This is a genomic window from Paenibacillus solani (assembly GCF_001277345.1).
Taxonomy (GTDB): Bacteria; Bacillota; Bacilli; order Paenibacillales; family Paenibacillaceae; genus Paenibacillus_AQ; species Paenibacillus_AQ solani.
The window spans coordinates 708,773-766,443 of sequence record NZ_LIUT01000001.1 but is presented as its reverse complement, the minus strand read 5'-3'; the positions used below and the strand labels follow the sequence as shown (position 1 = coordinate 766,443).

The following is a 57,671-nucleotide window of genomic DNA, read 5'->3' as shown; positions in this document are numbered from 1 at the left end:
GCTTAATCCATTCTCAAGAATGGCTGCGGCAGTGACCAGCTTGAAGATGGAGCCTGGCGTTACTGCTTTAAGTCCCCGGCTTTCCCACTGCCCTTCACTCGGAACGATATGTTCCGGGTTATAGAATGGTCTGGAGACCATTGCCACAATGTCTGCATTGCGGGTATCCAGTACTACAACAGCTCCTTCTTTCATCCCTGCTCTCTCCGTCAATTCCTCAATCCCGGTTTGGATATCAATATCAATGGTGGTAGTTACACGCAGCGGATAGTAGGGGTTGTCAGGAGCCTGCACCACGGGCTTGATATCTTGAATCACTTCGTTGGTGCTGTCAACCGGAAAATAGACAACCGTGGGTCCCTCTCCCCGTATTAGCGCATCCATCGTTTTCTCCAAGCCGCTGGTCCCGGTGACCTCCGCACGATGATGAAAAAACAGGCTTTCCTTGCGCTGACCTGATACAAAACCAAGCCACTGCATTCCAGATAGGCGGTCCCCATACCGCTGTTCATAAGGGAGAACCTTCAACTTGGGAAGGTCAAGCTGTTTAATCTTCTCGATTTGATCTTTACTCAAGGATCGAGGGATGCGTGAATTCTCACCATGCCACAGCATCGGCTCCTTTATTCTCCCCCAGCGCTGCATTAAATCATCCACATTCGTCCCCAAAATACGCGCAAGCTCGGCTAACTGGCGATGGGAGTTGTTCAGCTCTTTCTCACTTACCGGAAACAATACCGCTGCCCAGATCAAATTGCCTGTGAGCGGCTTTCCATTCCGATCCGTAAAATGCCCACGACCCGAGTCCAGTATGATGCCCCGCTCGCGCTGGATCAGCGAGGCTTCTACCATCGTATGTCTGCTTCCGGGCAGCCGCTGATGTTTCATCACAAGCTGAACCCAAGCTAAACGAAGCGTTAGAATGGCAATCAATACCGTTAAGATCAACCATCCGTATGTAATTCGCCTGTTGCGGATCAGCCTCATGTTTGGGTCCTCCTATTTCTTCTTTGATTCATTATTATTTCCATTTGCAGGATGAATCAATCCATTCATACTCTCCGAGCGGCATATAAAAAAGCTGCCCCATCCGTCTTGGTTAACGGATGGAGCAGCTTTGGATTCTACAATGTAAAGCGGGATAAAGTCTCTTTAAGCTCGTTTGATACATTCTCCAGCTGTGTCGACAGATTCACCAGCTGGCTGCTAACGCTTTGCTGCTCAGTCGAGAGCGATGCCACTTCTTCAGAAGTTGCCGAGGATTCTTCGGCCACTGCACTCACATTACTCATCGCTTCCGAAAGCACCGTTTGAGATTCATTCAATTCGCCAATGGAATTCGTTACCGAATCCAACCGTTCGATATATTCCACCATCTGCTGTTGAACAGAGACAAAGATATCATTCGTTTCCTTCACGGCATCCATCTGACCTTTAAACAGAGGATTGGCATCCAATAATACCTGAACGGTCTCGTTCATTTCGGTCATAATTCGGTCTGTAATCTGGCTCACCATATCGATGGATTGTCTGGTTTGATCCGCCAATTGACGGATTTCATCTGCAACGACCATGAACCCTTTACCTGCTGCTCCTGCACGAGCTGCTTCAATCGTTGCATTCAATGACAAGATATTGGTTTGCTTCGTAATGTTCTGCATCACATCCAATACTTTGACAACCGATGAGGTTGTTTCCTTCAAGCCATCCACCTTGTGCATCATGGATCGAGTCATATCCTCGGTCTGATGCGTCTTGTCCAACAAGTCACTCAAATGTTTAGTACCAAGCTCACTAGAGCTTTCAACGTGACGGGCAGCTTTGCCCATTTCTTCGTTAGCTGTAACAACCATTTGCATCTGTTTCGAAATATTGTTGGTCAGATCGCTGCCTCGCTCGGCTTCAACTGCCAGGCTGCTGGCTCCGTTCGCAATTTCCTCGGTAGCGATCGCGATTTCCTTCGCAGAAATCGCCGTCTTCTTCGAGGCGTCACTTAATTCTGCAGCCGTTTTGAGCACCTCTTGTGCCGTATTACTCGTCTGCTGAACGAGGCCTGTAATCTGTTCCATCATATCGTTAAAGCTTGCGGACAGCTGACCGATTTCGTCTTGACTCTTATGGTTTGTGCGAACATTCAAGTTGCCCTTTGCGCCTTCCTTCATCAGCAGGTTCAGTTTACCTAACGGACGGGCAATCATTCTAACCATCCAAATACCAATCAGAATAGCAATAATCACATCGACGATAGCCACGATGAGCGTAATGGTCAGAATACTCGTCGCATCCTTTGTAAGCTCACTAGTCGGAACGGAGCCTACAAGTTTCCAGTCGTTTGTGCTTTGCGTATTATAAACGGCCAGAACATATCTTCCCTGCTCATCCTTCGTTCTTACGTCATCCGTTTTGGTCTCTGCCGGGAAATCCTTAACGAAGGTCCATCCGGATTCTGAACCCACAATGGAGGAATCGCTTGAAGAAACTACGGTTCCTTCCGGACTGATCAATTGCAATTGGCCATTCTCACCCAGGTTGATTCCTTGCAAATGCGAATCTAATACGGAAGCGTTAAGTTCGAATACAACCGTATACTTTGAAGTCATATCATTGAGAGATCCTAAAGTCCGGGCAATCGAGAAGAATGGAGCACCGTTGTTCTGAACGGTTGGCAGCCACATCACTTTCTTGTCGCCATCCTTCAATTCTGCGTACCAGCTTTGCTCAAGGAAAGTCCTCGAGGATTCCGATGCTTGTCCAGCAGATAAAATCTTCTCTCCCTTAGAAGGGATCAAGTAGATGGCTCTAATGGACGAATCGGATGTAATTTGATTGGAGAGTTTGTCCCGAATACTGCGTTCAATCGTAAACGAATCATAATCGCTTAAGCCTTTACTCGTGTACTGATTCAATAACTTTTGCAGCTCGATATCATAGAAAACCTGCCTGCTGGCACTTTCATACTTTTCCAGGATAATATCGATTTTCTCAGAGGTCTGGATAATCGTCTGCTGGTTGCCATTGGCAGCATTTTTCTCAATGGTGCTCTTCGCTTTATCATAAGAAAGATAACCCAATACGATCACAAAAAATACGATAGTGGATAAAAAGATCAAAAACAGACGGATTCCGACAGACTTTGCAGGATTTACGGGCATTCGGCTAATAGCCGTACCCATGTTAGAAACAAACGATTTAGCATTATGTATCCCTGTTGATGCCGAAGGAATCTTTTTCTCCTTGTTTCCTCCGTGCTTTCTGTCCTTTTTCGGCTTCTTATCATGCTGCTCGACTTCTGACATTAGCTGTTCACCTACCACAATCATAATATTATACGCCGGACTAATTTCCCAAAACGTATTCGCTACTCTTTATTTCGACAAAACAAGGGCTTTTCCTTTGGCTTTTCGCAAAAAAAATAATTCGTTAACCCTAAATTCCTCAAAATAAAAAGAATCCAGGTCATACTGCGGACCTGAATTCTCAATTGTGTAGTTCTTTAGAGCTATGAAATTATGACCCTTTATGTTTCCGCATCATATCAAAGTTACGAAGCGGCTGATCCACCTTCATGCGAATAAGCTGCAAAGGATGCCGCGCTGCATCCAGCTCTTGGCCATTCTCATCCTGAATGGAACCAACTTTCTGTTTAAAGAAAGTCCCTTCAGGCCCGAAAAACTCAATTTCATCCCCGGGCTTGAAATGATTCCGCTGCTGAATGACAGCTATTCCCGAGTTCTCATCGTATTCCATTACCAATCCAGCAAAATCATAGGGAACTGCTTTTTCTTCCGGTTCATAGATGTGATCCTCATGATCCGGTGTGTCATAGAAAAAGCCGGTATTCAGAGGCCGGTTGGCAGCTTTGTTAATTTCCTCGATCCATTCGGGTTTTAGCACATAATGTTCAGGATCTGCCATATAGGAATCAATTGCCTGTCTGTACACATTAACTACTGTAGCTACATAATGGATCGATTTCATCCGGCCTTCAATCTTGAAACTGTCGATGCCAACCTCGATCAGATCGGGAATATGCTCCAGCATACAGAGATCCTTAGACCCCATCGTAAATTGATTATCTTCCTGCTGGAATAACGGAATTTGTGTAACTCCCGGTTTAAAGGGAGATGGAGCCGCCAGGGACTGTTCCATCAACTGCTGCTCTTCAGAGATCCAATTGCCTTGCTCTTCTCTTCCATCCTCAAACAAGTCATACTTCCAGCGGCAGGATTGGCAGCATCCGCCCCGATTGGAGTCACGATCCGTAAAATGATTGGACAATACACAGCGACCAGAGAATGAGGAACACATCGCACCATGGATAAAGGCTTCGATCTCAATATCAACATGCTCTTTAATCGTTGCGATCTCTTCCAAACTCGTTTCCCGCCCCAGTACAACCCGAGGCAGCCCTTCGTCCTTCCAGAATTTGACGGCCTGCCAATTCAGTGTGGATTGCTGCGTGCTCAGATGCACTTCAAGCTTGGGAGCAGCACGCTTGGCCACCTCGATAATAGCGGGATCTGCAGCGATAATCGCCGCAATACCCGCTTCTTCCAAACTCCGCAGATAGGATTCGATCCCCTCAACATCTTCATTATGCGCGTAAATGTTAGTTGCAACAAAGACTTTGGCTCCGTACTTCTTGGCGAATTCGACGCCTTCTTTCATTTCTTCGAAGCTAAAATTGTCCGCATTTGAACGAAGGCCATATTTCTGGCCCCCGATATATACTGCATCGGCCCCATAGTGTACCGCGAATTTTAATTTTTCCAAATTGCCAGCCGGGGCGAGCAATTCCGGCTTGTCCAGGCGATAGCGTTTGCCTTTGTACTTTGGCTGTGCCATTGCTTCCATGCTGTCCACTCCTTAATAAACTTGTTCCTTGTAGAAAAATCCAAACGACAATTCACGTTCGGGATCCTGAATTGCCCGAATTCCGTCCATCCATTCTTCCTGAAATGCATATGCGGAGGCATCAGCATGATATAAATCAATCGCTTGGCGGTAAGTCCGAATCACAAGCTCATTGTAATGACGCGGCTTCAAAAGCGTCTCGATTTTAAAGCTGTCAATGCCTGCTGCCATCAGCAAATGCAAGTCCTCTAATATGCAAATATCCTCCGAGCTCATAATATGAGTCCCGTTAATATCCTCATAGATCGGATACTTCTCTTCTTGACGTTCATTCTCAATGAGAAACAGGCCGCGTTCCTTGCCAAGGTTGCCTTCAGTCAAGGGTCTGCCTTGCTGCTGCATATAACTGTTCACCAAGCGGCGTTTGGAATGATAAATATTAGTCATCCCATGAACCTGCACTTGTGCTTCCAATTGAAGCTTCGGTTTCATTTCCGTTACTTCATCCATATTCAACTCACGCGCAAGGATAACCCGGGAAGCACCTTTGCTTCCCCAGTAATTCGCTGTTGAATAGTTGGTGGCAGTCATTTCTGCATTCCAATGAAGTTTGATTTGCGGAGCCAGCTCTTTTACGGTAGTAAGCACGGAAGGGTCGTTAAACTCGACCGCGTCCACTCCGACATCTCCTAATGCTTTCACATAAGCAGGCAGTTCGGGCAATACATCATTGGTCATCAAGTTATTTAGGCTAACGTACACTTTGCTATCCCGCACATGGGCAAGATTCACAATTTGGGCAATGTCATCCACTGTCAGATTACCTGGCAATCTCATGCCGAACCGGTCCTCTCCCACAAGCAGTGCGTCGGCTCCTGCTTCGAGAAAAGCCGCAGCATCGGACACTGAGCCGGCTGCCGCTAATAATTCTGGTTTGATACTCATATCTAAAATCCTCCCTACCTAGGGGTAGTTCAACAAAACTCTTCCGAATTGAAGCTGTCGAGTCTTGCTCAACTCGTATTATTATTGTTGTGCCATCTTCTTGCTGATCTCGATGTTCTTCAAATGCTCTTTATACGTCTTGGCAAACAAATGCTCTTGCGTACCGTCTTTCTTCGTTACATAAAATAAATAATCGGATTTCTCCGGATTCAGAGCAGCCTGAATAGACGCCAGACTTGGACTTGAGATGGGACCTGGTGGCAGCCCCTTCTGACGATAGGTGTTATACGGACTCTCCACTTCCAGGTCGGAATAAAGCAATCGTTCTTTCGGCTTATCCAGCAAATATTGAACAGTCGCATCGATCTCCAGCCGCATATTTTCCTCTAAACGGTTATAAATAACGCCGGCTACAAGGGCACGTTCTTGATCTGCAACCACTTCCCTCTCAACCAATGAAGCGATCGTCATCAATTCATGCAAACTCATCCCGCGAGCCTTCAATTGGCTCTGCCAATCCGGTATTTCAGCTAAACGTTTCTCCGTCTCCTTCAGCATTGTTTCTACAATGCGCTCTGCCGTGAGGTCCTTCTTCGGCAAATCATAGGTTGCAGGGAACAGGTATCCTTCCAGACGATGCCTAAGTTCCGCCCCTTTAGGGATTTCATCGACAATCGGCACATCTGAGCCCTTGTACTGGTCGACTGCTTTCAAAAAATCCTTCTCATCTATTCCACTCTCACGAGCGATAGTTTCAGCCATTTGGAGGACGGTATATCCTTCGGGAATTGTAAAATGGACCATCTCCTCGGGTTTCACGTCTCCATTGTTCATTTTCGACAACAGTTCTTGAATGGAAGTTCCCGGTACGGCCTCATAGGTTCCCGCCATCAGACGGTTGCCTTCATTGGTAACCTTTAAATAACCTTTAAGTATAAGGGCATTCTTAATCAATCCCTTTTCCTCAAGCAGATCGGCGATAGAGGACGTACTCATGCCGGATTCCACCGTGAATTCGATAGGGGTTTCCGCGCTCTGAACAGGCTGTAATCCATTCCAAACATAGAACACAACCCCGCCCGCAACAAGGATTAGAACCAATACTGCTATTGCCAGTTTCTTCAATCTACTCATCCCTTCACACCAAAAGGGGCGGACAGCTCCGCCCCTTCCTGAACTTTCATTTGAAAATCAAGCATGTGCTCACAAATCAGATGATTTAATCCTCATCTTCTTCGGGAAAAGTCAGCTCATCGTATAACTCGGATACATTCTCCCATTCCTCATCATCATCAATGGTTGCCAGTTGCAATCCGCCATCCGCTTCCTTGACGATACGGAGAACCTCGTATTCCTCATCGGTACGATCAGGTTGAACGAGAATGGCATAACCTTGACCATCCACTTCAAATTCGGCGGCAATATCATAAACCTCGATATGGCCTTTATCGTCCTCAAGCTCCACACTCTCACCGAATGCTTCCTTAAGTACTTGGGTCCATACGATATTCTCAACCGAAAAATCAGACATCATTCGTCTCTCCCGTCCAGCTCTTCCACGAGCGTATTGAAGGTTTCTTCAACAATGGCCCATTCTTCATCGTCTTCAATCATAAACAGCTTCAGATCGTCTCCATCTTCTTCATAACGGAAAGCGTAGACCTCGTCAGTCTCTTCGTCAGCCGACTCTCTTGGTACAACCATCATGTATCTGGCATCCGAGTTGTCCACCTCGAATTTCATGATGACTTCAAATTCTTCCTCGTTGCCTTCATCATCGGGAATATAAATAATTTCCGGTTCTTCTTCCATACCAATATGCTCATTAGCCATAGTAATCACCCTCACCTTTACCTTTTAGAATCCAAGTAGTTTTGTAAAATCAAGCTTGCTGCCATTTTATCTACAACCTGTTTTCGCTTCTTTCGGCTGACATCGGCTTCAAGCAATGCCCTCTCAGCGGATACTGTTGATAGCCGTTCATCCCAAAGGTGAACGGGTAAGGATAGGGACTCACGCAAAGTACTTGCGAATTCCATGCAGATTTCGCCCCGAGGACCAATCGTACCGTTCATATTCTTGGGCAAGCCCACCACTATCTCGCCAACCTCGTTCTCTTTGACGAGTAATGCAATTCTGTCGAGCTCAGCTCCATCACGACGACGTTCAATCACTTCAAGCCCTTGAGCTGTCCATCCGAACACGTCGCTTACGGCAACACCGATTCTGCGGTCCCCGTAATCCAATCCCATGATCTTCTTCATCCCTGTGTGCTCCTAACGATGACTGGCTAAGTAGAACCGGACCAGTTCTTCAATCAATTCATCTCGCTCTTTCTTCCGGATCAAACTTCTGGCATTATTGTGCCGAGGTATATAAGCGGGATCCCCGGACAAAAGATACCCTACGATTTGGTTAATCGGATTGTACTCCTTCTCTACCAGCGAATCATATACCGAAAGTAGAATGTCCTGGGCGGAAGCCTCCTTCTCATCACCTTTTACATTGAACTTGACTGTCTTATCCATGGAGTCCATGTGTGACACACCTCGCTTCTTCAAAGAACATGTTTCCCATGCTTCGTCGAAATAAATATTTACCAGCTTGATCTAGTTATATCATAACATAATCCTGAGTCTCTACGGAAATCCAAAGCGAAATATTTAGAGGGTGTTCCAAAAAATTCAGGATTGAGCACAGCCGCGGCTTGCCGTTACTGCGCCCCATCCCCAAAAATGTTATACACCCCGCGCTACGATATCCTCAGCATGCTGAAGTGCCTGCGCAAGCTTGGATGCCTCTTTACCGCCGGCTTGTGCCATATCCGGACGGCCTCCGCCGCCTCCACCGCAAATCGAAGCCACTTCTTTGACGAGCTTGCCTGCATGATAGCCCTGCTTCACAAGATCCTGAGGAACCGCAACAACGAAATTCACCTTGTCGCCCGCTTTCGAGCCGAGCACCAGTATAGTCTCAGGAAGTTTGCCCTTCAGTTCGTCAGCGATACCGCGAAGTCCGTCCATGCTGCCAGCTTGTACTTCGGCTGCAAGCAGTGATGTACTGCCCACTTGTTTCACTTTATCGGTCAGCTGGCTTGCTTCAATGGCTCCCAGCTTGCCTTGCAGAGATTCATTCTCGCGTGCAAGATCCTTCACCTGTTGATTCAGGCCCTCGATCCGCTTCGGAACATCAGCAAGATTGCTCTTCAAAAGACCTGCAGCTGATTTCAGCAGATCCAGCTGCTCCTCTAAATGTTCATAAGCATAACGGCCGGTTACAGCTTCAATCCGGCGTACGCCCGAGCCGATTCCGCTCTCGCCAAGCAACTTAAAGATCCCGATCTGCGAGGTGTTGCCTACATGGCATCCACCGCAGAGCTCGATGCTATAATCCCCTACTTGAACCACACGGACAATATCGCCATATTTCTCTCCGAACAGCGCCATGGCGCCCATCTCTTTAGCTTCATCGATCGGCTTGCGTTCAATGACCACCGGGACACTCTTCCATACTTGTTCATTCACGCGGCGTTCAATATCAGCAAGCTCCTCTGGTGTAATGCTGCCAAAATGGGAGAAGTCAAAGCGCAGACGCTGCGGTTCAACAAGGGAGCCCGCCTGATTGACGTGTTCGCCGAGCACTTCCTTCAGTGCTTTGTGCAAGAGATGTGTAGCGGTATGGTTCTTGACGATATCGTTTCGCATCGCCGAATCTACCTGTGCCTTGACTGTATCGCCAACTTTAAGCTCGCCAAGCTCTACGGTTACTAAATGTACATGCTGTCCATGAGGAGCCTTGAAGAGACCTTCGACTCTGGCGCGAACCGATCCTCCTTCGAGCGTTCCCTGGTCACTGACCTGTCCGCCGCTTTCGGCATAGAACGGGGTCACGTCCAGAATGACCTGGCAGGTTTCGCCTTCGCGGACGCTGTCTGCAAAGCTGTCGCCGGAGATGATGGCGAGCACTTTAGCCTCACTGACGGTGTCATTATATCCAACAAATTCACTTTTAACCGTATAATCGGAAAGAACGCCGCCCTGAACCTTCATGCTTTCCGTTTCATGGCGGGCTGCACGCGCACGATCACGCTGTTCCTTCATTGCAGCATCAAAGCCTTCGCGGTCAACGGTCAGTCCATGCTCGGATGCATAATCCTCCGTCAAATCAAACGGGAATCCATACGTATCATACAATTTGAACGCGTCACTGCCGCTGATTATCGTTTTGCCCTGATTTTTCGCTTCAGCACTGACTTCAGCCAAGATGTTAAGCCCGTCGGAGAGCGTTTTGTGGAACTGTTCTTCCTCCGTTGCAATGACCTTCTCGATAAATGCGCGTTTTTCAACTACTTCCGGGTAGTAGACTCCCATAATATCGCCTACTGTTTCGGTCAAGGTATACATGAACGGCTTGTCCAGACCGAGCACTTTTCCGTAACGAACCGCACGGCGGAGCAATCGACGAATGACATAGCCGCGGCCTTCGTTGGAAGGAAGCACGCCATCACCTACTGCGAATGCAACTGTCCGGATATGGTCTGCAATGACTTTGAGGGCGATATCATATTCCGTCTTCTCATTGTATTTTACGCCGGCAAGCTCTGCCGTCTTCTGAATGATCGGCTGGAACAGGTCGGTGTCGAAATTGGATGCCACGTTCTGCAGAATGGAAGCAAAACGCTCCAAACCTGCACCCGTATCGATGTTCTTGTTAGGGAGCGGTGTGTAGCTGCCGTCCTTATTGTGGTTGAACTGGGAGAATACGAGGTTCCACACTTCAAGCCAGCGTTCATTCTCGCCGCCAGGGAACATTTCGGATTCCGGAGCCTCTGTGTCGTATCCCTCACCGCGGTCATAGAAGATCTCGGTACAAGGTCCGCAAGGGCCTTCGCCGATATCCCAAAAGTTATCCTGCAGCTTAATGATGCGTTCCGCCGGAAGACCAATTTTTTCATTCCACAATTTATAAGCCTCTTCATCCTCCGGATATACGGTAACAGACAGTTTCTCAGGATCGAAGCCGATCCATTTCTTGTCGGTCAGGAACTCCCAAGCCCAAGTAATTACTTCTTCTTTGAAGTAGTCGCCAATGGAAAAATTACCGAGCATCTCAAAGAACGTATGATGCCGGCGGGTCTTGCCGACATTCTCAATATCATTGGTACGAATACATTTCTGCGAGTTTGCGATTCTTGGATTCTCCGGCTTCACGCGTCCGTCAAAATAAGGCTTGAGCGGAGCCATACCTGCATTAATCCAGAGCAGGGACGGATCATTATGCGGTACAAGTGATGCACTTGGTTCAATCTTGTGCCCTTTCTCAGCAAAAAAATCCAGCCATTTGGAACGAATTTCACTTGCTTTCATCTCAACACTTCCTTCAGTCATAATAGTAGGGATACAATCCTGTATCCGAACACAAAAAACGCCCCTGAAATGATTCAGGGACGATGTTCTCGCGGTACCACCCTGGTTATCGCCGTTTCGTTCCATCAGTCTCCTGACTTGCAACTGGTTGGCACATATGACGATCGCCTTGTAACAGCTTGATAACGGGAGCCATCCGGTGAATTTGGGTCACACTCAAAAATTAGCATTCAGCTTGGGACGCTTCCAGGTTCTCGCAGCCAGACGGATCTTCTCCGTCAGAAACCTGTTCTCTGGGCAAGGTACACATAGCCTACTCGATTTTCTCATCGTTTTGTACTGCTATACAATTGATTATTTCAAGTATATATAGGGCGAAACTATCTGTCAATGTATGACCAAGGGCAGCCATTTATCGCAATTCTCAGCCGGATTTCCTCCGTACATAATAAGCAAAGAAATGCTGAAGCAGGACTTTTAATACAGCGAAGACGGGGACCGCTAATATCAAACCCACCGTCCCTGCCAGCTGCCCCCCAACAAGCAGCGCAAATATGATGAGAAGCGGATGCAGATGCAGCTTTTTACCTACGACTTGCGGTGAGATGATGTTGCTTTCCAGCGTCTGGCATATCATATTGACCACCGCTACCAGCAGCACCATTTTCCAGGAAATCGTGGATGCCATGACAAGTGCAGGAGCCGCGCCGAGAAAAGGGCCCAAATACGGGATGATGTTAAACACGGCCACGATGCTTGCCAGCAGCAGCGCATAGGGCATACCAACGATCATATATCCCACATAAGCCAGGACGCCGATTATGAAGCATACCAAGAACTGACCGCGGACATAATTTCCGAGAGCTGCGTCAATCTCTTTCAGCAGTGTTACGATCGATTTTCGACGGCTCCTTGGCAGATAAGAAACGGCGGTTCGCTGAAAGACCTCAAAGTCCTTTAATATGTAGAAGATCAGGAAGGGAATAATCATTACATTAAACAGGATGTTGATGGTATTGCCGATATTGTCCATGAAGTCAGAGATTCCTCCGGCCAGCCTTGACTCCATTTGATAAAACCAGCTGTTCACCCCTGTCCTCACACCCGGGGGCAGTAATCTGCTGTCCAGATTCGTCATCAGGCTTTGGGCATTCATGGTTAATTCGGGCAAGTGCTCGTTGAGCTCCTCCAGCTGCCGGATCAGCATTGGTATCATATTTATCAGTAGTACGGTAAGCGAAGTCAGGAACACTGCATATATTAGCAGCACTGCAATACTCCGGGGAACTTTGCGTTCGGAGAGCATGCATACAACCGGATTCAACACATAGGATATGATCATAGCAATCAAAAACGGGGCCAGGACGGCTTTGATAAAACGATAGATGTCCAGAAACAGTGGACGCAGCAGCCAAACAAAGTATAGGGTGATCAATCCAAGCAACAACCACACCAACAATCGAAACCATTTGTTTTCGGTCAGCTGTTCCACAAGGTCCCCTCCTTTTATTCAAAACTACCCTGTAGTATATGTACAAGCTTCCAGAAATAATCAAAATCCCCCCTAAAATAATCGGATAGGAAGCTACCCATTAGTTGAGTAGCCGACCTTCCACACCACCGTACGTACCGTTCGGTATACGGCGGTTCAACCGTTTAAGTGCAATTGACGTAGACGCTCGTACTGAGCAGGGAAGTCATAATACCCTGCCTGTGCGAGCTTTTCGTTTGTAACAGAGCGTTGCAGTATCGCGCTTCCGGCAATCGCCAGTAACCCAGCCGGCTGTTTCCCCATGGGTAGGCCTGCCACTCCGGCACTCCCAGCTTCTGCAGGTTCTCTACCTTCGTTCTCGGCTTCTTCCATTGCTTCCAGATGTACATGCGCATCCGCCTTCGCAGCCATTCATTCCAGCTTTGCAGGATTCGCTTCATGTCGGCTACATAGAAATAACCGATCCATCCCCGAATGTAGACCTTTACGTTCTCCATTACCTGCCTTGCATTCCTGCCTTGACTCCGACTCGTTAGCTCTTTCAGCTTCCTCTTTGCCTTTGCCAGGGATTGTCGATGTACGCGGATATACACACCGCTTCTGTTCTTTCCCAAGGCAAACCCGAGGAATTTGAAATGCTTCTGTGCCACAACGCTGACAGCCTTGCTCTTCTGCGTATTCATCTTGAGCCTCAGCTTGTTCTCCAGATACATCCGGCAGGATTCCAAAAGCCGCGTTGCCGCCCGCTTGCTTCTCGCCAGTACCACGATGTCATCTGCATATCGAATGACGATCACTCCTCGGCTTCTCATCTCCTGGTCGAATTCGTTCAGGTAAATGTTCGCCAAAAGTGGTGACAGGGGACCTCCCTGAGGAGAGCCTTCCTCCGTTTCGTGGCGTACTCCGTTTTCCATGACTCCGCTTTTCAGGTACTTTTTGATCAGGTCGGTTACGCGCTTGTCCTCGATTTGTTTGCGCAGGAGGTTCATCAGCAGCTCATGGTTCAGCGTGTCGAAGTACTTCGAGAGGTCAATTTCTACCGCGTGGCCGTATCCCTGCTCCGTGTAAGCTTTCACTTTTCGGATCGCCTGCTGCGCGCTCCGCCCTGGGCGGTAGCCGTAGCTTCCATCCGAGAAAAGCGGCTCAAATAGCGGTTGCAACTGCTGGGCGATGGCTTGCTGGATGATGCGATCCACGACCGTGGGAATGCCCAGCTTTCTTACTCCGCTTCCATCTGGTTTGGAGATTTCCTTGCGTCGTACCGGGCTCGGCTTATATCGGCCCTCCCAGATGCTTTGCAAGAGTTCGTCTCTGTTTTCCCGCAGCCACGGTAATGCCGCCTCGACCGTCATTCCGTCGATTCCCGGTGCTCCGTGATTGCGCTTGACCTGCTTGTAGGCCTTGTTCAGGTTGTCCCTGCTCAGTATCCTTTCCAGCAAGTCGATTGCACCGTCCCTTTCTCTACTCTCCCGAGTGTCGATGCTCTGCGCTCCTGCATACTCTTCGTGTTCCACACTATCCCTTTGCAGGCAGCCCTTTCGGTATTCTGCTTTCATTGCACCGGCTCTCCTTCTTGTATGTACTCAAGACTTACGATTGTTCAGCCCTTCCCGAGAAAAAAAAACTTCCCGGTAGTATGGCTTCTGCTGACTTCTCACAGCGAGCTTTACTCCGTCTTTCGGATGATTTTTTTTTCCTACTCAACGTCTGTGAGATCTCCCCGGGTAAGAGCGATAACCTTCCCCTCATCTATCTGCCACATTTACATCATGGGATTCGGGCAGTATTGGACTTTGCTTTGTCATGCAAGCTCGTCCGTCCCACCATGCCTTCTATGTGATTTCTGTTCGTCAGACCGAGGGTTTGCCTCCGGCTTCCTTCAGATTCGGCCTCACGGCCGACACCCTTGCCTTTGGCTAACAGTTCCTACTGCCAAGCCTGTAGCGGACTTTCACCGCCAAGTTATCGCCCATGCCGGGCGCACATGAAAAAGACCTCCTTCTGAACAGCCGTACGGCTGTTCAAAAGGAGGCCTTTATCTTGCAATATGTACGCGTTTATTAAGAAGACGCGTGCATTTGAGGAAAATCAGGCTGCATTTCTTCAGGGGAGAACAAATCGTCCAGCGAGCTGAGCGTGCCGTCCTCTTCTACCTGGTAGACCGACATTTTCTCTCCGTTTATGGTCAATTCGATAAAGCAACCCCAGCAATAGAACTGGTGCGAGCCGATTTTCCCAATATCTTTGGAACTACAATTTGGACATTTCATCCTACCTCACCCTATCCGTTCACAGAATTAATGGCTTTTTCCAGACGATGTTCGCTCATCGACGGTACCATTACCGCATTCTCGCCGATAGCCATTTCCGCTGTGCAAGGCAGCCATTTGCGGCCTTCAATCAAATCCGAGACAAATCCATCGGATATTTCTAGTCCTAGTATTGTATTGCCCTGTTCCTGCTCAAAATAAACATCTGATATACGTCCGAGCAGAATACCGTCCTCTGTCAGGACTTGCATCTCTTTCAGTTTGCGCTTGCCCAAAAGATAAGTAAGCGGAATATCATTGGCGTCCATCTTACGGACAGCCTCTTGGCTCCGAATCATCACGGCATCTTCTCCATACGCAGCGATATCTTCCCATGAGACGCTTTTCACATATGAGGAAAACAAAGACTTACCGTCCAATTCCAATCCGGTAATCAACCAATTCTCATCTAGTATAAAATCGTGGATTTTGCCAATTTCCTTACCGTTCTCCACGTCGAATACAGCTAGTCCGATCATTTCTTGAAGTTTCATGTTGCAGTGGACACCTCCTCATCCTCCATGGTTTGAAATCAACCGCAGGTCACAAAACTACTGTTAAGCCTGACGGATCATTTGCAAGGATGAAATGGATGAACGCATACCCCCTATTCCGCAGAAGGAGAAATCCCTAACATCTATTTACGTAACCGATTAAGGATGGTTGCAATTTTTTGGGCAGTGTACTCCATTTCTTGAGTAGTATTACCCAAACCGAAACTAAAACGAATCGCAGAGCGCAAAACAGGATTAGAAAGTTTCATGGCCTGGAGAACATGGGAGATTTCCAGAGATCCCGATGTACAAGCCGAGCCGCTTGCCGCGGCAATTCCTTCCATATCGAGGTTCATTAGCAACGTTTCCGTATTGGCACCAGGAAAGCTGATATTAAGGATGTGAGGTAGGTAATGCTCCGAATTTCCATTAAACACAAATGATTCTTCGCCAATCTCTTGACGGAGCCCTTGAAGCAGCGTCGATCTCAGCTCACGATAATGCTGGATGCGTGCCTCCATATTTTGCAAGGTCCATTCTACTGCTGCAGAAAAACCAACGATGCCCGCCATATTTTCTGTACCGGCTCGTCGTTTCTTTTCCTGAAGCCCGCCAATCATCCGCGGAGACAGACTAATTCCTCGGCGTACAACTAAAGCGCCAACGCCTTGTGGCCCATTTATCTTATGGGAAGAGAAGCTCCACATGTCTACAGGGAGATCGCGGCACTGGATCGTCTCCGAACCCAATGCTTGAACAGCATCCGTGTGAAACACGATCCCGCGGCTGCGGCAAAGCTCTCCAATGTCAGCAACAGGCTGAACAGTTCCAACTTCATTATTGCCATACATGATGGTCACAAGCACCGTGTTATCCTGAATCGCATTCTCAATGTCATTCACGGAGACTTGGCCTGTATGATCCACCGGGACGTACGTCACCTTGCAGCCCCGCCGTTCAAGCTCGTGGCAAGTATGCAGAACGGCATGATGCTCAATCGCTGAAGTAATCACATGCTTGCCTTCCGTGCCCAGCGACTCCAACAATCCCAGAATCGCCAAATTATCGCTTTCGGTGCCGCCGGCGGTAAATACCAGCTCGTCCGATTCGCATCCTAAAAGGGACGCCATTCGATCACGCGCCCCATTCACGATCTTCTTCGCTTCCCGTCCAAAAGCATGTACGCTGGAAGCATTGCCATATTGGCTTGTCATCACATTCATCATCCGCTTTGCAACCTCCGGATGTACCGGTGTTGAGGCGGCATGGTCCAAATACACTGTGCTCATGTCCGTAGCCATCCTTAAATGTAGAACATATAGTTGTCCGCAGCAGACTGTTCATGGAAGTTAATCAGATAGTCCAGCGTCGTGGAATCGAGCACCTCAGCGATACTGTCACGGATTCGAAGCCACAGATCCCGCTTCGCCGGGTCGTCTTCCTCGGTGAAATCAACAGGTGATATTGGTCCTTCCAATACACGGATCACATCCCCTGCCGTAATGGACGCAGGGTCCCGGGATAAAATATACCCCCCGTACGCACCGCGGATACTTTTAACCAGACCTGCATTCCGCAGCGGCGCGATCAGCTGCTCAAGATAGTGTTCAGACAGCTGGTTCTTCTCGGCAATGCTCTTCAGCGAGGTCGGCCCTTCGCCAAATTTGGCAGCCAGCTCCATCATAATTGTTAATCCGTATCTTCCTTTTGTCGATATTTTCAAAGGTGACACCTCTTTCGGTAATTTGTATATTGTGTCCATCCGTTACATAAAGATTTGTAGGTGGTGGGTAGCGTTAATACGGCATAAGACGCGGGTTACACACCTCGTCCTGTGCTTATCACCGTATTCCGATCATTACCCTCTGCTTATGGTAACATATCCTGAACCTCAATGGGTAATAATCAAGGCGGAAAGCCAAAAAAATGTTCACCCTGAGTGGACAAAATGAAACGTGTGAACCTTGTCCCGATATGTTAAAATACGACCATGGGCATAATTCAAAATGAAAATGGTGATAACGATGTCAAAAGCAAATCATAACACTCGTATCGTTGTCGGCATGTCGGGAGGAGTCGACTCCTCCGTTACAGCACTCCTGCTTAAACAGCAGGGCTATGAAGTGATCGGCATCTTTATGAAAAACTGGGATGATACCGATGAGCTTGGCTACTGTACAGCTGAAGCGGACGCCGAAGATGTTCGCCGCGTGTGCGAGCAGCTCGACATTCCCTACTATACCGTCAATTTCGAGAAGGAATACTTTGATAAAGTATTTTCCTATTTCCTCGATGAATATAAAGCCGGAAGAACGCCGAACCCCGATGTCATGTGCAACCGCGAGATTAAATTCGGCGAATTTTTGAACAAGGCCATGGATTTGGGAGCCGACTACGTGGCTACGGGCCATTACGCTCGCGTCATTGAGGAAGATGGACAGTACCAGCTGCTGCGCGGCGTGGACAACAACAAGGACCAAACCTACTTCCTCAATGCATTGAACCAGGAGCAGCTATCTAAAGCCATGTTCCCGATCGGGCATCTGCCGAAACCGGAGGTTCGCCGAATCGCTGAGGAAGCCGGACTGTATACGGCCAAGAAAAAAGACAGCACCGGTGTTTGCTTCATCGGCGAGCGAAATTTCAAAGAATTTCTTGGACAATACCTCCCAGCCCAATCCGGCGATATGGTGGACATTGTCTCCGGTGAAGTGAAAGGCCGCCATGACGGCTTGATGTACTACACACTCGGACAACGTCAAGGTCTCGGAATTGGCGGCTCAGGCTCGGGAGAGCCTTGGTTTGTTGCCGACAAGGATCTAACTAACAATATTCTGTACGTTGTTCAAGGCGATCATCCGAGTTTGTATTCAACCGGACTCATTGCCTCCGGAATCAACTGGATTGCAGGACAAGACGCTATGCCCAAAGACGCCTACACCTGCACCGCGAAATTCCGTTACCGTCAGCCGGACCAGGAAGTAACGATAACTCCACGTGAGGATGGAACCGTTCATGTCGCTTTTGCGAAACCGCAAAAAGCAATTACACCTGGACAAGCCGTCGTCTTCTACCAAGGGGACGAATGCCTTGGCGGAGGAACAATCGAAACAGCGGATAAAATTCCTTATTAATCCGCTATACGAAAAGAGAAGAGCACACACTTAAACACGGTAGATTCCGTAAAGTGTGTGCTCTTTTTCTACATGCTAGCGCAAAACATATTCCACCGTTACGCCCCGCTTCAAGCTGGCAGCGACATCTACTAAACGCTGATTCGAGCTGCCTCGAAAAGGCAGTGAGACATCCTTTCGCTCCTCCTCGAATTTGCCGTCCACGATGACATCGCACAGCTCTGCCAATTCGCGCAGCTTCGGCTGCCTCATCAGCGCTTCAAAGGTAAACCCCGTGTAGGCCCATATATTTTTCGCGGGACAGAGATTCCTGAGCTTGCGTACAAATGCCGTGCATTCCTCCGGCGAGAAGAACGGGTCCCCTCCACATAAGGTCAAGCCATCCAGCAAAGGGTTGTCGATGATATCCTGCAATATCGCCGCAGACATTTCCTCGGTAAAGGGCTCCCCCGCTTCGAAATCCCAGGATTCCACATTAAAGCAGCCAGCGCAGGCGTGGCGGCAGCCGCTCACGAATAGAACTGCCCGAAGCCCTTGGCCTTCATTGATGCTTTCGGGGATATATCCGCACACATTCACAGATGCTTCACCCGATCTCTGACCTCAGCCTGCTTGGCCGAATTGAAGCGCTCTGTATAATTGCCTGTTAAGTATCCCGTCACCCTCCGCAGCCGCTGGAAGTTCCCAGCCGTCTCCAAGGCACCGCATCCTGGGCATACACTGCCGATAATGCCTTCGTAATTGCATGCCGGACACCGGTCAACGGGATGGTTTACAGAGAAATAACCGATGTTCTGCTGCAAGGCAAACTGCACGATGTCCCGAAATGCAGTGGTATTCTGTCTTGCATTGCCGTCCAGCTCCACATACGATATCGCCCCTGCATTACACAGCTCATGGAAAGGAGCCTCTGCTTGAATTTTGCGGTATGCGGGCATCGGATAGTAAACGGGAATATGAAAAGAATTCGTGTAATACTCGCGGTCTGTCACACCCTCGATTACCCCGAAGGTATGCCGGTCCAGCTTCGTGAATTTTCCCGACAAACCTTCCGCCGGCGTGGCAAACAATGTGATATTGAGGTCATATCTTTCGCTGGCTTCATTGCAAAATTGACGCATATGCGAAATGATCTCGATTCCCAGGCTGCGGCTGTTCTCGTCTTCTCCGTGATGCAGTCCGGTTAATGCCTTCAGGCATTCACCCAGACCGATGAATCCTAGCGCCAGAGTACCATGCTTGATCAGTTCGCGTACCTTGTCTTCCGGGGCCAAGGCTTCGCCACCTTCCCATACGCCTTCCCTCATCATGAAATCGGATGCTTTGGCTGGTTGTTCGGCCTGCAGCTCATAGCGATGAATCAAACCCTCAACCGCGATCGTCATATATTGATCAAGCTGCTCGTAGAAGCGGCTAAGGTCCGGCAAATTCCGTTTTCCTTCGATGATGCCATGCTCGATGCCGAGACGAACCAGATTGATCGTATTAAAAGACAGGTTACCTTTGCCGCTCAGGCGGTTTCGTCCAAACCGATCTGAAATTGTCCGGGTTCTGCAGCCCATGGTGGCAATAATCGTGTTCGGATCATCAGGATTATAGTAGACCAGATTAAACGATGCATCCACGTTGACAAAATTCGGGTAGAGTCTGCGGCTGGAACACTCAACGGCTTTCAGCAACAGATCGTAATTGGGCTCTCCTTCCGCCTGGTTAACCCCTTGCTTGCATTGAAAAATATGTTGCGGGAATATCGGTGTCTCTCCTCCTCCAAGCCCCTTCATTGTTGCATCCAGCAGAGCATGGGATACCATCCGTCCCTCGGTTGATGTGCACATGCCATAGTTCAGTGAAGTGAAAGGAATCTGCCCGCCGGCCCGGCTGCTCATCGTATTGAGATTATGGATCAGGGATTCTGCAGCTTGCTTTACTTCGTTTACCGTTTCGTTATATGCGTAGTGATATATGTGCGGATATGTTTCCTTCAGCTGCTCATTGTCTATGTATAATTTGTCATCTGTAAGAACTCGTTCATTGGATCTCGGTTCTCCCTGATCCTCCTGGGCGAAGTAAACCAGCCCTTTACGAAAATGGCGCCGAAATGATTTGCCGACATACGGGGCCAGATCCCAATCGATTTTATTGCCGGAAACGCCGCCAAATTGGCTGTTCTGTTGAGATTGAAAAATGATGGCTACGAGCGCCATCGCCGTCATAATGCTCTGGGGCGGCCTTACAGACCCGTTACCGGTGTTAAATCCTTTGGCAAGCAAACGATCGAACGGGATAAATATACAGTTCGTTGTTCCCAGCGCATATTGATCAAGGTCATGTACATACACGTACCCATCCTTTACCGATTTCATGAGATCGGTCGGCAGGATGAATTTGCTTGCCATCCATTTGGCATATTCTGAACCGATCCGGCTCATTTTTCCACTGAAAGATTCTCCATTCAAGTTTGCATTCTCCCGCAGCAGGTCCAAATTTGATACGCCGATCACATCTCTGCTGATTTTATATAGCTCTCCTCGCCGCATCCGCTCCAAGTCACGAGATTCCCTGTAATGTTGATAAGTAGCCGCCACCTCGGGATAACCTGAGCTCTGCAAATGCTCGACAACGATATCCTGAATCTCCTCAACACTAACCTGCTCCATACCCTCGGTTGCATGAGCAACCTCATCTCCTATGTGCAAAGCAGCTTCCTTACGGGAAGCACCCTCAACAGCAATAAAAGCTTTATCCACCGCCTCCACAATCCGGCTTATCTCAAAACTCACCAGGCATCCGTCTCTTTTCATAACTTTCATGAAATCGATCCTCTCCTTTTACCAAATTCTAATTACTATATATAGATTCATTTCACAAATTTACATCTATATATAGTAATCTGCTGTGAGGAAAATCATAACAAGATCTTAAACTCCTCAGAAGTAGACATAAAACAGCCGAATTAAAAGAGAAATGAAACGATACGAGCGCTTTGTGGAGCGTATTCTCTATATATAAAAAAATCACTACGATCTATCCGATCGTAGTGGTTACCTGTTTGTTTGGTAAATCCATTTTGAATTAATTCTCTACAGGCGGCATCGGAGTTGGTGTCGGCTTTGCATAGCCGGTGCTGTATTTCTCGTCGATCGCAGCTCGGATATCCGTCAGCTTCATGCCCTCACTGCTCATTTTGGCCGATTCCACAGCAATGTCCAAGCACACCCCGCAGCGGGTTCCGTGATCATCCCATACTACGGTCCCGTCCTCCTGGATTTCATCAATAAAACAATTTAGGTTGCTCTCATGGCCCGCGCTGTCGCCGCAGCCGCAGTAACAAGGAATATACTTAAGGACGTCACTCACCTGGGCAGATAGGGCATAAATAGTTTGGAGCTCGCTGGTCTGGCTCTTCAAAAAGGCAGGCAGCTCATCAATCGAGGCTGTTGCCTCCTGGATATCCCCATTAGGCAGCTGCATCTGATGACCGTGTTCATGCGCTGCCTCGGTTGCCTGTCCATTTGAGACCTGCTCCTGGGCGCTTTTTCCCGAACAGCCGCTCAGCATAAGACCGACGGACAGCAGCAGGATAACAAACCGTTTCTTACCTGTTTTCATCTTTCGTTTCCTCCATTTAACTAAATTCTCGGTCATATATCCCTCGTTGCTGAACTGCTCTATTCTTCACGTCGCAAACGCTGATTGTGTGCGATCTTAGCTTCGTTCCCCTGCTCCGTCGCCTGATAGAACACCCGGCGGGAGAGCTCCTTTGGTAAATATTCCTGCTTCACATAATGGCTCGGATAATCGTGCGGGTACTTATAACCGACATGTCCCAGCTTCACCGCCCCTGAATAATGTGCATCACGCAGATGAAGGGGAACCTCCGCAGATTTCACTTCATCCATGGCGGACATCGCCCGGGATATCGCTTCCACAACCGCGTTGGACTTCGGACTTTCTACTGCGAACAGAATCGCTTGTATCACGTTCAGCTTCGCTTCCGGCCAGCCGTTGTTCCGGTATGCATCAAGCGCGCTGACTGCCTGAACCATAGCCTGCGGGTTGGCAAGTCCGATATCCTCGCTGCTTGCAGCGATGAGCCGCCGAATGAATACCATCGGGTCCATCCCTAACTTTTCAACTGCATATAAGAACCAGAACAAGGCAGCATCACTGGAACCTCGAATGCTCTTATGGAAGGCAGAAAGCACATCATATTGCGTGGACTCGTCCGCCTTGACGAGCGGCTTGCGGATTGATTCCTCAGCCACTTCAAGTGTAATATGAACCGCTCCGCTTTCATCCGGTGGCGTGGTCATGGCCGCTAATTCAAGAGCGTTCAGAGCGCGGCGGATGTCACCATTGGCCATGGTTGCAATATGCTCCAGTGCTTCGTGATCCGCTTTCAAGTTCATATAGCCCAGTCCCTTGTCTGGATCCGTCAGCGCACGCTGCATGGCGATCAAGGAATGCTCCTTGGTCAGCGGCTCTAATTGAAATAACGTCGAACGGCTCATCAAGGCCCCATTCACATAATGGAATGGATTCTCCGTTGTCGCTCCGATAAAGATGATCGTCCCGTTCTCTACCGCAGGCAGCAGCGCGTCCTGTCTTGAGCTGTTAAAGCGATGAACCTCATCCAGAAACAGGATTGTTTTGGTGCCGTACAGACTGCGGTTGCTCTGGGCTTGCTCAATGACCTCCCGGACGTCCTTAACCGAAGCTTCCACCGCATTCAGCCGAACGAAGTACCCCTTCGTTTGCTGTGAGATAATATGTGCAAGCGTCGTTTTGCCGCATCCAGGTGGCCCGTACAACAGAATAGAGGAGACCTGATCCGCTTCGATTGCTCGCCGAAGGAGCTTTCCCGGTCCGATAATATGTTCTTGTCCTATATATTCATCCAGCGAGGAAGGCCGCATCCGGTCGGCCAACAGCCTTGAATCCCGGTCGGCTTCCCGTCCGTAACTGAATAAGTCCATTTAGCTACACTTCCTTGTCTGATATCTATGTTAAGCAAGCCGTTACAATCCAATCATCCACTCCCTATCATATCATAATCGATTTCTGAACGCCTGCAGGAGCCCTATTCGCTGCTTGGTTTAACATGATAACCAACTTTTTATTACCCGGAGCGTTATAGATTATAAGAAATTATATAGCATCGTTACTTTAGGAGAGTGACTATGACGACTCGCAAGAAGTCCAAACGTAATTTATTTAACGGGGCTGCCCATATGGGAATCAGTTTACTTACACTCTATACCTATGTTTATCAACACAAGCTTTTTAAGGATATCTATGGGCCAGATTACCTCGAAGATGAGAAGCTACCGATAAACCTTCTCTATGCACTCCTCATCCTGCAGTTCCTGCTCGGCCTGTATGCCTTCGTCCGTTCATCCATTATTCTCTATGAGTATAAGCAGGGCATTCGAAATGAGGAAGACGATGAGGTGTTGTTATAAGTCGTATCATTCCACTACAACACGAAGGAAGGCTATTGATTTGAAACGGAAATCTAAGCGGAAATTGATTCTATACATCAGCTTAGCAGCTGCACTTTCCATCCTCGCCGTTTGGACCTTGATCCGATTCATCGAAAATTTAGGCTCCTCCTACCAAATGCTTGGTTAATCTTCCCACAACAAAAAGACCCGCAGGGGGGTACACATGTCATGTGAATCCCTGCGGGATGTTCAATTTTTTCTATAGACATTCAAGAGTCTAACAGCAGTTGCAGTCGCATTAGCATTTATTTAAATCTATAATTTCGCTTTGTGTATATAAAAACAATAGTGAAATAGATTATCACTATAATCAAAAGTATTGTGCTTGGAAAATTTAAATTGAAATCAATTATTATTGAATAGAATAGAACACCAACACTATATAAAATTAATTTTCCATATATGAAGAGTGTTAATAAGTATGAAAATTCCCTTCTGAACCAAATGCCTAATCCACTTAGCACTATTAAAAAACCAATTACAATAAACAAATAGTTAAAGTTAGTATGCAGTTCATTATTAAGTAATAGCAGCTCATCTCCTCTGAGTATATTTCCTATGCCCGTTATTAAGTAGAATACTCCTTGTACGATCATTAAAACTGAGATGATCCTCATCATATAACCTCCATTGCTCATGAACTATAAGGAGAAGATATTTCTGGAGCTTCTTAGCATTTATATACATTTCACATCAAATGTCCCTTAAATATACCAATAGGTAATATATATGTAAATGATTTCAAACCGCTAATATCGTATAGTGATCATCTCGGCGATCCGTACCGGATGCTGGGATAGAATGCTTGCCCTTAGGGTTTTGAACAGGTCAAAGTGAAACCCCTGCCTGTATGGAAGTAGCCCCTGAAGAAGCGGTGCATACAATGACCGCAAACTTCAGGGGCTTTCCCTGCTCTCGTATCCGTATTTACTTATGTTATATGCTACCAAACAATCAATTTATATTTGTCCATTTCTTGCTGTATCCATTTGCTCACGGCCAGCCGATCGCTGTTATATCCTGTGCTTCGACCGTCACATAAGAAGGACGCTCTTCACCATGCAGCAGCCACAGCTCATGCAGTGCCCGCGTACATCCTACATACATTAGCTTGGCATCCCAAGCTTTCTCCGCATAGTGCTCCGTATCTGCATCCGCAACAATGACCGCATCGAATTCAAGGCCTTTAGACAAATAGACCGGCAGCACCGAATATCCGCCCTGGTATGTCCCTTCACTGCCATCAATCAGGTTCAGTTCAGGCCACTTCTCTCGCAGTACACCGTGCAGCTCCTCCGCCTCGCGCAGGGTCCGCGTCAGAATTGAAACGGTACGATAATCCTTCGCCATCAGAGACTCCATCGCCCGCTCTAGATCCTTCACCCTGGATTCGCTGGAGCCGTAAGGGATCAGACGGACCGCATCCCCGCTCCGGAATACCGGAACTGCAAGCAGATCGCTGCTAACACCTTTTTCCAGAATGCCGTTGGCAAATTCAATGATCTCCATGGTAGACCGATAGCTTCGCGTCAGGGCAAAATAGGCAGTCTCCCCTTCTTGGAACAAGGAGCTCATTTCTTCCCATGCATGAACGCCGCGATAAGCATGAATACCCTGTGACAGATCACCAAGAATGGTAAAGGAGTGACCTCTAACGAACAAATCCAGCACAGCAACCTGAAACGGGGAGAAATCCTGTGCCTCATCAATGACGATATGGTCAAACCGCTGCTCGCCCGTAATATCATTAAGCAGGCAGTGGAAATACAGCAGCGCAGGCAGATCCTCTTCCCGAACGATATTTTTCTTCAGATCCTTTCGCGTGGCGAGAAGCACATCTGCCGGAATTTCTGCAGACAGCTCCTCTACCCAAGCCCCGGCTGCCTTGGACGCTCCAAACAGCTGTTTATACAGGGCGAGCGGCTCGAATTTTGGCCAACGGTTACCGTACGCTTTTTCCCGCTGGGCCGCTTTCTTCTTCCGTTCCTTCATCACAGCCCCTGTAGAGACTTTCTTCAGCTCCATTTCAATCCATCGATGAAGCCGGGCAAGCAGCCGCTCCCTCCGTTTGGCAAGCGGATACGGCTTGTATTCCTGTTCGAACCACTCAGCTATCGTTTCCCGCTTTAGGACTGCCCCATCCCAAGGCGTAAAATCCTCATCCGGAAGGGCATTGCCTTCCATGCGTTCAACGAAACGGCGGACAAGCCTCATCAAATGTAAGGAGCCTTTATATCGTCCGCTAACATGATCGTCAATATCCGGTGTTCCCTGACCTGGTTCCGTCTCAAACCATCGGTGAAGTGTCTCGGCATGATCTCCTCGGTACAGCTCGATGCCAAGCAGCTCCGCCGCCCAATCACTAAAAGTTCGCTGCTGGATATCGCCAACTCCGAGCTCTGGCAGCACATCGGATATGTAATCCAGAAACATCAGGTTCGGTGCAAAAATAATCATTTTCTCCGCATGAACCTGCTCCTTGTACTGATACAGCAAATAAGCCAGCCGATGAAGCGCTACCGTCGTTTTACCGCTTCCCGCAACACCCTGGATGATCAGTGCCGTGTTCTTCGCTGCCCGAATAATTTTATCCTGCTCCGCCTGAATCGTTGAGACAATATCACGCAGGCGGTTATCCTTGTTCTCCCCGAGACGGTAAACCAGAAACTCGTCGGATACGGCAGGTCCGCCACTTTCCCGATTGTATGTGTCCGATACCCGCTCCAGGATTTGCTTGCGGATCACGACGTTACGTTTTAAGTACACGAGCCCTTCGATGATGCCCTCGGGTGCTTCGAATGATGCAGGATCGGTACCGCCCGTAAATGAATAAAATAAACTCGCAACCGGAGCCCGCCAATCAATCACCATCGGGTGATCCCCGGCGTCTTCCTTATCGAAGCCAATTTTTCCAATGTAGAGCGGTTTCTTTGCTCCGGTTCCATTTTCCTGAAAATCCAGCCTTCCGAAGTAAGGCTCCGGCAAACTTTTGGCAAGGGCCTGGCGTTTCTCTTCCCGACCAGCTTCAAGCACCTGCTCCGTAAAATCATGACCCGTATAAACTGGAATCCCGCGCAAACGTTCAAGCTGACGGTCAATTTCAACGATAACCTCGTTTAATCTTGACTCTTCTTCTTGATAGGCACTTTGAAAAGATTCTGACACTTTCAGTTACCTCCTAAGAAACATATTTTTTCGCATCGAAAGTCTGGCTTTAGGACCGTGACACAAAAAGGAGTTCCATTGTAGCACAACCGGCAGGGATATACTAGCGTAGTTCTGTTACAGGGAATTTATCGTCCTGTTTTCTATTTTTCGCTCCTGAAGGCAGTAAAAACGCAGCATCCCATTCATCATGAGACACTGCGTTTGAATAAGCTTCTAAACCTTGCCAAAGGTTTTGTAAGTCCAGCCTTATGAATTGTCTATCGTACTCACACTGACAAGTATGGCTGGGTGCCTCCTTACAATGTGACGCCGCCTTTTTCGAGCAGTTCTTTCACCGCCACACTGACCATAATCAGACCGGCCACAGGCGGAACGAACGCATTGCTTGCCGGCGGCTGCTTCGCTTTCCGGATTTCCGGAGCATTCTCAGGCACGATCTTCTCTGTAACATCTTGGCGGGGCTTCATCGGTTCTTCCAGGGAGAACACGACCTTGACCCCTTTTTTGATGCCGTCTTTGCGCAGTTTGGTACGTACGACACGGGCAATCGGATCCATCGAGGTTTTGGAGATGTCGGCAACCTGGAACTTCGTCGGATCCATTTTGTTGGCCGCCCCCATGCTGGAGATGATGGGAATATTGCGCCGCAAGCATTCCTTAATCAGATGGACTTTATAGATAATCGTATCCGATGCATCAATGACATAATCCAGCTCGTACTTAAACAGCTCTTCATACGTTTCTTCGGTATAGAACATGTTCAGGGCGATCGCATCGCATTCCGGATTTATCAATTTAACACGTTCAACCATCAGGTCTGCTTTCTTCTGACCTACCGTTGTCGTTAAGGCGTGGATCTGCCGGTTGATGTTTGTGATATCCACCACGTCTTTGTCAATCAGAATGATACGACCTATTCCCGAGCGGGCGAGAGCTTCCACCGCAATGCCCCCTACCCCTCCGATACCCAGCACAGCTACCGTGCTGTTCTTCATCACATCGAGTCCTTCAGGACCGATAGCTAGTTCTGTTCGAGAAAATTGGTGCAGCATAATTCAAGCAACCTCCTTTATCAAGAACCACGGACTTATTTCTCGTCGCCCGGCTTCTTGGCGAGTTTGATATGCAGCTGCTCCAACTGTCCTCCGTCTACTTGGGAAGGAGCATCCATCAACAGATCCGTTGCGCTTGCTGTTTTCGGGAACGCAATGGTTTCACGCAAGTTGGTGCGGCCCGCAAGCAGCATCACCAAACGGTCCAACCCGAAGGCGATTCCGCCGTGCGGAGGCGTTCCGTATTCGAAAGCGTCCATAAGGTAGCCGAACTTGTCGTGCGCCACTTCAGGAGACAGGCCGAGTGCCGCAAACATTTTCTCTTGAATGTCGCGTTTGTAAATCCGCATGGAGCCGCCGCCCACTTCATATCCGTTCAGCACTATGTCATAAGCTTGAGCACGCACGGCAAGCGGGTCGGTATCCATCAATTCCAGGTCCTCGTCTCTTGGACGGGTGAACGGGTGGTGCTCGGCCACATAACGCTTGGCCTCTTCGTCATAGCTGAGCAGCGGGAAGTCCAGCACCCATGCAAACTTGTATTCGTTGTCGTTAATCAGTCCAAGCTGGCGTCCGATTTTCAAACGAAGCGCGCCTAGTACATCGGCTACCACTTTTTTATTATCCGCAGAGAAGAGCAGCAAGTCGCCGTCTTCGGCTCCTGTACGTTCTCTTACTGCTTCAATTTCCTGCTCGCTGAAGAATTTAACGATAGGTCCCTTGAATTCGCCTTCTTTCACTTGAATCCAAGCAAGACCTTTTGCTCCATAACGGGCTGCATATGGTCCTAAATCGTCAATTTCTTTACGTGTCCAAGTGCCGCAGCCTTTAGCATTCAAGCACTTTACTTCTCCGCCCTTTTCGATGACGGAAGAGAATACTTTGACACCGCTGCTTGCAACGATATCGTTCATCTCGATCAGTTCCATACCAAAGCGGAGATCCGGCTTATCCGATCCGTATTTGCCCATAGCATCAGCATAACTGATCCGCTGGAACGGTGTTGCAAGCTCAACGCCAATCGTTTCCTTGAACAGCTTCACCATCAGCTGCTCCATCATGTTCAGCAGGTCGTCGCGGTCCATGAAAGACGTCTCGATGTCGACCTGGGTAAACTCAGGCTGACGGTCAGCCCGCAGATCCTCGTCACGGAAGCAGCGAGCGATTTGGTAGTAACGCTCAAGTCCGCTCACCATAAGAAGCTGCTTGTAGATTTGCGGAGATTGCGGAAGCGCAAAGAATTCGCCTGCGTGTACACGACTAGGTACAAGATAATCGCGCGCACCTTCCGGGGAGCTCTTGGTCAGAATCGGCGTTTCCACATCTACAAAACCCTCCTCATCGAGGAAGTCACGGAAAATTTTCGATGCTTTTGAACGCAGCATCAGCGTTTTTTGCATTTCTGGACGACGCAGGTCCAAATATCGATATTTCAAACGAAGCTGCTCATCCACTTCCACACCGTCTTCAATAAAGAACGGAGGTGTTTTCGCTGCATTCAGCACTTCGATGCTCGTCACTTGAACTTCAATTTCACCTGTCGGCAGATTCGGGTTGAACGTTTCAGGATCACGCTTGACGATTTTACCTGTTACGGCTATCACAAATTCGCTTCGAACCTTATCGGCAACAGCTAATGCTTCGCCCGAGAAGTCCGGGTTAAATACGATTTGCATAATGCCGCTGCGATCACGAAGATCGATGAACAGCACGCCCCCTAAATCGCGGCGGGTTTGTACCCATCCATTCAGTGTTACAGTTTCTCCAATATTCGCGGTTGTCAGATGACCGCAATGATGCGTCCTTTTCATCGGTTATCATTCCCCTTTAGTTTAATTAAGCCGCTTAATGCGACGTTTTAACAAATTCCTGAACCAGGCTATCCAATTTCACCGTGCGCTGCTCGCCGGTCTCCATCGATTTCAGCGCTATTTCGCCGCGCTCTAGTTCGTCATCACCCAGGATGGCGGTATAACGAGCATGCAGGCGGTCTGCGGATTTCATCTGAGCCTTCATTTTGCGGCCAAGATAATCACGGTCCGCCGCCACGCCATGACTCCGCAGCTCGTAGATCAATTTTGTCAATTTCTGCTCTGCTGCTTCGCCCAGCGCCACCAGATACACATCCAGCGGCTTCGCTGAAGTCAGGTTGATGCCTTGGTGTTCCAGAATCAATTGGATACGCTCCAGACCAATTCCGAATCCGATCCCAGGCTGCTCCGGTCCGCCAATCTGATCGACCAGTCCGTTGAACCGTCCACCTCCACCTACCGTATCAATCGCACCAATGCCCTGCGCTTTAAACTCGAATGCGGTATGGGTGTAATAGTCTAGTCCCCGAACCAACCTCGGATTGATTTCATACTCAATGCCCATGGCATCAAGATACCCTTTGACTTTATCGAAATGCGTGCTGCACTCCTCATCCAGGCTGTCCAGGATTGAAGGCGCATTTACGAACTTCTCTTGATCCTTCTTGCAATCCAGCACTCTAAGCGGGTTACGTTCCATACGCGACTGGCAATCCGAGCAAAGGTTGTCCCTCATCGGTTCGAGAAAGGCAAGCAATGTACTCCGGTATGCTGCACGTACTTCTGGGGTTCCTACGGAGTTAATCTCAGCCTTTACCCCGCTCAGTCCAAGCTCCTTGTAGAAGCTGTACCCGAGCGCGATGACCTCGGCATCTATTGCCGGATCAGTAGTTCCAAATACCTCGACACCGAACTGATGGAACTGGCGGTAACGACCTGCCTGCGGCCGCTCGTAACGGAACATTGGACCCATATAGAACAGCTTCGTTACATCAGGCTCTCCGTACAGCTTGTTTTGCACGTAAGCCCGTACAACACCTGCTGTCCCCTCAGGACGAAGAGTCATGCTGCGATCTCCTTTGTCCTTAAAGGTATACATTTCCTTCTCGACGATGTCGGTCGTTTCGCCGACCCCTCGTTCGAACAATTCGGTCTGTTCAAAAATCGGTGTGCGAATCTCACGGTAGTTATATCTGCGGCACAAATCTCGTGCCTTTTCCTCGATAAACTGCCATTTCTCGACGGCTCCTGGCAGGATGTCCTGCGTGCCCGTCGGTTTCTCGAATTTCTCGCTAGCCATCTTCATCCCTCCACGTTCTAAGACATCTTCACCTTGCTGTGTTTAAATTAATTATGGAAAAACTCCGGGGAGTCATTTCGCAAAAAGCTGGAAAACCAAAAAATCTCCCGCCCCGCTGTCCTAAGACAAACAGGGACGAGAGATATCAAATTATCACCCGTGGTACCACCCACATTCCGGCGCTGACACACCTAATCGTGCATCAATCATCCGCTTCATCCGTTTAACGCCCGGCCGCGCAGTTCGGCTACTGTCTATCCCACCGATATACCGGTGCTTGCTTCGCCGTCTGTTCTCGGGGAGGTCATTCGTCCACTCATCAAGCGAATCCTTACAGCCAAGGGATTCTTCTCTGGTCTTGTGGGGATGGAGTACTTGTTCCCGTCTTCAAATCTAATATTATCCTCTAGTATATCCAAAACATTATAATTTTAGATTCTAAAGAACTACTGCACTAAAGTCAAGAAACTTTGTAGAAAATACTCGGAAAAAGAAAAAAACCTACAATCACGATTGTAGGTCCAAAACATATATTATATAAAAAAGGGGGTCATGCTGTTATTATAAACAGGAAATATTAAAGAAAGATTGAACAAACATTACAGTTTTATTACAAGCGAGAAAACGCTTTTATTATAGACCATTTTAAAGGGACTGCTCCGCATTGGAGCAGTCCTTTCGTAGTGTGGAGAGTACACCCTCATCGAGCATCCTCTTTATCTATTAAAAAGTTCATTCACACAAATGATGGCATTAATCCAAACGCTCCACATATCCGTTATTGGCTCGCAAATCATGCACGATCTGCTCGTAGTCCTCATCTCTCACCTTTACGGTCAGGGTGTAATTCAGGTCATCATAGTCTCCGTCGGCAACATCGGCTTCACGCCATCCATCACGATGTGCGTCGTTGCCGTCTGGGCGATCCGAGTCTACATCAAGGCTTGTATCTCTGGCACCTACGATAACTCCCGGGGCTCCTACAACTCCTCCTGGAGCTCCCATGCCATTAACTCCTGATGTCGCGCCTCCTGTGCCTGAATTACTCCAAGGCACCAGCGGGACAAGGATTTGTCCTCCGTTTCGTACTGGATCCTGCAGTTCTCCTACCTCCAGCTGTTCCGTGTTGTAGGTGAGCAGTTTTGTCCTTGCGCCTTCCGCCTCATCTTCTGTTCGGAAATAAGCTTGAATTTGTCTAGACATGTCCATTCCTCCTATTCTTCAACTCATTTGTTTGAAAGAGCTAGTACTAACATGGACAACCCATAATGCAATATTCTGTTACAAAGCCTTCAACAGCTCGCGCACGAATGCAGGTTCATCTTTCGGAGTACGGGAAGTGATAAAGTTACGATCAACGACCACTTCCTCATCCTTGAAGGTGGCGCCTGCATTTACCATATCATCCTGAAGTGGAGGATATGAGGTAATTGTACGCCCTTTTAGCAGATTGGCACTTGCAAGAATTTGCGGCCCGTGACATATAGCAGCAACCGGTTTGCCTGCCTTGTCTGCTGATGTTACAAACTGCAATATATGGGAATCCAGACGTAGGTTTTCCGGTGAAGAACCGCCTGGTATAACCACCGCATCATAGTCGTTTATATCGATATCGGCAATCGCTTTATCCGTTGTGTAGGAAGCTTTGCCCTGCTTGCCTTTTACCTCTTGTCCTTGTTTTAATCCAATAATATCAGCTTGATGCCCTGCTTCCTTCACGGCATCATAAGGAGTCTTCATCTCGGAATCTTCGAATTGATCAGCTAGTAGAAATGCTACCTTGCCCATAGTGGCATGTCTCCTTTCGTGATTGTCCTCAAGTTGTTATTACCCGGTAATTCCTCTTTTATAACAGTCGCCTTTAAGAGCAGCTGCTGGGATTGCCCCCCAATACAGACAAAAGAGCCCGGAAGATCACAGGCTCTTTGTACGGCTTATGCTGTTACTTATAAAGCGAGTCAGGATCTCGGCAGCTGTTTCCGCGTATTTCCCTTAATACAGACGAACTGAGCGGAATCCTCAGGGACACTTACCATACGCTCTATACTAGCGGTTTCCTTTATATCCCCGGATCCGACCATCACTGGTAAACTGCTCCATAGCGAGCTTTTGGGGGATTGACGCATTACGGACACTCCTTGCTTCTGTGTGAATACAAACTAGCAAAACCAAGTTGCAATTACTCACACAGGATGCCCCATCATCTCAATATGATGCATATCGATTCCTCGTTCAAGCGTTTTATGACCTGCTGTCTATAATGAGTGTTACCGGCCCCCAGTTGGTTAACGATACATCCATCATGGCTCCAAACACACCCGTTTCAACCTGCAACCCTTTAGCCAACAGCTCACGGTTAAACAATTCATACAGGGCATTCGCTTCCTCCGGCTTTGCAGCAGCCATAAAGTTTGGCCGTTTTCCTTTGCGGGTGTCTCCATAAAGAGTGAATTGGGATACCGACAGAATGGCTCCGCCCACATCCTGAACGCTGAAATTCATCTTTCCTTCCTCATCCTCGAAGATCCTTAACCCTGCCACCTTCTCAGCCAGGTACTTGGCATCCTTCTCTTCGTCTTCATGTGTTACGCCAACCAGCACCATCAATCCCGCTTCAATCTTGCCGACAATTTCATTATCGACCGAAACCTGCGCATTCTTGCATCTTTGAACAACCACTCTCATAGGGTTTAACTCCTTTAATATAAAAAGATAAAACGGCCTGTCTCCCGCAGGATAACAGACCGCATTCATAACATCTTAGAAGGACCTGCATGGAGTCCAGCAGCACAGAGATTCAAGCGAACCTCCCTTATCTGCTATCACTGCATAATTCGGTGAACGGTATATACATCCTTCACCCGCTTGATGCGTTCTACTACAGATTGGAGATGATCCGTATTGCGAATTAAGATTGTCATGTGGATCATCGCCATTTTGTTCTTATCAGATCGACCGGTTACAGCCGATATATTGGTCTTGCTCTCAGATACGGCCTGAAGGACTTCGTTTAATAGTCCGTTACGATCGTGACCTGTTACCTCAATATCGACACTGTAGTTAGCTTCAATGGCAGATTCCCATTCAACCTCAATAACACGTGCTGCATCCTCGCCTTCATCCGAAGTCGGCAAATTCGCGCAGTCGGAGCGATGCACCGATACGCCGCGGCCACGTGTCACGTACCCGACAATATCATCACCAGGTACGGGATTACAGCATCTTGCAAAACGGACAAGCAGATTATCAATCCCTTTTACGCGAACTCCGTTGGTCGGACGGCTGCGTTTCTCAGCTGGCTTGATCTCTTTCATCTCGGAAGTCAATTCAAGCTGATTCGCTTCCTCCTGCTCTTTACGGAGCTTCTCGGTTACTTTGGTGCAGATTTGCGCAGCAGTAATCCCGCCAAAGCCAACCGCGGATAACATATCCTCGATATCATTGAATGCGAACTTCTTGGCCGCTTCAATTAATTTATCATCCGTGGTCCACTCGGATACGTCCAGACCGAGCCGCTTGATTTCGCGTTCCAGCATCTCGCGGCCCTTCTCCACATTTTCTTCCCGCTTCTCTTTCTTGAACCATTGCTTGATTTTACTGCGGGCATGCGAAGACTGGGCAATCTTCAACCAATCCTGACTCGGACCATATGAATGTTTTGATGTTAATATTTCCACAATATCGCCAGTCTTGAGCTGATGGTCCAGCGGAACAATTCTGCCATTGACTTTGGCACCAATCGTGCGGTTTCCAACTTCCGTATGGATTCGGTAAGCAAAATCGAGCGGAACAGAACCAGAAGGAAGCTCGATCACTTCCCCTTTTGGTGTAAATACAAATACTAAATCCGAAAAAAAGTCCATTTTCAGCGATTCTACAAATTCTGAGGCATCTTTCGTTTCATGCTGAAGCTCCAATATTTCTCTGAAAAACGTCATCTTATTGTCGAAGCTTCCGCCGTTCCCAGCGGAGCCTTCTTTATATGACCAGTGAGCCGCGATACCGAATTCAGCCGTTCGGTGCATCTCCCAGGTCCGAATCTGTACCTCAGTCGGCTCACCGTTCGGTCCCACCACTGTCGTATGAAGGGATTGGTACATATTCGTTTTCGGCATCGCGATATAATCTTTGAAACGGCCGGGCATCGGCTTCCATAGGGTATGAATGATGCCAAGCGTAGCATAACAATCCTTGATATTGTCGACAATAATCCGGATTGCAAGGAGATCGTATATTTCGTTAAATTGCTTGTTCTTGACCGTCATTTTTTTAAACACACTGTAAATATGCTTGGGTCTGCCCGACAAGTCGGCTTGAATACCCATCTCGTCAAGTTTCTCGCGAATACAGACAATGACATTATCGATATACTGTTCCCGTTCAGCGCGCTTCTTGTGCATCAGATTCGCTATACGATAGTACTGCTGCGGGTTCAAGTAACGAAGCGCAATATCCTCCATTTCCCATTTAATAGCGGAAATACCAAGGCGGTGTGCAATAGGACAGAATATCTCCAGTGTTTCATAGGAAATACGGCGCTGACTTTCTTCAGACTGGTACTTCAATGTGCGCATATTATGAAGCCGGTCCGCCAGCTTAATCACGATCACACGGATATCCCTTGCCATCGCGATAAACATTTTTCGATAATTTTCGTTTTGTTGTTCTTCTTTGGACCGGAACTGGATTCGTTCCAATTTCGTTAGACCATCCACCAGCATGGCGCAGGTATCCCCGAAGCGATCGCGTATTTCGTCAAGTGACACGGTAGTGTCCTCTACGACATCATGAAGCAATGCAGCAATAATGGACAACGTGTCCATCTGCATGTTCACCACGATCTCTGCAACCGCAAGTGGATGAAGGATATAAGGTTCTCCCGATTTCCGCACTTGTCCATGGTGGGCTTGCTCCGCAAATTCGTACGCTTCCTGAATACGAAGAAGATCGGGTTCTTTTATATAGGCGCTGGCCTTTTCGAGTAATCGCTCTATGCCCATTTGGAGTCCTTCTCTTCCCTTTCTATATAAAATGGAACCCGCCCTTGTCAAAACGTGCAGGTTCCCTCACGAATGTTTTCCTATCATTATGACGCTTGTGACGTTATACGTCAACACATGACCATTCTTACACTAATAGTATGCCCGCTTACAGCCCAGAGACATTAAAACTTAGCACAAATTGTATATTTCGGCGGACTGTTAAAATTATAGTTGAAAAAACGAACATTTGTATTTAATCTAGTAAAGATCGTACGCGAACGGTCCTATATATAAAGTCCTAAGAGGAGTGAATTGGTTTGCAACGTGAAATTCAAGTTGATGAAAAACTACCGTGGGGCCCCGGGTTCCTTCTGAGCCTGCAGCATTTGTTCGCCATGTTCGGAAGCACGGTGCTTGTACCCAACTTGTTCGGTGTGGATCCTGGCATGATCCTGCTGATGAACGGTATTGGTACACTGCTTTACATTCTATTATGTAAAGGCAAAATTCCAGCCTACCTCGGTTCTAGCTTTGCCTTTATAGCGCCGGTTCTGATCGTACTGGCCGAAGATCCGGATGCCAACTACAGCAAGGCTCTGGGGGCTTTTATCGTAACAGGGATCATCTTCTGTGTGGTTGGTCTCATTGTTAAGTATGCAGGTACCAAATGGATCGACTTCGTATTCCCTCCTGCTGTGATGGGTGCCATCATTGCCATGATCGGACTTGAACTAGTACCCGTTGCAGCAGGCATGGCAGGATTTTTGCCGGAGGAAGGACAATCTATTGATCCAAAAATCATTACCATCTCACTCGTAACGCTCGGGGTCACGGTATTAGGGTCCGTCCTGTTCCGCGGCTTTGCCAAAATCATTCACATCCTGATCGGGATCGCTGTCGGCTATGGCCTCTCCTTTGCTCTTGGCGTGGTAGACACTGAGAAAATCGCCAATGCGAAGTTTCTATCGGCTCCGGAGCTGACAACCCCGGTTTTTGATAGCGGAGCGATTTGGACTATCATTCCAGTTGCGATCGTCGTTATCGTCGAGCATATCGGTCACTTGCTCGTTACAAGCAATATTGTGGGCAAAGACCTATCTAAAGATCCGGGACTACACCGCTCCCTGCTTGGTAACGGTATCTCCACTATCCTGTCCGGATTTGTAGGCTCCACCCCGAATACTACGTACGGTGAGAACATTGGTGTCATGGCGCTCACGAAGGTGTATTCCGTATTTGTTATCGGAGGCGCGGCTGTCATTGCGATCGTCCTTTCCTTCTCGGGCACATTCTCCGCAGTCGTTGCTAATATTCCCGTACCGGTAATGGGCGGTGTCTCTCTCTTGCTGTTCGGGGTAATCGCAGCTTCCGGTCTTCGGATCTTTGTTGAGCAGAAGGTGGATTTCTCCAAGGCAAGCAACATGATTTTGGCTACGTTGGTACTCGTAACCGGAATTAGCGGCGTTACTTTGAAATTTGGTACTGTTGAGCTGAAGGGAATGGCCCTCGCTACCATCGTAGGTGTGCTAATGGCCCTTCTCTTTAAAGTCTTTGAACTTACTGGTCTTTCCAATGAAAAGAACAATGAACCACTGGTGGAGAAAACCCCCGATTGATGTTGATCCAAACAATCTATGGCTAATCGAAGAACGCCCTGAGCAAGCTGCTCAGGGCGTTCTATTATTTCCCGGGAAAATCATTATGTTGTTTACTCGTACTGCATAAGCGTGAATACATCGATTCCATCCAGCTTGGAACGCCCATTCAAGTCTGCAAGCTCAATCATGAATGCTGCTCCAACCACATTGCCGCCCAATTGACGGATAAGATTAACCGAAGTCGCAATCGTCCCGCCTGTTGCAAGAAGATCATCTGCAATCAGAACATTTTGCCCCTTCTCGATCGCGTCAGTATGCATCGCCAAGCGGTCTTTTCCATATTCGAGATCATATCCCACTTCAATCGTTTCATAAGGGAGCTTACCGCTTTTACGAATAGGCGCGAATCCTACCCCAAGGGCGTAAGCCAGCGGTGCACCCACAACAAATCCACGCGCTTCGGGACCAGCTATCACATCAATTTTGAGATCGGATACCAAGGTTTTCAGTTCCTCGATGGCTTTGCGATACACCTCACCATTTTTCAGCAGCGTGGTGATATCTTTGAAGCTGATCCCTTCTTGCGGAAAATCGGGAATGACACGAATATATTCTTTAAAATCCAAAATAATCTCCTCCTGTATAGTTGGGGCTTAAGATACGCCTTTTGTTCGAGACATCAACCACTCGGTTAATTGTTCCGTACCTGCATGCAGCAAATGCTGCTCCATATCGGCTAAATCATTTAGTTCTCTAAAATGACGGGAAGCGTCCAGCGGTTTCTTCTCCGGCTTCGATATAAACGTAATCATTCCATCGGCACGCTGAATGAATGCCAGCTCTTCAAACACATCAAGCACTTTGAACAGCATGCGTGAAGACAACGAGGTCTGCTTCTGCAAACGGGTTATTACCTCGTTCTCAGCCATGGGAGCGTTAGTCAATCGAGCGAGTGAAACATACAGCTTTTTAAACTGTTCCCGGTTAGGAATTTGCAGTCGTTCGCGAAGGTTCCGTGTCGGATGCAGCATAAATATATTGGGAACGGAATGAAAGGCTGACATCAAGGCTTCCAATTGCTCAGCCGTCTCCGGTACGTCGAGTACGAACAAAACGGAAATGTCTTGTTGACTGCTCTTTGCAGCTTCATTCTCCGGCATAATGCCAGCATTCCTATCATATACCCAAAGGCACATATCATACAATTGACTTTTTATGTCCGGATGTGAATCTTTTGCGTATACCACAGCTGCTCGGACAGCCGGGCAACGCAGATGGGGCTCCAAATCCGCTACCCATCTCCGGATTTCCTGAATCGGCTCTTGAATTCCGCGGTAATCAAACACCTGTTGATAGGGGGCAGAAATGTCTTGAATCATGAGCTGCGCTTTACGGCTCCCGTTCCACTCATTAACAGAAAGCTCTCCAAGGACATCTACCGCCGTGCCTGCCGGCAAAATATCAGCCAGATGTCCGCAACCAAACGATATCGCATCGATAACCTCCCGCTTCTGCTGCAAGCGGAGCTTTAGATGCTTCCCCTCTTTGCCGATTTTGCGCACGTCCTTAATGACCGCATTCCGGAAGATAATCTTTGGCACGGCATTCTCCATGCCAAATGGGCTCAACTGCTCAATCTGATCAATAATCGATAACGATACATCTGAAATACTGGCTTCCAAATCAGCTTCACAAACGGCAATCAGATGCTCTTCTTTAAGAGCTTTCTCAGCATAGCGAATAAGTCCACGCTCAAAATCTTCAAGACGATCCCGATGGAGGCTCATGCCCGCTGCAGAGGGATGACCACCAAAGTGTTCCATGGACTCCTTACAGGAGAGCAAAGCAGCATAAATATCAAATCCGGGAATCGACCGGGCCGAGCCTTTGCAATTCCCGCTCTCAGGATCTATTCCGAGAATCACGACAGGTCTATAGAATCGCTCCAGTATTTTGGAAGCCACGATGCCGACCACACCGACATTCCAGCCTTCACCGGCCAAAACAATGACAGGCGGGATTTCCTGTCCTCTCCATCGATTTTGAACCATCCCAAGCGCTTCCTGAACGATCGTTTCAACAACTTGCTGCCGCTCCTTGTTCAGTCCGTCCAATTCCCATGCGAGGCGCTCTGCTTCTTCCCTGTGCTCTGTTGTGAGAAGTGTAACGGCGCGGCCAGCATGATCCAGCCGCCCACTGGCGTTAATCCTCGGTGCCATTGAGAATGCTACATTAACAGCCGTGACCTGTTCCACGTGGATTCCGGAAACCTCGAGCAAACATCGAATGCCCTCATAACGGGTATTTCGCATCGATTCGATGCCGTGCTTCACAAGCACCCGGTTCTCTCCCGTGAGCGGCATCAAGTCTGCAATGGTTCCAATGGATACAATCTGAAGCCACTCTTCTGGCGGTTCTTCTACGAGCGCCTGTGCCAGCTTGTAAGCGACGCCTACACCTGCCAATCCTTTAAAAGGATATGGACATGTGGGGATTTTGGGGTTGATCAGCGCATAGGCCTCAGGCAGCACCTCAGGCGGTTCATGGTGATCCGTAACGATGACGTCAATCCCAAGGCTGTTGGCATATGCTATTTGTTCAACTGCGCTAATCCCGGTATCTACAGTGATCACCAGACTGACCCCTTGCTGATGGGCCCAATCCAGCGCGTGATTATGTAGACCATAACCTTCATTGGATCGGTGAGGGATATATATGTCATAAGATGCGCCCAAATAACGCATCAGATGAATCATTAACGATGTACTGGAAACTCCGTCGGCATCGTAATCCCCATAGATCAGAATATGCTCCCGATCCTCCAGCGCTTTCCGGATCCGCGGCACAGCCTCTTGCATCCCTTGCATGAGATAAGGGTCATGCGTCAATTCAAGCGTTCCATATAGAAATTCGCGTCCATCCACGGCTGATTGTATCCCCCGTGATGCCATAAGTGAAGCCACAATGGGTGGCAAAGATAGTTCCTCGGCCAGCTGTCCGGTGATTGATGATTCTGCCGAGCGTATTCTCCATTTATATTTGGAATACAGCACAGGGATTCACCTTCCTTTTCCTGCCTATTACCTGCTGTCTTTACATTTTGACTGGTTTACATTTACTGCCGAAGCGTAGGTACATCATTATCCATCAAATCATAGTTCGATTTATACGGGTAACCCGGTTCATAGGGAACGACTGTCACCTTGGCATCCGCAACCTGATTAAAACGATGGATTAACAATTTTCGGATTCGATCGGCAATTTCTTGAGCCTCCAATATGGAAGTACGCGGATTCACAGTGACTTTTACTTCCAGGTTCACCTGACGGAGCTGTCCGTATTCCTGAGCCCTCAATTCTTCCACCGTAATTACACCATGCACCCGTTGTATCGTATCCATAAATTCAGCTTCATGCTCATGCTGCTGCTTCTCTTCCGCAACCGTTCCATACACCGAATGAATAATTAAAATATACCCCTTTCGAATCACAAGAGCTGCAACAATGAGAGCCGCAATTGGATCCATATAGAGCAGCGGCTGCCAATCCCAATAAGGACCTCCCATGGATAATGAGACTCCGATCAATACTGTAAGCGAACAATATAAAGCAAATCGATGATCCGCGGACAATACCTCATACCGTGGGTCGTTGTTTCGTTTTATATGCCAGATTTGGTACTGAAACACCGCCTCATTGACCGCTAGCGAAATGAAGACTGCAACCAGAGCGGATTTAGTAGGCGCTACCACATTACCTGATGCCATGTTCTGTATAGAAGACACCGCAATCTGAATGCCTCCCACGATAAATAAAACGGCAAACAATATGGAGATCATCGGTTCTGTCGTCTCTGTCGCGCTTCGCTTGTCTCGAATGGAAGTTTTATTGCCAGTCATATTAAAACTAGGCAGTCGATCCACCAACAAAGTTACCGCATTTGCTGCCGAATGCAGAGCATCCCCTATAAGAGCCTTACTGCCTGATAAGTAACCCACGACCCCTTTACATAAAGCTAATGCAAAATCAGTTACAATGCCTGCCCAGAGAACAGACTCCGTATGATTCAATCGTTCATTGTTCACTTGAGGCCCCCCTCAATGTCACTATCGAACCTGCCTCTTATCATGCTGCCTAACTTTAGAAAGCCGCGTCGCCTGGACGCGGCTTTCTTCTTGTATAGGATCTGTCCGATATCTAAACTACAGCGGTGATTGCGATTAATTTAAATCTCAATCTTGTCCTTGTTCGGCTTCGGTGCATTCGGTTTATTGTTATTGTTGATATTGCGACCTTTAAATAGGAGCCACAATGGACTCGCAATAAATATCGAAGAATACGCACCAATGACCAGCCCGATACAAATTGCGAGCGAGAACATTTGAATTGATTCCCCGCCAAGCAGTAACAGGAACAGTGCTGCAATAAATACAGATAGTGCCGTATAAATCGAACGGCCGATTGTCTGGGATAAACTTTTATTAACCAGATCCTTCAGATCCGAAAATCTCTTGATCTTGGTGAACCTCAAGTTCTCCCGAATTCGGTCAAAGATAACTATAGTATCGTTAATAGAATATCCGATAACCGTCAGAACGGCGATAATAAAGGTTAGGTCTACCTCCAGATCCAGGATGGAGAATACGCTGACCACAACGAATGCATCATGCAGGAGCGCTATCGTTGCTGCGATCGCAAACCGCCATTCAAAACGGATGCTGACATAAATAATAATCCCGATACAGGAAATTAGCACGGCATATATCGCGTTTCTCCCCAGCTCTTTGGCCATCTCGGGATCAACCGTATTGACCTCGAATGTTGCCGTATCATCTAGCTTCTCAATGCCTGAACGGAGCTTTAAATCCTGTTCCTCTGTCAGCACATCGCTGAATCTGATATTCACACGGTCAATACCGGGAGTAATTCCCGCATGTTCATCGATTCCTGCTTCTTTTAATACGCTACTGATTTGCTCACTCGTCAGCGTTTTGGAAAGCGAGATATCCACGTTCGATCCAGACTGGAAATCAACCCCATAGTTCAGTCCGCGAGTCAACAGAAATACCAAGCCCAATATCGTGATGACAATAGAGAAAATATAGAAAATTTTGCTTTTGCCTACGTAATCAAAGTTCTTAAAGCTCACGAATGTCACGCTCCTTTACGCCATATTGGCTCGGTTTGCGGGCCCAACCAATATTCACAAGTTGATTGAGCAAGAAACGGGAGAAATAAACGTTCGTGGCAATACTTAAGATGATCTCCAAGATCAATACAAGCGCAAAACCTTTAACCGCGCCGGTACCGAATCCGAACATAACAGCGGCAACGAGTATCGTTGTCAAGTTGGAGTCCATAATGGCTCGCAAGGATGATTTACCGCCTGATTTCACCGCTGATGGAACGCTCTTGCCTGTCTTGATCTCTTCCCGAATGCGTTCATAGGTGATGATGTTGGCATCAACCGCCATACCAATACCTAATATAAGTGCCGCAATACCTGGAAGTGTCAGCGTAAAGTCAGCCCATACGAATATCAGAATCAGCAGCCAGGTGTGCAATATAAGTGCGAAGCTTGCCAGCAAGCCCGGTACGCGATATCGAATAATCATAAACAACAGGATCGCAACGGATGCGATTAGACCTGCTTCTACCGTTTTTGTGAGAGATTTCATGCCAAGCGTAGCGCCTACGCTCTGTGAGTATTTCTCTACCAATTTCAACGGCAAGGCACCGAGATTAATCGTATCCCGGATCTGCTTCGCTTCATCCAGCGAATAGCTTCCTGTAATTTGTGCGCTGCCGTCCGTCAGCACGCCTTGTACCGTTGGAGCTGATAACAGCTGGTCATCCATGAAGATAGCCAGCTCTTGACCGAGAAGACGCTTCGTAATTTCAGCAAACTTCCCTTTGTCCTTCACTTTAATATCTATCATAGGCCGACGAAGTTCATCGTACGCCACAGAAGCCCCATTCTCGACAAAATCATCGCCGCGGAGCTCGATTTTACAAAACTCCTCGCCTTCTTTACAGCCGTCATTGCTTCGGAAAGTGAGGTTCGCGGGTTCTTTCATCGTTTTGCGAACTTCGGCCTCATCCGTTACGCCTGCTACTTTCAAGCGAATCCGGTTCGTTCCTTCCGGTGTAACTTCAGGTTCTGATGTTCCCATCGCATCCGCCCGCTTCTGCAAGCTCTTTGCGGTTTCCTGAAGTGCATCTTTCGTCACTTGCTGTCCTTCCATTATAGGTGAGGCTTCATAAAGGATTTCAAATCCACCCTTAAGATCCAAACCTAGACGAACGTCTTTCAGCAAGCCTGGAGTTGTAACGGCCATTAAAATAGTGATCACGAGCACGGTTCCTACGAAACTGATAATTCTTTTCATGCCGTCCCTTGTTCCCCCTTTTTACTCAATATTCCTATTATAGCGATGTCATAAAATCCAGTCAATTTATCAAAATTTGTCGGTCTTATGAAAAATCTCTTCTTCCGCAAGGCAAAAGGGACCTCTTCGATTATTCGAAAGAAGATCCCTTATATGCTGATATTGTCATATAGTTCATCAGAGCCATTGCCTTCAGTGATAGAACGTCATTGACCAGTTTGTGGAGAGAGGGGATGCCTTCCTTCTCATACTTGCTGCTGACACAGTTCCAAATATCGTCACTTGTTACATGTTCGTACCCGATTAATTTCATCTCCTCCACTTTGCTCAAGCATACCAATTCGATGGTGTTCATCAATTCTTCTTCACTCATTTGCTCGAGTTCCATGCTTGCGGCCTCCTCTACTTGACTCCCTGTTGTACTAAAGAAACATTCGACATTCTGCTTCTCTTTCCTTCTATTCCTAACACGTCCACAAAAAAAAGTAAAGTCATCAGATGGGACAGGTAGGGCATATCCATAAGAGAAGCCATATCATGTTCAAGCATATTCAGTCTTAACCAGGGAGTGGGATGGAGAGTGAACAAGCAATCATTTATCAAAGGAACGCTGATCTTACTTGCAGCCGGCATATTAAACCGCCTACTCGGTTTTATTCCGCGAATCGCCCTGCCTCGGATTATCGGCCCGGAGGGTGTTGGAATTTACCAACTGGGATACCCGTTTTTTATCGTGCTTGTGACCATCATTACCGGAGGAATTCCGCTTGCTATCGCCAAAATGGTTGCAGAAGCAGAGGGAGCCGGTAAACCAGATGCATCCAAGAAAATATTGCAGGTCAGCCTGTTACTTACAGTAACGGCAGGAGCCCTCTTTACAGGATTTAGCCTATGGCTCGCCCCCTGGGTAACCAAGGTCTTGCTGCCGGACGAGCGTGTCTACCAAACCTTTATCAGCATGACGCCCATGATCATCATTATTGCCGTTTCTTCTGTCTACCGGGGATATTTTCAAGGGAAACAAAATATGATTCCTTCTGCCAGTTCTTCCGTTATCGAGACAATCGTCCGAATCGTATGTATGCTCTGGTTCGCACATCTTTTAATGCCTAAAGGAATCGCTTACGGAGCAGCAGGAGCGATGCTTGGGACGGCCGTAGGAGAATTGATTGGCATGATTACACTCTTGCTGCAATATACGGGTGAAGGAAATAAAGGAGGCAAGCTGACACCTATACAACAACCCTTGAAGTCGGACAAATCCAAAGAAGAACCAACCACCTCGAACAACAGTATTCTGAAACGCTTATTCGGCATTGCCTTGCCTGTAACCGGGGGCAGGATGGTAGGTTCCTTCTCCTATCTGCTGGAGACCATTCTGACCAATCGAAGCTTGGCCCTTGCAGGTATAGCAACATCTGTGGCCACCGCCCAGTACGGGGCGCTGCAGGGCATGATTATCCCTCTCCTGCTCCTGCCCGGAGCATTGACGGTTTCGCTGGCCATTTCTCTTGTACCTTCGCTCTCGGAAGCAGCCGCACGCAATGACAGGACCACCATTCACAAAAGAATGAACCAATCCCTTCGGCTTGCCCTTGTTTCCGGTGCTCCGTTTGCCATTATTATGTTTGTGTTGGCCGAGCCGCTTTGTTTGCTGCTCTACGATAATGCAGAAATTAGCAGTATGCTCAAAATTATGGCACCCTTTGCCCTGTTTCTATACGTTCAGTCACCGCTTCAAGCTGCTCTGCAAGCACTCGACCGCCCTGGCCGGGCTTTATTGAATACGCTATTCGGAGCCATCATCAAAATGAGTCTCATCGTTTATCTGGCATCAAATCCTGCCTTTGGCATAAAAGGAGCTGTTATCGCTATCATCGTTAACAGCATTACGGTGACATTGCTGCATGGGTTCAGCTTGTCCAAACTCATCGGCTTCCGCTTCCGTCTGTTAGATTATGTCAAAATCGCCGCGGTAATGATCATTATGGGAGCTTTTGTCCTATACGGATACAACCATTTTCCATTCTCGTCCACGCCGTGGCTGCAATTTTGGATTTCCATCACAGTTGGCATCCTGATCTATTTCATCATGATTTTCATGACAAAGCTCGTAACGCCCCGGGATTTGGAGCGTGTTCCTGTTGTCGGCTCCTGGTTCAATCGATTTAACCGCCATTAGTCTCTGTCTTTACGGTCAATGTAAATACGCCCTTTGTGGTCGATCGAACATAAGAAGATATCTTTAAAATCCTTGGCCCCAGAAATCTGAATCTCGTTTTTAAGCCAGAAACGGGTTTTCTCAATGAGTTGAAGATTCTCATCCTGTACCTTTCCATCCAAAATAAGCGGAATGGGCAGTCCTTCGTACGTAATTTTATCGTAAGGTATATTAACGACCGTTGAATTTCCTGCTTCAGATTTAGATTGATATGAACCACCCGAAGAATGTTTAGAGCTTGGAGCAGTGGAAGAGCTTGAAGAACTAGTCGAATGCTCGGAATCATTGTCTGCTTCTTTTGGAATCACGGTGAGCTGGCCGGATGTTTCGAGAATTGCAAATTCCACGTCTGCCAAACTGTCGATGTCTTTACCCCGAAGCTGCTGCATCAGATCATCCAGATTGTATCGAAGCTTCGCCATTTCTTTGCGATGCAGCTTGCCCCGGGACACCAATACACTTGGCTTTCCGTCCGCAAACAGCCGAATAGTTCGATTTTTCAGACCGATGTAAGCAAGTCCTACCTGAATGGCAACCAGAATAGCGATAGGAGCAAGTCCCTCTAAAATCGGTTTTTTCACATCCTCAAGGACAAATACGGCGATCTCCGCAATCATGATGGATATAACTAAATCGAAGACGGACAGCTTCCCGATTTCCCGCTTGCCCATGATTCTCATGGTAACAAAGATGACCACATACATCAGAATGGTCCGCAAAATCAGAATAGTCATATGAGACAAAAACAATCCCTCCCTAGCTTACCTGACATTCTCATGTACAGCTATTCTGGCCCGCTGCTCCTCTTCCCATTCGATTACATTTGATTAATTAATGGTAATCCTGCAAAGTTCGCAGCAAAATGTTCCGTTTGTACTATATGCACAGGCTTGGCCATACAATTTAATAATCAAGATTCGTTAAGGAGGATGATTTATGGAACCGATCCGACAAGCATTCACTTTCAGGATCACCAATCCAATTCTTTCAGGACTTTTGTATTCTTTCTTTTGGATGTTTCTTGGCGCTTTAGCGTTGTCCCTGCTTTTATGGGGCAGCGGGCTGGCAGAGGATGATTTATCGTTCTACACGTTTCTAGTACATGCTGTCTCAGCCTTTTTCGGTGGCTGTGTAAGCGGGAAACGCGCCGGAAACAAGGGCTGGTATTACGGCTGCCTCACCGGCCTGATATATGGCATTACGCTGCTCGTCATTGGCTTTCTTGCCCTGGACAGCTCCTTGGCTCTTGGAGATATGACTCTGATTGCTACGGTTTTCGGAGCTGGGTCCATCGGGGGAATGTTCGGGGTTAACTTAAAAAAATAATTCTTAGGGAAATGATCCCCCTCTTGCTAAAACACAAAGGCTGACTCCCTTTAGGGAATCAGCCTTTGTGTTCGCGATTACATTCCATATGTAGGTGAAACGTAATTATGCATCCGCATTTACGCTATGGCTTATAGAGTTACGGTCGAATGTCAACTTCGTTACGTCATTCACTTTCAAAACCACGATGTCGTCAGTAATCTCTACGATCGTGCCGTGAAGACCTCCAATCGTAACTACTTTGTCGCCCTTTGCCAAGGCGCTAAGCATCGCGTTTCTGGTCTTCTGCTTCTTCTGCTGTGGACGGATAAGCAGAAAATAAAAGATGACAAACATCAGAACGAAAGGCAGAATCAATCCCAAAATGCCGCCTCCGCCTGGATTTGCGCCAGCTGCTAAATCAAATGAAGTTCCAAACATATCTTTCCCCCCTTTCACAATCTAATCATGATGATTATAACCTTGTTTTAAAACCCTTTTTTATTATCATGAAGGCCGTACTTATCAAAAAACTCATCGCGGAAATCAAGCAGACGGTCTTCCATAATACTTTGGCGCACATTCCGCATCAAATTCAACAAGAAATGAAGATTATGGTACGTTGTTAATCTTAGGCCAAACGTTTCGTCACTCTTGATCAAATGGCGCAGGTAAGCGCGTGAGTAGTTACGGCAAGTATAGCAGTCACATTCCGGATCCAGCGGTCCGTAATCCCTGGCATATTGAGCATTTCGAACGACAAGACGGCCTTGACTTGTCATCGTCGTCCCGTTGCGGGCAATCCGCGTCGGAAGCACGCAATCGAACATATCCACACCACGAATCGAGCCTTCAATCAACGCATCGGGTGATCCGACTCCCATCAAATAGCGCGGTTTGTTGTTCGGCAGCAGGGGCACGGTGTAATCCAGCACTTCATACATAAGCTGCTTCGATTCTCCCACACTAAGTCCACCAATAGCATAACCCGGGAAATCCATGGAAGTCAAATCACGAGCGCTCTGACGGCGTAAATCTTCATGCATGCCGCCCTGGACGATGGCGAACAAAGCTTGATCTTCCGGTCTGGCGTGACTCTTAAGGCAGCGTTCAGCCCAGCGAGAGGTCCGCTCAGTGGATTGTTTGACATATTCATACTCCGCCGGATAAGGCGGACATTCATCAAAGGCCATCATAATATCGGATCCGAGCGCGTTTTGAATTTCCATCGCAACTTCAGGAGAAATAAACAGTTTATCGCCGTTCAGATGGGAACGAAAATGTACGCCTTCCTCCGATATTTTTCTCATTTCTGCCAAACTGAATACCTGGAAGCCACCGCTATCGGTTAAGATCGGACGGTCCCAGTTCATGAATTTGTGCAGTCCGCCCGCTTCCTTGACGATGTCATGTCCCGGACGAAGGAATAGATGATACGTGTTGCTCAATATAATTTGGGCATCCATCGATTTAAGCTCTTCCGGGCTCATGGTTTTTACGGTGGCCAATGTTCCTACAGGCATAAATGTCGGCGTTTCGATCACGCCATGCGGTGTATGCACTCTACCGAGCCTGGCACCCGATTGTTTGCATGTTTTAATATGTTCATAAGTAACAGCTGCTGCCATTGTGATATCCAACCTCCGAGGTTTAATAGATAAACATCGCGTCGCCAAAGCTGAAGAACCGGTACTCCTTCTCAACAGCTTCCGCGTACGCCTTCATAATGTGTTCACGTCCAGCCAGCGCACTGACTAGCATAACCAGCGTGGACTTCGGTAAATGGAAATTCGTAATCAGTGCATCTACCACGGTAAACTTATATCCGGGATATATAAAGATGCTTGTCCAACCGCTACTCTCGCACAGAGGCTCGCCATTTCGCTCCGACCCAACCGTCTCCAGCGTTCTGCAGGAAGTAGTTCCTACGGCGATCACCCGCCCCCCGCGCCGCTTGGTTTCATTCAGCAGCTCTGCCGTCTCTTGAGATATAGAATAATACTCTTCATGCATGACGTGGTCCTCAACCTGGTCCACGGACATCGGGCGGAAAGTTCCCAGTCCCACATGCAGGGTTATGAAGGCAATGTCTACTCCCTTGGCACGGATCTGTTCCAGGAGAGTCTCCGTAAAGTGAAGACCTGCCGTCGGTGCTGCTGCCGACCCTTCATGCTTCGCATACACGGTCTGATAGCGATCGCGATCATCCAGCTTTTCCTTAATGTATGGAGGAAGGGGCATTTGACCGAGCTCATCCAGGATTTCTTGAAAAATCCCTTTATACGAAAAGGATAAGGTCCGTGCTCCCATTTCTCCTTCTTCCTCAATGACAGCTTTTAACTTCCCGTCTCCAAAGGAAATCACATTTCCTTTTTTTAATTTCTTGCCGGGCTTTACGAGTGCTTCCCAGCGATCCTGTCCCATACTTTTCAGCAACAGAACCTCTGCCTTGGCACCGGTATCTTCCTTCTCACCGAATAATCGGGCTGGTATAACTTTCGTATCGTTCAATACGAGCGTATCTCCCGGATTCAAGCAGTCTATAATATCTGCAAACGTCTGATGTCTTAGATGTCCGTTCTCTTTGTTAAGCGTGAGAAGTCTTGAGGAACTTCGATCCAGCAGTGGCGTCTGCGCAATTAATTGTTCAGGTAATTCAAAATCATACAAATCCACATTCATATCGGTCAGTCCTTCGTTATAATCGTGTCGCGGTAATAGTGTTGGAGTATTTGTTTGTAATCATACCCTTCGTCTGCCATCCCTTTGGCACCCCATTGTGACATGCCCAGTCCATGGCCGAAACCTCTGCCGGTAAATTTAAAACCGGATGAGTTTTCAACAACACGGGCTTTCCCCGTTCCATTCATCACAACGGTACCAGAACCTTTAACGCTCCCATTCCCGCTCCCTGAGATGACGGATACCGTTTGTCCGCTTGTAACCGTTGATACCGTACCATTCGCGCTCAATACAGTATAACTTCCGGTCGATTCAATATCAAACAATGTGCTCGGAAGACCGTTAAAAGCAGAACGGAACATATCGGGATATTTGACGTCAAGCCCTTGGCCGTTGGCTTTAACGGTTAGAACACGTCCAGACGGACCACGCTCCGTAACATCCAGCGTAGTTATGGAAGCGGGCAGGCTATTCGTGGTTTTCCCTTTGAGGGATGCCAGCAACTGCTCTGAAGTATAGGGCCCGCGAACCCAGTCATAGCTGTTGGATTCCGCCACTTTCTCAAGGACAACAGCCGTATCTCCGGGATTCATCTTGCCCACAGGCTCAACATTCGATTGGATCAGCGGCAGTGGGCGTACGTTGGTATCCTTGGCGGTTACCGTCATATAAGGAAGCCCAGCCGAAGTTTTGTTGCCGGTTTCCTTCACATTGTCCTCACGCACATAACCTGTATTGCCATTCGACAGAAGCACATGATACCAGGATTTAAGCGCTGCCTGAGATGAAGAATCTCCAGGGCTCTCCACCGCCGCAAACAGATCATTGCGGTTACCCCACACCTCTGTGGATTCCGCCGTCATCCCGCCGCTGTTGGACGCGAACACGGTTTCCACGATTTGGCCATTTTTCATGACCACTTCGCCCTCGGTTGCATCCACTGCTTGAATTATGCTCGGATACTCATAGGCTGTCCCATAGTATGCCTGACTTAGAGTGGTATCTACAACATGAGCTACTTCGAACTTATTACCTTGGAACAATGCATAACTGCGTGCTGCTACGGCCTGAGCCTTCAAAGCTTCGGCTCCCCATGATGCTGACATCTCCGCTCCGACGACAGAGTAAAGATACTCCTGAAACGGCAGTTCATTGACAAGATACAGTTGACCATTTTTCTGTCCGATTTCAAGAACACCCCGATAGGTTCGATCCGAACGTTCCTTAACATTCGTTGCGGCACCATTTCTCCCCTCAATCCGCAGGATGGATTGATCACCTGACAGCATATAATGCGCTGCACTCTGAGGATTGGCCAGGTTCAAACTTACATCGTTTCTTAGAATTAAACCTGGTGTATTCGCACTCAATTCAACCAGAGCACCGGATACCTGGGCAGCTTCGCTCTTGAGGGCAGCCAAATCAGCCGTGTTCGCTGCTTCACCTACCCACACTTCATAAGCGTTAGTCCCTCCATTCGGCACTATGACAGTGAATGCATCCAAGCCAGCATCTGCATACGGCTTCCGCACGGTTTCTGCCTCAACCTCTGATCCGTACGATCCGGCTGACAGATGAAGTCCTCCTTTTACAGAAGGAGTCTGACCATTCAGATAAGCAGATGCCGTTTTTGCTGCTCTGGCAGCCGCATCCCTAGCCGCTTTCTCAGATCCATACATACCGACATAAAGTTTATACACCTTGCCATCCGCAAACAGTATCGGCTTGTCACTCGTCGCTTGCAGTTTATTGGCGGCATCGGAAGCTGTTTTCCAATCTGTGGTTTCTAGTACCTTGACACGGTATGAATCCACACTCATGCGGGCCTGCTGGTTTGCAGGGATGCTCACAAGTGATTGCTGCGCACTCGGGGCAGATATCGACACTGCCAGCTCCTCCGCGGATTTGAGCGTAACTGCATTGGTTGTCGATTTATACTGGCTGCCCAGGTCCAAAAACATCGCAACTCGAATGCTATCTAATGCAGGAGCAGCCGCATGCACGGCCGGCGCACTCCATAAGCTTCCAGCAATCGCCAATGACAGAAGCCCCTTGGTGGTCCAGCAGAATAATGATTTTGTCCAGTTTCTGTCCATTTTACGTCGTTCCTCCTACGGGGTTAAAGTATGAATGAGTAATAATGACGAACTATCGACGATCCTCCGGAAAAGGAATGCCCAGATGTTGATAGGCTGTTGGCGTTACAACCCGTCCCCTCGGTGTGCGTTGCAAGAAACCGATCTGCAAGAGATAGGGTTCATAAACATCTTCAATCGTCTGACTTTCTTCTCCAATGGTTGCCGCTATCGTATCAAGTCCCACAGGACCTCCCCGGAAGCTGCTGATCATGGCATTCAGCATTTTGTGATCAATAAAATCCAGACCCATCGGATCGATTTGCAGCATCTTCAGCGCTTCCTGAGCGATGCTAGGCGTGATCATGCCGTCGCCTCGAACCTGGGCATAATCGCGCACCCGTTTTAAGAGACGGTTGGCAATCCGGGGAGTCCCCCGTGATCTCAGAGCAATCTCTTCTGCAGCCTCTCCCAAAACTTCAATCCCCAACAGATCGGCATTGCGTGACACAATGTAACTCAGCTCGTCCACCGTATAGAATTCCAGACGGCTTACCACACCAAAACGGTCCCTAAGCGGCGCTGAGAGCAAACCAGCACGTGTAGTGGCTCCGATTAAAGTAAACGGAGGCAGATCCAGACGAACTGAGCGTGCACTCGGCCCTTTTCCGATCATGATATCCAGCGCAAAATCCTCCATGGCCGGGTACATTACTTCCTCAACCGTTCGATGCAGCCGATGGATCTCGTCTATAAACAGGACATCTCCTTCCTGCAAATTAGTCAGAAGCGCGGCTAAATCTCCCGGACGTTCGATAGCCGGACCAGACGTTGTCCTCAAATTAACGCCAAGCTCATTGGCGATAATATTAGCCAGCGTCGTTTTGCCTAGTCCCGGAGGACCGTACAGCAGCACGTGATCGAGCGCCTCATTACGCATTTTTGCCGCTTCAATGTATACCTTGAGATTTTCCTTAACTTGATTCTGTCCTATATATTCAGCTAAATAACGTGGACGCAGGCTAAGCTCGACCGCTTGTTCATCCATCATCAGGTTAGCAGAAATAATTCGATCGTCCATCTATAAATCTCCTCTCTGCAGCGTTCCTCTAGCCGACAAACAGCTGCTGCAGTGCCCGTTTCATCAGTACATCGACAGATTCACCGCTTGCCGTCGAATTCTTAATCTTCAACCACACCTTATCCAGTTCACTGTCCGTATAACCGAGTGCCTTCAATCCCTCACGTGCCTCGGACCACGCCGAACCGCCATCCTCCGCTTCAGGTTCTTGGACAGCAAAAAGCCCTGTCATCATCGCTGCATCGCCGAATCCCTCCAGCTTATCCTTAAGGTCCAGGATCATCCGCTGCGCTGTCTTTTTACCGATGCCCGGAAGTTTGATTAAGAAGGATACATTCTCCTGATATATTGCGGAAACCACATGTTCCGGTGATCCTCCGCCCAATATGCCTAAAGCTACTCGCGGACCGATGCCCGAAACTTCAATCAGTTTACGAAACAATTTCTGCTCTTCCCGCGTTGGAAATCCAAACAGCAGGATAGCATCCTCACGAACATGATGATGGGTAAACACCGTAATGGTTCCCTCGGTTTTGGCAAAGGCATACGGATTCGGGCAGAACACCCGATATCCTACCCCTTGAACATCCAGTACAATATATTCACTCTCTAAGTGGACAACCTGTCCCCGTAAAAAATCGATCATTTTCGCAATACCTCATTTAACTTGGAATTAAGTGTATAGGAATGTGCGTGGCAGATTGCCACGGCCAGTGCATCCGCCACGTCGTCAGGTTTGGGAATGCTCTGCAGCTTCAGGAACATCCTGACCATTTCCTGTACCTGCTTCTTCTCCGCCTTGCCGTAACCAACAATGGCTTGCTTGACCTGCATAGGCGTGTACTCCGCAATAGGAAGCCCCTGCTGGACTGCCGCAAGGATAAGAACTCCTCTCGCCTGAGAAACGGACATTGCCGTGGTCACGTTACGATTAAAGAATAATTTCTCGAAAGCAACGGCATCAGGTTTATACTTATCAATAAGCTGCCTCATGCCTTCATACACATGATGAAGCCTCTCTTCATCGGGCGTATGAGCTTCCGTCTGAACACAGCCATACTGCACCGGTGTGACTTTACTTCCAACCTTATCTATAAACCCGAATCCGATGATCGCGATGCCCGGGTCGATTCCTAAAATGCGCAAACCAATCTCTCCTCTGATGAAGCGAACATATGTATCATTCTCTCATTATAACAAAAGATCGACCTCAATTGAGGAAAAACTTTGATCCTTTGCGGACAGTCGAATATCCCTTACCTTGAACCACCCTAAATAACTTATTCGAGCACAAAAAAACTGCCCGGATAATTCCGGGCAGCTCTGCATCTGTTTCCTACGAATTTTATGGAGTTGGTTTCATGACATTTTCAGCCATATCTCGTGCATAGTCACTAAAAGTCGATAAAACACTATTAAATTCGTCCATATCCTGGACTCGAATACCTTCCTCTAGCTGTTTGAGTACATCCTCTGGCAATGAGGACTCCATCGAACCGACATCCAGCTGGAAAAATGTCTTCATCACTTTCTCTTCTTCCGGCGGGCCATCAAATAGGGTTAGGTTACCGTTGGCATCCATGCTGATATAGGCTTGTCTCTTACAAGTCGGCGAAAGATCGACAACATTTTGCTCTAGCCAGACCTCGCCTTTTTTATCCAAGCGACCCTGCCATAAAGGATTTTTATTCATCAGTTCATAAATACCATCCGCCGTAAGCTTACCTAAATCTTGCTCTTCTACCCCACATACGTATGTGATCCGGACATGAACATGTTTCTTTCCTCTTGAGGCATTCAGCTTCTGCATGAATGCTCTTTGATCCTGCATTCGCTCTTTTTGTTTATGATCCTCGATTTGCAAATAATGCATCGTTTCTAAAGCCAAAGGTGTTTCATCGGATGCGGCTGTCAGCAGCTTCTTCGTCTGCTCTTTAATATTCTGAACGGACCACAACAAGGCGCACACAATCAGTACGATAGAACAAGACCAAATCGCACGTCTCCAGCGTCTCCAACGTTTTCTGAACAGTCTCTTGAAGAATTGAAAAACACTCAAGGCAATCCCCTTCTATTCAATGTTTTTCATATTGTGACCGAGACACTGCCAAATTATTCAGCCGTTCGATTTTGAAGGATGACATCTGTCTAAGATTTAACCAACAAAAAAGACTGCTCTCAAATGAATGAAAGCAGTCTTTCGTGAATCGGGATGACACGATTTGAACATGCGACCCCCTGGTCCCAAACCAGGTGCTCTACCAAGCTGAGCTACATCCCGTTAATAAATGCCGGTGAAGGGACTCGAACCCCCACGGTTTCCCTCACGATTTTGAGTCGCGCGCGTCTGCCAATTCCGCCACACCGGCACAGTCAAATCACATATATAGGCAAGTATACATTTTTAAAAAATGGCACGCCCTGAGAGATTCGAACTCCCGGCCTTTTGATTCGTAGTCAAACGCTCTATCCAGCTGAGCTAAGGGCGCATAATGGAGCGGACGACGGGAATCGAACCCGCGACCCTCGCCTTGGCAAGGCGATGCTCTACCGCTGAGCCACGTCCGCAAAATAATGCATATACCGTTTTTGAATTCTATTGGTAAAGATGGTGAGCCATGAAGGACTCGAACCTTCGACACCCTGATTAAAAGTCAGGTGCTCTACCAACTGAGCTAATGGCTCTTACTAAGTAATAAGAATAGTAGAACTCACGGGATACTCTCTCTTCGTTCGAGACTGCGAAGTCTATCCTAACGAAGACAATGCTTCGACGAACCCAATATGGGTTCTCATCCCTGAAGCTTGTAAAAATGGCGGAACTGACGGGATTCGAACCCGCGATCTCCTGCGTGACAGGCAGGCATGTTAGGCCTCTACACCACAGTTCCATGAGGCATTATCGCCTGAGCGATAGTAATTGGTTGCGGGGGCAGGATTTGAACCTACGACCTTCGGGTTATGAGCCCGACGAGCTACCGAACTGCTCCACCCCGCGTCATTAAAAGGTGTGTATATGGTGGAGGCTGAGGGGATCGAACCCCCGACCCTCTGCTTGTAAGGCAGATGCTCTCCCAGCTGAGCTAAGCCTCCATATCTGGGTTAAAGATAAAGTAAGTGGTGACCCGTAGGGGATACTCTCACTTCGTTCGAGACTGCGAAGTCTAAGCTTACGAAGTTGATGCTCCGACGAACCGTGGTGGTTCTCCTCCCCTGAAGCATTTAAAGTAAGTGGTGACCCGTAGGGGATTCGAACCCCTGTTACCTCCGTGAAAGGGAGGTGTCTTAACCCCTTGACCAACGGGCCGTATATAAAGTCCTTGCTGGCGGAGAGAGAGGGATTCGAACCCTCGAGACGCTTTTGGCGCCTACACGATTTCCAATCGTGCTCCTTCGGCCAACTCGGACACCTCTCCATAAGTGGCTCCCCGAACAGGACTCGAACCTGTGACAACTCGATTAACAGTCGAGTGCTCTACCAACTGAGCTATCAGGGAATATGTATCCGCTTGGCGACGTCCTACTCTCCCGGGACCCTGCGGTCCAAGTACCATCGGCGCTGGAAGGCTTAACGGTCGTGTTCGGGATGGGTACGCGTGGAACCCTTCCGCTATCGCCACCAAACGTATATTCAGGATCCGGCATAATGCCGTGACCATCCTCCTTGCAAGTACAGCTTGTACACTTACAATTCAGTTTTGATCACCTGAAAACTAGATACGAAACGTATTTGCGTTAAATTAGAATCCGTAGCATTCACCCGAAGTGGTATCGGGGTCCCCGAAAAGTAATCGGTGTTAGCTTCAAAGCTTCACTTCACTTTTTGGGGTGTTTTTTAGGATAAGCCCTCGACCGATTAGTATTGGTCAGCTCCATGCATTGCTGCACTTCCACCTCCAACCTATCTACC

The 57,671-nt window shown here is 48.1% G+C and carries 48 protein-coding genes, 11 tRNA genes and 1 rRNA gene (1 of these 60 cut by a window edge); 5 read left to right on the top strand and 55 right to left on the bottom strand.

The features are described 5' to 3' along the window. The 16 genes from AM231_RS03360 to cymR form a co-directional block, all read right to left on the bottom strand. Positions 1-987: the 5' portion of a peptidoglycan D,D-transpeptidase FtsI family protein gene (locus AM231_RS03360; RefSeq protein ID WP_054401333.1), read on the bottom strand. The gene continues 807 nt to the left of window position 1, outside the view; 987 of the gene's 1,794 nt are visible here — the first part of the coding sequence; the start codon lies at positions 985-987; the stop codon falls past the left edge of the window. Positions 988-1,124: 137 nt separating this feature from the next. After that, positions 1,125-3,296, bottom strand: coding sequence for a methyl-accepting chemotaxis protein (locus AM231_RS03355; protein ID WP_054401332.1), 2,172 nt, complete (start codon positions 3,294-3,296; stop codon positions 1,125-1,127). A gap of 211 nt (positions 3,297-3,507) precedes the next feature. After that, entirely contained in the window at positions 3,508-4,854 is a 1,347-nt protein-coding gene (locus AM231_RS03350) for a peptidase U32 family protein (RefSeq protein WP_054401331.1), read from the bottom strand. Between the two features lie 12 nt (positions 4,855-4,866). Beyond that, positions 4,867-5,799, bottom strand: coding sequence for a peptidase U32 family protein (locus tag AM231_RS03345; RefSeq protein WP_054401330.1), 933 nt, complete (start codon positions 5,797-5,799; stop codon positions 4,867-4,869). An 81-nt stretch (positions 5,800-5,880) separates the two neighbouring features. Beyond that, positions 5,881-6,924, bottom strand: a complete 1,044-nt coding sequence (gene mltG, locus AM231_RS03340; RefSeq protein ID WP_054401329.1) for an endolytic transglycosylase MltG — start codon at positions 6,922-6,924, stop codon at positions 5,881-5,883. A 94-nt stretch (positions 6,925-7,018) separates the two neighbouring features. After that, positions 7,019-7,330, bottom strand: a complete 312-nt coding sequence (locus AM231_RS03335) for a DUF1292 domain-containing protein (protein WP_207383594.1) — start codon at positions 7,328-7,330, stop codon at positions 7,019-7,021. Then, entirely contained in the window at positions 7,330-7,632 is a 303-nt protein-coding gene (locus tag AM231_RS03330; RefSeq protein ID WP_053489258.1) for a DUF1292 domain-containing protein, read from the bottom strand. The genes AM231_RS03335 and AM231_RS03330 overlap by 1 nt, the downstream gene beginning before the upstream one ends. Positions 7,633-7,649: 17 nt before the next feature. Continuing rightward, positions 7,650-8,063: a Holliday junction resolvase RuvX gene (gene ruvX, locus AM231_RS03325; RefSeq protein ID WP_053489259.1), complete on the bottom strand. Its 414-nt coding sequence runs from the start codon at positions 8,061-8,063 to the stop codon at positions 7,650-7,652. A 12-nt stretch (positions 8,064-8,075) separates the two neighbouring features. Further along, on the bottom strand, positions 8,076-8,336 hold the full coding sequence (locus tag AM231_RS03320; RefSeq protein ID WP_006208869.1) for an IreB family regulatory phosphoprotein: 261 nt from the start codon (positions 8,334-8,336) through the stop codon (positions 8,076-8,078). Between the two features lie 201 nt (positions 8,337-8,537). Continuing rightward, positions 8,538-11,165 carry an alanine--tRNA ligase gene (gene alaS, locus AM231_RS03315; RefSeq protein WP_054401328.1) on the bottom strand — a complete coding sequence of 876 codons (2,628 nt, stop codon included), beginning with the start codon at positions 11,163-11,165 and terminating at the stop codon, positions 8,538-8,540. 424 nt (positions 11,166-11,589) lie between these two features. Further along, complete coding sequence (locus AM231_RS03310) at positions 11,590-12,657, bottom strand: AI-2E family transporter (RefSeq protein ID WP_054401327.1); 1,068 nt, start codon at positions 12,655-12,657, stop codon at positions 11,590-11,592. Between the two features lie 164 nt (positions 12,658-12,821). Further along, positions 12,822-14,213, bottom strand: a complete 1,392-nt coding sequence (gene ltrA, locus AM231_RS03305; protein WP_207383526.1) for a group II intron reverse transcriptase/maturase — start codon at positions 14,211-14,213, stop codon at positions 12,822-12,824. Positions 14,214-14,717: 504 nt separating this feature from the next. After that, on the bottom strand, positions 14,718-14,927 hold the full coding sequence (locus AM231_RS03300) for a hypothetical protein (protein ID WP_053489262.1): 210 nt from the start codon (positions 14,925-14,927) through the stop codon (positions 14,718-14,720). An 11-nt stretch (positions 14,928-14,938) separates the two neighbouring features. After that, positions 14,939-15,460 (bottom strand): PRC-barrel domain-containing protein, encoded by a 522-nt coding sequence (locus tag AM231_RS03295; protein ID WP_053489263.1) that lies wholly within the window; start codon positions 15,458-15,460, stop codon positions 14,939-14,941. Between the two features lie 143 nt (positions 15,461-15,603). Next, positions 15,604-16,749, bottom strand: coding sequence for a cysteine desulfurase family protein (locus AM231_RS03290; protein ID WP_054401326.1), 1,146 nt, complete (start codon positions 16,747-16,749; stop codon positions 15,604-15,606). 14 nt (positions 16,750-16,763) lie between these two features. Further along, positions 16,764-17,183: a cysteine metabolism transcriptional regulator CymR gene (cymR, locus tag AM231_RS03285; RefSeq protein WP_053489334.1), complete on the bottom strand. Its 420-nt coding sequence runs from the start codon at positions 17,181-17,183 to the stop codon at positions 16,764-16,766. A gap of 301 nt (positions 17,184-17,484) precedes the next feature. On the opposite strand from cymR, the gene mnmA reads away from it, so the two are divergent. Next, positions 17,485-18,594, top strand: coding sequence for a tRNA 2-thiouridine(34) synthase MnmA (mnmA, locus tag AM231_RS03280; RefSeq protein WP_053489335.1), 1,110 nt, complete (start codon positions 17,485-17,487; stop codon positions 18,592-18,594). A gap of 75 nt (positions 18,595-18,669) precedes the next feature. Here mnmA and nrdG read toward each other — a convergent pair whose 3' ends face one another. From nrdG to AM231_RS03260, 4 genes are all read right to left on the bottom strand, one after another. Then, entirely contained in the window at positions 18,670-19,173 is a 504-nt protein-coding gene (nrdG, locus tag AM231_RS03275; protein WP_054401325.1) for an anaerobic ribonucleoside-triphosphate reductase activating protein, read from the bottom strand. Then, a complete protein-coding gene (locus tag AM231_RS03270; RefSeq protein ID WP_082341534.1) occupies positions 19,170-21,404 on the bottom strand; it encodes an anaerobic ribonucleoside triphosphate reductase in 2,235 nt (744 codons plus the stop codon). Before AM231_RS03270 ends, nrdG begins: the two co-directional genes overlap by 4 nt. Before the next feature lie 262 nt (positions 21,405-21,666). Further along, entirely contained in the window at positions 21,667-22,203 is a 537-nt protein-coding gene (locus tag AM231_RS03265; protein ID WP_054401324.1) for a PCYCGC motif-containing (lipo)protein, read from the bottom strand. 59 nt (positions 22,204-22,262) lie between these two features. Continuing rightward, the gene (locus AM231_RS03260) at positions 22,263-23,570 is read right to left on the bottom strand and encodes a replication-associated recombination protein A (RefSeq protein ID WP_054401323.1); all 1,308 of its coding nucleotides are present in this window, start codon (positions 23,568-23,570) and stop codon (positions 22,263-22,265) included. Between the two features lie 204 nt (positions 23,571-23,774). On the opposite strand from AM231_RS03260, the gene AM231_RS03255 reads away from it, so the two are divergent. Then, positions 23,775-24,056 (top strand): hypothetical protein, encoded by a 282-nt coding sequence (locus AM231_RS03255; protein WP_054401322.1) that lies wholly within the window; start codon positions 23,775-23,777, stop codon positions 24,054-24,056. A gap of 1,035 nt (positions 24,057-25,091) precedes the next feature. Here AM231_RS03255 and AM231_RS03245 read toward each other — a convergent pair. The 8 genes from AM231_RS03245 to AM231_RS03210 form a co-directional block, all read right to left on the bottom strand. After that, positions 25,092-27,263 carry a HelD family protein gene (locus AM231_RS03245; RefSeq protein ID WP_054401320.1) on the bottom strand — a complete coding sequence of 724 codons (2,172 nt, stop codon included), beginning with the start codon at positions 27,261-27,263 and terminating at the stop codon, positions 25,092-25,094. Between the two features lie 299 nt (positions 27,264-27,562). Then, on the bottom strand, positions 27,563-28,318 hold the full coding sequence (locus AM231_RS03240; protein WP_054401319.1) for a tRNA threonylcarbamoyladenosine dehydratase: 756 nt from the start codon (positions 28,316-28,318) through the stop codon (positions 27,563-27,565). 35 nt (positions 28,319-28,353) lie between these two features. Next, complete coding sequence (gene aspS / locus AM231_RS03235; protein ID WP_054401318.1) at positions 28,354-30,129, bottom strand: aspartate--tRNA ligase; 1,776 nt, start codon at positions 30,127-30,129, stop codon at positions 28,354-28,356. Between the two features lie 34 nt (positions 30,130-30,163). Further along, entirely contained in the window at positions 30,164-31,429 is a 1,266-nt protein-coding gene (hisS, locus tag AM231_RS03230; protein WP_054401317.1) for a histidine--tRNA ligase, read from the bottom strand. Positions 31,430-32,182: 753 nt separating this feature from the next. Further along, positions 32,183-32,632, bottom strand: coding sequence for a hypothetical protein (locus tag AM231_RS03225; protein WP_054401316.1), 450 nt, complete (start codon positions 32,630-32,632; stop codon positions 32,183-32,185). Between the two features lie 78 nt (positions 32,633-32,710). Then, positions 32,711-33,217, bottom strand: coding sequence for a type 1 glutamine amidotransferase domain-containing protein (locus AM231_RS03220; protein WP_053489345.1), 507 nt, complete (start codon positions 33,215-33,217; stop codon positions 32,711-32,713). 453 nt (positions 33,218-33,670) lie between these two features. Continuing rightward, the gene (gene dtd, locus AM231_RS03215) at positions 33,671-34,114 is read right to left on the bottom strand and encodes a D-aminoacyl-tRNA deacylase (RefSeq protein ID WP_054401315.1); all 444 of its coding nucleotides are present in this window, start codon (positions 34,112-34,114) and stop codon (positions 33,671-33,673) included. Between the two features lie 137 nt (positions 34,115-34,251). Continuing rightward, positions 34,252-36,429 (bottom strand): RelA/SpoT family protein, encoded by a 2,178-nt coding sequence (locus tag AM231_RS03210; protein WP_053489347.1) that lies wholly within the window; start codon positions 36,427-36,429, stop codon positions 34,252-34,254. Positions 36,430-36,728: 299 nt separating this feature from the next. On the opposite strand from AM231_RS03210, the gene uraA reads away from it, so the two are divergent. Beyond that, positions 36,729-38,027, top strand: a complete 1,299-nt coding sequence (gene uraA / locus AM231_RS03205) for a uracil permease (protein ID WP_054401314.1) — start codon at positions 36,729-36,731, stop codon at positions 38,025-38,027. Between the two features lie 92 nt (positions 38,028-38,119). Here the strand turns inward: uraA and AM231_RS03200 are convergent, their stop codons facing one another. The 6 genes from AM231_RS03200 to AM231_RS03175 all read right to left on the bottom strand — a co-directional run bounded on the left by AM231_RS03200 (position 38,120) and on the right by AM231_RS03175 (position 44,785). Beyond that, positions 38,120-38,635 carry an adenine phosphoribosyltransferase gene (locus AM231_RS03200; RefSeq protein WP_053489349.1) on the bottom strand — a complete coding sequence of 172 codons (516 nt, stop codon included), beginning with the start codon at positions 38,633-38,635 and terminating at the stop codon, positions 38,120-38,122. Positions 38,636-38,662: 27 nt separating this feature from the next. Next, positions 38,663-41,062 carry a single-stranded-DNA-specific exonuclease RecJ gene (gene recJ, locus AM231_RS03195; protein ID WP_054401313.1) on the bottom strand — a complete coding sequence of 800 codons (2,400 nt, stop codon included), beginning with the start codon at positions 41,060-41,062 and terminating at the stop codon, positions 38,663-38,665. A gap of 62 nt (positions 41,063-41,124) precedes the next feature. Next, positions 41,125-42,093 carry a cation diffusion facilitator family transporter gene (locus AM231_RS03190; RefSeq protein ID WP_054401312.1) on the bottom strand — a complete coding sequence of 323 codons (969 nt, stop codon included), beginning with the start codon at positions 42,091-42,093 and terminating at the stop codon, positions 41,125-41,127. Positions 42,094-42,233: 140 nt separating this feature from the next. Further along, positions 42,234-43,157 carry a protein translocase subunit SecF gene (gene secF, locus AM231_RS03185; RefSeq protein ID WP_054401311.1) on the bottom strand — a complete coding sequence of 308 codons (924 nt, stop codon included), beginning with the start codon at positions 43,155-43,157 and terminating at the stop codon, positions 42,234-42,236. Further along, positions 43,147-44,397, bottom strand: coding sequence for a protein translocase subunit SecD (secD, locus tag AM231_RS03180; protein WP_054401310.1), 1,251 nt, complete (start codon positions 44,395-44,397; stop codon positions 43,147-43,149). The genes secF and secD overlap by 11 nt, the downstream gene beginning before the upstream one ends. Before the next feature lie 130 nt (positions 44,398-44,527). Next, positions 44,528-44,785 carry a post-transcriptional regulator gene (locus AM231_RS03175; protein WP_054401309.1) on the bottom strand — a complete coding sequence of 86 codons (258 nt, stop codon included), beginning with the start codon at positions 44,783-44,785 and terminating at the stop codon, positions 44,528-44,530. Positions 44,786-44,977: 192 nt separating this feature from the next. On the opposite strand from AM231_RS03175, the gene spoVB reads away from it, so the two are divergent. After that, positions 44,978-46,579 (top strand): stage V sporulation protein B, encoded by a 1,602-nt coding sequence (spoVB, locus tag AM231_RS03170; RefSeq protein WP_054401308.1) that lies wholly within the window; start codon positions 44,978-44,980, stop codon positions 46,577-46,579. Here spoVB and AM231_RS03165 read toward each other — a convergent pair. Then, positions 46,576-47,361 (bottom strand): YetF domain-containing protein, encoded by a 786-nt coding sequence (locus AM231_RS03165; RefSeq protein ID WP_053489356.1) that lies wholly within the window; start codon positions 47,359-47,361, stop codon positions 46,576-46,578. The two genes, spoVB and AM231_RS03165, sit on opposite strands and share 4 nt — an antisense overlap. Before the next feature lie 193 nt (positions 47,362-47,554). Between AM231_RS03165 and AM231_RS03160 the strand changes: the two genes are divergently transcribed. Further along, positions 47,555-47,944, top strand: a complete 390-nt coding sequence (locus AM231_RS03160; protein WP_054401307.1) for a TIGR04086 family membrane protein — start codon at positions 47,555-47,557, stop codon at positions 47,942-47,944. Between the two features lie 105 nt (positions 47,945-48,049). On the opposite strand, the gene yajC is transcribed toward AM231_RS03160, so the two are convergent. From yajC to rrf, 20 genes are all read right to left on the bottom strand, one after another. Beyond that, positions 48,050-48,364 carry a preprotein translocase subunit YajC gene (yajC, locus tag AM231_RS03155; RefSeq protein WP_054401306.1) on the bottom strand — a complete coding sequence of 105 codons (315 nt, stop codon included), beginning with the start codon at positions 48,362-48,364 and terminating at the stop codon, positions 48,050-48,052. Positions 48,365-48,411: 47 nt separating this feature from the next. Further along, a complete protein-coding gene (gene tgt, locus AM231_RS03150; RefSeq protein WP_054401305.1) occupies positions 48,412-49,551 on the bottom strand; it encodes a tRNA guanosine(34) transglycosylase Tgt in 1,140 nt (379 codons plus the stop codon). Positions 49,552-49,573: 22 nt separating this feature from the next. Next, complete coding sequence (gene queA, locus AM231_RS03145; protein ID WP_053489360.1) at positions 49,574-50,605, bottom strand: tRNA preQ1(34) S-adenosylmethionine ribosyltransferase-isomerase QueA; 1,032 nt, start codon at positions 50,603-50,605, stop codon at positions 49,574-49,576. Positions 50,606-50,610: 5 nt separating this feature from the next. Next, positions 50,611-52,701, bottom strand: coding sequence for a SpoIID/LytB domain-containing protein (locus AM231_RS03140; RefSeq protein WP_054401304.1), 2,091 nt, complete (start codon positions 52,699-52,701; stop codon positions 50,611-50,613). Positions 52,702-52,753: 52 nt separating this feature from the next. Continuing rightward, on the bottom strand, positions 52,754-53,761 hold the full coding sequence (gene ruvB / locus AM231_RS03135; RefSeq protein ID WP_054401303.1) for a Holliday junction branch migration DNA helicase RuvB: 1,008 nt from the start codon (positions 53,759-53,761) through the stop codon (positions 52,754-52,756). Between the two features lie 28 nt (positions 53,762-53,789). Next, on the bottom strand, positions 53,790-54,407 hold the full coding sequence (gene ruvA / locus AM231_RS03130; protein WP_053489363.1) for a Holliday junction branch migration protein RuvA: 618 nt from the start codon (positions 54,405-54,407) through the stop codon (positions 53,790-53,792). Next, a complete protein-coding gene (ruvC, locus tag AM231_RS03125) occupies positions 54,404-54,907 on the bottom strand; it encodes a crossover junction endodeoxyribonuclease RuvC (RefSeq protein ID WP_054401302.1) in 504 nt (167 codons plus the stop codon). The genes ruvA and ruvC overlap by 4 nt, the downstream gene beginning before the upstream one ends. A gap of 199 nt (positions 54,908-55,106) precedes the next feature. Further along, positions 55,107-55,820: a BofC C-terminal domain-containing protein gene (locus tag AM231_RS03120; RefSeq protein WP_054401301.1), complete on the bottom strand. Its 714-nt coding sequence runs from the start codon at positions 55,818-55,820 to the stop codon at positions 55,107-55,109. Positions 55,821-55,968: 148 nt separating this feature from the next. Continuing rightward, positions 55,969-56,042, bottom strand: a tRNA-Pro gene (locus AM231_RS03115). A gap of 8 nt (positions 56,043-56,050) precedes the next feature. Beyond that, a tRNA-Leu gene (locus AM231_RS03110) sits at positions 56,051-56,130 on the bottom strand. A 43-nt stretch (positions 56,131-56,173) separates the two neighbouring features. Further along, positions 56,174-56,250: transfer RNA gene (locus AM231_RS03105), tRNA-Arg, on the bottom strand. A 4-nt stretch (positions 56,251-56,254) separates the two neighbouring features. Then, positions 56,255-56,329: transfer RNA gene (locus tag AM231_RS03100), tRNA-Gly, on the bottom strand. Positions 56,330-56,370: 41 nt separating this feature from the next. Beyond that, positions 56,371-56,446 (bottom strand) — tRNA-Lys (locus tag AM231_RS03095). 129 nt (positions 56,447-56,575) lie between these two features. After that, positions 56,576-56,652, bottom strand: a tRNA-Asp gene (locus tag AM231_RS03090). A 30-nt stretch (positions 56,653-56,682) separates the two neighbouring features. Next, positions 56,683-56,759, bottom strand: a tRNA-Met gene (locus tag AM231_RS03085). Positions 56,760-56,778: 19 nt separating this feature from the next. Beyond that, positions 56,779-56,854 (bottom strand) — tRNA-Val (locus AM231_RS03080). Between the two features lie 139 nt (positions 56,855-56,993). Further along, positions 56,994-57,068, bottom strand: a tRNA-Glu gene (locus AM231_RS03075). Between the two features lie 17 nt (positions 57,069-57,085). Next, positions 57,086-57,177, bottom strand: a tRNA-Ser gene (locus tag AM231_RS03070). A 5-nt stretch (positions 57,178-57,182) separates the two neighbouring features. After that, positions 57,183-57,258: transfer RNA gene (locus AM231_RS03065), tRNA-Asn, on the bottom strand. A gap of 10 nt (positions 57,259-57,268) precedes the next feature. Then, positions 57,269-57,385: ribosomal RNA gene (gene rrf, locus AM231_RS03060) — 5S ribosomal RNA — on the bottom strand. Between the last annotated feature and the right edge of the window lie 286 nt (positions 57,386-57,671).

Coding starts and splice junctions, on each gene's coding strand:
- ltrA (WP_207383526.1), bottom strand. CDS start 14,213: ATGAAAGCAGAATACCGAAAGGGCTGCCTGCAAAGGGATAGTGTGGAA.
- tgt (WP_054401305.1), bottom strand. CDS start 49,551: ATGGCAGCAGCTGTTACTTATGAACATATTAAAACATGCAAACAATCG.
- AM231_RS03330 (WP_053489258.1), bottom strand. CDS start 7,632: ATGGCTAATGAGCATATTGGTATGGAAGAAGAACCGGAAATTATTTAT.
- AM231_RS03350 (WP_054401331.1), bottom strand. CDS start 4,854: ATGGAAGCAATGGCACAGCCAAAGTACAAAGGCAAACGCTATCGCCTG.
- AM231_RS03220 (WP_053489345.1), bottom strand. CDS start 33,217: ATGGGCAAGGTAGCATTTCTACTAGCTGATCAATTCGAAGATTCCGAG.
- AM231_RS03265 (WP_054401324.1), bottom strand. CDS start 22,203: ATGAAAACAGGTAAGAAACGGTTTGTTATCCTGCTGCTGTCCGTCGGT.
- yajC (WP_054401306.1), bottom strand. CDS start 48,364: ATGTTTGGAACTTCATTTGATTTAGCAGCTGGCGCAAATCCAGGCGGA.
- AM231_RS03270 (WP_082341534.1), bottom strand. CDS start 21,404: ATGAAAGTTATGAAAAGAGACGGATGCCTGGTGAGTTTTGAGATAAGC.
- AM231_RS03335 (WP_207383594.1), bottom strand. CDS start 7,330: ATGTCTGATTTTTCGGTTGAGAATATCGTATGGACCCAAGTACTTAAG.
- AM231_RS03240 (WP_054401319.1), bottom strand. CDS start 28,318: ATGCTGCACCAATTTTCTCGAACAGAACTAGCTATCGGTCCTGAAGGA.
- queA (WP_053489360.1), bottom strand. CDS start 50,605: ATGAATGTGGATTTGTATGATTTTGAATTACCTGAACAATTAATTGCG.
- hisS (WP_054401317.1), bottom strand. CDS start 31,429: ATGGCTAGCGAGAAATTCGAGAAACCGACGGGCACGCAGGACATCCTG.
- secD (WP_054401310.1), bottom strand. CDS start 44,397: ATGAAAAGAATTATCAGTTTCGTAGGAACCGTGCTCGTGATCACTATT.
- AM231_RS03295 (WP_053489263.1), bottom strand. CDS start 15,460: ATGAAACTTCAAGAAATGATCGGACTAGCTGTATTCGACGTGGAGAAC.
- alaS (WP_054401328.1), bottom strand. CDS start 11,165: ATGAAAGCAAGTGAAATTCGTTCCAAATGGCTGGATTTTTTTGCTGAG.
- AM231_RS03345 (WP_054401330.1), bottom strand. CDS start 5,799: ATGAGTATCAAACCAGAATTATTAGCGGCAGCCGGCTCAGTGTCCGAT.
- AM231_RS03255 (WP_054401322.1), top strand. CDS start 23,775: ATGACGACTCGCAAGAAGTCCAAACGTAATTTATTTAACGGGGCTGCC.
- AM231_RS03175 (WP_054401309.1), bottom strand. CDS start 44,785: ATGGAACTCGAGCAAATGAGTGAAGAAGAATTGATGAACACCATCGAA.
- AM231_RS03290 (WP_054401326.1), bottom strand. CDS start 16,749: ATGAGCACAGTGTATTTGGACCATGCCGCCTCAACACCGGTACATCCG.
- ruvA (WP_053489363.1), bottom strand. CDS start 54,407: ATGATCGATTTTTTACGGGGACAGGTTGTCCACTTAGAGAGTGAATAT.
- AM231_RS03355 (WP_054401332.1), bottom strand. CDS start 3,296: ATGTCAGAAGTCGAGCAGCATGATAAGAAGCCGAAAAAGGACAGAAAG.
- AM231_RS03300 (WP_053489262.1), bottom strand. CDS start 14,927: ATGAAATGTCCAAATTGTAGTTCCAAAGATATTGGGAAAATCGGCTCG.
- AM231_RS03210 (WP_053489347.1), bottom strand. CDS start 36,429: ATGGGCATAGAGCGATTACTCGAAAAGGCCAGCGCCTATATAAAAGAA.
- mnmA (WP_053489335.1), top strand. CDS start 17,485: ATGTCAAAAGCAAATCATAACACTCGTATCGTTGTCGGCATGTCGGGA.
- AM231_RS03260 (WP_054401323.1), bottom strand. CDS start 23,570: ATGGACTTATTCAGTTACGGACGGGAAGCCGACCGGGATTCAAGGCTG.
- dtd (WP_054401315.1), bottom strand. CDS start 34,114: ATGAGAGTGGTTGTTCAAAGATGCAAGAATGCGCAGGTTTCGGTCGAT.
- ruvX (WP_053489259.1), bottom strand. CDS start 8,063: ATGAAGAAGATCATGGGATTGGATTACGGGGACCGCAGAATCGGTGTT.
- AM231_RS03320 (WP_006208869.1), bottom strand. CDS start 8,336: ATGGACTCCATGGATAAGACAGTCAAGTTCAATGTAAAAGGTGATGAG.
- ruvB (WP_054401303.1), bottom strand. CDS start 53,761: ATGGACGATCGAATTATTTCTGCTAACCTGATGATGGATGAACAAGCG.
- AM231_RS03140 (WP_054401304.1), bottom strand. CDS start 52,701: ATGGACAGAAACTGGACAAAATCATTATTCTGCTGGACCACCAAGGGG.
- AM231_RS03225 (WP_054401316.1), bottom strand. CDS start 32,632: ATGTCTAGACAAATTCAAGCTTATTTCCGAACAGAAGATGAGGCGGAA.
- aspS (WP_054401318.1), bottom strand. CDS start 30,129: ATGAAAAGGACGCATCATTGCGGTCATCTGACAACCGCGAATATTGGA.
- AM231_RS03160 (WP_054401307.1), top strand. CDS start 47,555: ATGGAACCGATCCGACAAGCATTCACTTTCAGGATCACCAATCCAATT.